The sequence below is a fragment of the Vibrio sp. Vb1166 genome (assembly GCF_033338695.1).
GTDB classification, from domain to species: domain Bacteria; phylum Pseudomonadota; class Gammaproteobacteria; order Enterobacterales; family Vibrionaceae; genus Vibrio; species Vibrio alginolyticus.
The window spans coordinates 1-52,894 of record NZ_JAWOTE010000028.1 but is presented as its reverse complement, the minus strand read 5'-3'; the positions used below and the strand labels follow the sequence as shown (position 1 = coordinate 52,894).

Annotated in this window: 50 protein-coding genes and 1 riboswitch; of the genes, 36 read left to right on the top strand and 14 right to left on the bottom strand. The window is 43.5% G+C overall.

Annotated elements, in window-relative coordinates:
- Positions 1–297 precede the first annotated feature (297 nt).
- On the top strand, positions 298–1,311 hold the full coding sequence (locus R7E51_RS20540; RefSeq protein WP_017821298.1) for an acyltransferase: 1,014 nt from the start codon (positions 298–300) through the stop codon (positions 1,309–1,311).
- Here R7E51_RS20540 and R7E51_RS20535 read toward each other — a convergent pair.
- Positions 1,308–1,637: a DUF2500 domain-containing protein gene (locus R7E51_RS20535; RefSeq protein WP_005378719.1), complete on the bottom strand. Its 330-nt coding sequence runs from the start codon at positions 1,635–1,637 to the stop codon at positions 1,308–1,310. The two genes, R7E51_RS20540 and R7E51_RS20535, sit on opposite strands and share 4 nt — an antisense overlap.
- Before the next feature lie 328 nt (positions 1,638–1,965).
- On the opposite strand from R7E51_RS20535, the gene R7E51_RS20530 reads away from it, so the two are divergent.
- From R7E51_RS20530 to R7E51_RS20515, 4 genes are all read left to right on the top strand, one after another.
- A complete protein-coding gene (locus R7E51_RS20530; protein ID WP_005378717.1) occupies positions 1,966–2,334 on the top strand; it encodes a hypothetical protein in 369 nt (122 codons plus the stop codon).
- Between the two features lie 1,081 nt (positions 2,335–3,415).
- The gene (locus tag R7E51_RS20525; protein WP_005389670.1) at positions 3,416–4,036 is read left to right on the top strand and encodes a lysoplasmalogenase; all 621 of its coding nucleotides are present in this window, start codon (positions 3,416–3,418) and stop codon (positions 4,034–4,036) included.
- Between the two features lie 69 nt (positions 4,037–4,105).
- Positions 4,106–4,327: a YecH family metal-binding protein gene (locus R7E51_RS20520; RefSeq protein ID WP_206958455.1), complete on the top strand. Its 222-nt coding sequence runs from the start codon at positions 4,106–4,108 to the stop codon at positions 4,325–4,327.
- Between the two features lie 106 nt (positions 4,328–4,433).
- The gene (locus tag R7E51_RS20515; protein ID WP_005389671.1) at positions 4,434–5,018 is read left to right on the top strand and encodes a YhgN family NAAT transporter; all 585 of its coding nucleotides are present in this window, start codon (positions 4,434–4,436) and stop codon (positions 5,016–5,018) included.
- Between the two features lie 57 nt (positions 5,019–5,075).
- On the opposite strand, the gene R7E51_RS20510 is transcribed toward R7E51_RS20515, so the two are convergent.
- Together R7E51_RS20510 and rsmD are read right to left on the bottom strand one after the other, a co-directional pair.
- A complete protein-coding gene (locus tag R7E51_RS20510) occupies positions 5,076–5,342 on the bottom strand; it encodes a DUF1145 domain-containing protein (RefSeq protein WP_005378704.1) in 267 nt (88 codons plus the stop codon).
- 25 nt (positions 5,343–5,367) lie between these two features.
- Complete coding sequence (rsmD, locus tag R7E51_RS20505) at positions 5,368–5,967, bottom strand: 16S rRNA (guanine(966)-N(2))-methyltransferase RsmD (RefSeq protein WP_005378702.1); 600 nt, start codon at positions 5,965–5,967, stop codon at positions 5,368–5,370.
- Positions 5,968–6,197: 230 nt separating this feature from the next.
- Here rsmD and ftsY point away from each other — a divergent pair, with 230 nt between their 5' ends.
- From ftsY to glpG, 6 genes are all read left to right on the top strand, one after another.
- Positions 6,198–7,424 carry a signal recognition particle-docking protein FtsY gene (ftsY, locus tag R7E51_RS20500; protein WP_017821295.1) on the top strand — a complete coding sequence of 409 codons (1,227 nt, stop codon included), beginning with the start codon at positions 6,198–6,200 and terminating at the stop codon, positions 7,422–7,424.
- A 22-nt stretch (positions 7,425–7,446) separates the two neighbouring features.
- Positions 7,447–8,121: a cell division ATP-binding protein FtsE gene (ftsE, locus tag R7E51_RS20495; protein WP_005393800.1), complete on the top strand. Its 675-nt coding sequence runs from the start codon at positions 7,447–7,449 to the stop codon at positions 8,119–8,121.
- Positions 8,111–9,079, top strand: a complete 969-nt coding sequence (gene ftsX / locus R7E51_RS20490) for a permease-like cell division protein FtsX (RefSeq protein ID WP_005378695.1) — start codon at positions 8,111–8,113, stop codon at positions 9,077–9,079. Before ftsE ends, ftsX begins: the two co-directional genes overlap by 11 nt.
- 176 nt (positions 9,080–9,255) lie before the next feature.
- On the top strand, positions 9,256–10,113 hold the full coding sequence (gene rpoH / locus R7E51_RS20485; RefSeq protein WP_005378693.1) for an RNA polymerase sigma factor RpoH: 858 nt from the start codon (positions 9,256–9,258) through the stop codon (positions 10,111–10,113).
- A gap of 493 nt (positions 10,114–10,606) precedes the next feature.
- The gene (gene glpE, locus R7E51_RS20480) at positions 10,607–10,927 is read left to right on the top strand and encodes a thiosulfate sulfurtransferase GlpE (RefSeq protein WP_005378691.1); all 321 of its coding nucleotides are present in this window, start codon (positions 10,607–10,609) and stop codon (positions 10,925–10,927) included.
- The gene (glpG, locus tag R7E51_RS20475) at positions 10,927–11,769 is read left to right on the top strand and encodes a rhomboid family intramembrane serine protease GlpG (protein WP_017821294.1); all 843 of its coding nucleotides are present in this window, start codon (positions 10,927–10,929) and stop codon (positions 11,767–11,769) included. Before glpE ends, glpG begins: the two co-directional genes overlap by 1 nt.
- A gap of 63 nt (positions 11,770–11,832) precedes the next feature.
- Here the strand turns inward: glpG and R7E51_RS20470 are convergent, their stop codons facing one another.
- Positions 11,833–12,243, bottom strand: coding sequence for a flagellar basal body-associated protein FliL (locus tag R7E51_RS20470; protein WP_005378687.1), 411 nt, complete (start codon positions 12,241–12,243; stop codon positions 11,833–11,835).
- A 161-nt stretch (positions 12,244–12,404) separates the two neighbouring features.
- Here R7E51_RS20470 and R7E51_RS20465 point away from each other — a divergent pair, with 161 nt between their 5' ends.
- Positions 12,405–12,944: a chorismate lyase gene (locus tag R7E51_RS20465; protein ID WP_005378686.1), complete on the top strand. Its 540-nt coding sequence runs from the start codon at positions 12,405–12,407 to the stop codon at positions 12,942–12,944.
- A complete protein-coding gene (gene ubiA / locus R7E51_RS20460; protein ID WP_005378684.1) occupies positions 12,945–13,799 on the top strand; it encodes a 4-hydroxybenzoate octaprenyltransferase in 855 nt (284 codons plus the stop codon). It begins immediately after the preceding gene.
- A gap of 63 nt (positions 13,800–13,862) precedes the next feature.
- Here ubiA and plsB read toward each other — a convergent pair whose 3' ends face one another.
- Positions 13,863–16,289, bottom strand: a complete 2,427-nt coding sequence (gene plsB / locus R7E51_RS20455) for a glycerol-3-phosphate 1-O-acyltransferase PlsB (RefSeq protein ID WP_005389683.1) — start codon at positions 16,287–16,289, stop codon at positions 13,863–13,865.
- A gap of 368 nt (positions 16,290–16,657) precedes the next feature.
- On the opposite strand from plsB, the gene lexA reads away from it, so the two are divergent.
- The 3 genes from lexA to dinF all read left to right on the top strand — a co-directional run bounded on the left by lexA (position 16,658) and on the right by dinF (position 19,662).
- Positions 16,658–17,278: a transcriptional repressor LexA gene (gene lexA / locus R7E51_RS20450; protein WP_005378682.1), complete on the top strand. Its 621-nt coding sequence runs from the start codon at positions 16,658–16,660 to the stop codon at positions 17,276–17,278.
- A 184-nt stretch (positions 17,279–17,462) separates the two neighbouring features.
- Positions 17,463–18,257, top strand: coding sequence for a class I SAM-dependent methyltransferase (locus R7E51_RS20445; protein WP_005378679.1), 795 nt, complete (start codon positions 17,463–17,465; stop codon positions 18,255–18,257).
- 55 nt (positions 18,258–18,312) lie between these two features.
- On the top strand, positions 18,313–19,662 hold the full coding sequence (gene dinF, locus R7E51_RS20440; protein WP_017821292.1) for an MATE family efflux transporter DinF: 1,350 nt from the start codon (positions 18,313–18,315) through the stop codon (positions 19,660–19,662).
- Between the two features lie 57 nt (positions 19,663–19,719).
- Here dinF and sthA read toward each other — a convergent pair whose 3' ends face one another.
- Positions 19,720–21,150: a Si-specific NAD(P)(+) transhydrogenase gene (gene sthA / locus R7E51_RS20435; RefSeq protein WP_005389689.1), complete on the bottom strand. Its 1,431-nt coding sequence runs from the start codon at positions 21,148–21,150 to the stop codon at positions 19,720–19,722.
- A gap of 263 nt (positions 21,151–21,413) precedes the next feature.
- Here sthA and fabR point away from each other — a divergent pair, with 263 nt between their 5' ends.
- The 4 genes from fabR (at position 21,414) to R7E51_RS20415 (ending at position 25,326) form a co-directional block, all read left to right on the top strand.
- Positions 21,414–22,055 (top strand): HTH-type transcriptional repressor FabR, encoded by a 642-nt coding sequence (gene fabR, locus R7E51_RS20430; protein WP_005378632.1) that lies wholly within the window; start codon positions 21,414–21,416, stop codon positions 22,053–22,055.
- On the top strand, positions 22,055–22,420 hold the full coding sequence (locus R7E51_RS20425) for a YijD family membrane protein (RefSeq protein ID WP_005378634.1): 366 nt from the start codon (positions 22,055–22,057) through the stop codon (positions 22,418–22,420). The genes fabR and R7E51_RS20425 overlap by 1 nt, the downstream gene beginning before the upstream one ends.
- Before the next feature lie 294 nt (positions 22,421–22,714).
- Positions 22,715–23,992: a tyrosine-type recombinase/integrase gene (locus tag R7E51_RS20420; protein WP_206958453.1), complete on the top strand. Its 1,278-nt coding sequence runs from the start codon at positions 22,715–22,717 to the stop codon at positions 23,990–23,992.
- Positions 23,993–24,420: 428 nt separating this feature from the next.
- Positions 24,421–25,326: a sensor domain-containing diguanylate cyclase gene (locus R7E51_RS20415; RefSeq protein WP_206958451.1), complete on the top strand. Its 906-nt coding sequence runs from the start codon at positions 24,421–24,423 to the stop codon at positions 25,324–25,326.
- A gap of 469 nt (positions 25,327–25,795) precedes the next feature.
- Here the strand turns inward: R7E51_RS20415 and R7E51_RS20410 are convergent, their stop codons facing one another.
- Positions 25,796–27,331 carry a putative bifunctional diguanylate cyclase/phosphodiesterase gene (locus R7E51_RS20410; RefSeq protein ID WP_206958449.1) on the bottom strand — a complete coding sequence of 512 codons (1,536 nt, stop codon included), beginning with the start codon at positions 27,329–27,331 and terminating at the stop codon, positions 25,796–25,798.
- A 375-nt stretch (positions 27,332–27,706) separates the two neighbouring features.
- Here R7E51_RS20410 and R7E51_RS20405 point away from each other — a divergent pair, with 375 nt between their 5' ends.
- Positions 27,707–29,269 (top strand): sensor domain-containing diguanylate cyclase, encoded by a 1,563-nt coding sequence (locus R7E51_RS20405; RefSeq protein ID WP_206958447.1) that lies wholly within the window; start codon positions 27,707–27,709, stop codon positions 29,267–29,269.
- Between the two features lie 172 nt (positions 29,270–29,441).
- Here the strand turns inward: R7E51_RS20405 and R7E51_RS20400 are convergent, their stop codons facing one another.
- Positions 29,442–30,182, bottom strand: a complete 741-nt coding sequence (locus R7E51_RS20400) for a hypothetical protein (RefSeq protein ID WP_242531447.1) — start codon at positions 30,180–30,182, stop codon at positions 29,442–29,444.
- A 111-nt stretch (positions 30,183–30,293) separates the two neighbouring features.
- Positions 30,294–31,166 (bottom strand): hypothetical protein, encoded by an 873-nt coding sequence (locus R7E51_RS20395; RefSeq protein ID WP_242531446.1) that lies wholly within the window; start codon positions 31,164–31,166, stop codon positions 30,294–30,296.
- Positions 31,167–31,388: 222 nt separating this feature from the next.
- Between R7E51_RS20395 and R7E51_RS20390 the strand changes: the two genes are divergently transcribed.
- From R7E51_RS20390 to R7E51_RS20360, 7 genes are all read left to right on the top strand, one after another.
- Complete coding sequence (locus R7E51_RS20390; RefSeq protein ID WP_206958443.1) at positions 31,389–33,092, top strand: class I SAM-dependent DNA methyltransferase; 1,704 nt, start codon at positions 31,389–31,391, stop codon at positions 33,090–33,092.
- Entirely contained in the window at positions 33,082–34,431 is a 1,350-nt protein-coding gene (locus tag R7E51_RS20385) for a restriction endonuclease subunit S (protein ID WP_206958441.1), read from the top strand. The genes R7E51_RS20390 and R7E51_RS20385 overlap by 11 nt, the downstream gene beginning before the upstream one ends.
- Positions 34,431–35,360: a COG2958 family protein gene (locus tag R7E51_RS20380; RefSeq protein WP_206958438.1), complete on the top strand. Its 930-nt coding sequence runs from the start codon at positions 34,431–34,433 to the stop codon at positions 35,358–35,360. The genes R7E51_RS20385 and R7E51_RS20380 overlap by 1 nt, the downstream gene beginning before the upstream one ends.
- 16 nt (positions 35,361–35,376) lie before the next feature.
- Positions 35,377–38,604: a type I restriction endonuclease subunit R gene (locus tag R7E51_RS20375; RefSeq protein WP_206958436.1), complete on the top strand. Its 3,228-nt coding sequence runs from the start codon at positions 35,377–35,379 to the stop codon at positions 38,602–38,604.
- A gap of 254 nt (positions 38,605–38,858) precedes the next feature.
- Entirely contained in the window at positions 38,859–39,326 is a 468-nt protein-coding gene (gene radC, locus R7E51_RS20370; protein ID WP_206958434.1) for a RadC family protein, read from the top strand.
- The gene (locus R7E51_RS20365; protein ID WP_206958432.1) at positions 39,323–39,772 is read left to right on the top strand and encodes a DUF2787 family protein; all 450 of its coding nucleotides are present in this window, start codon (positions 39,323–39,325) and stop codon (positions 39,770–39,772) included. Before radC ends, R7E51_RS20365 begins: the two co-directional genes overlap by 4 nt.
- 38 nt (positions 39,773–39,810) lie before the next feature.
- Positions 39,811–40,242, top strand: coding sequence for a DUF2787 family protein (locus R7E51_RS20360; protein ID WP_046874361.1), 432 nt, complete (start codon positions 39,811–39,813; stop codon positions 40,240–40,242).
- Between the two features lie 58 nt (positions 40,243–40,300).
- On the opposite strand, the gene R7E51_RS20355 is transcribed toward R7E51_RS20360, so the two are convergent.
- Complete coding sequence (locus R7E51_RS20355) at positions 40,301–40,510, bottom strand: helix-turn-helix transcriptional regulator (protein ID WP_104969920.1); 210 nt, start codon at positions 40,508–40,510, stop codon at positions 40,301–40,303.
- A gap of 77 nt (positions 40,511–40,587) precedes the next feature.
- Between R7E51_RS20355 and R7E51_RS20350 the strand changes: the two genes are divergently transcribed.
- Together R7E51_RS20350 and R7E51_RS20345 are read left to right on the top strand one after the other, a co-directional pair.
- Positions 40,588–41,577, top strand: coding sequence for a GTPase family protein (locus R7E51_RS20350; RefSeq protein WP_182016969.1), 990 nt, complete (start codon positions 40,588–40,590; stop codon positions 41,575–41,577).
- Positions 41,578–41,686: 109 nt separating this feature from the next.
- Complete coding sequence (locus R7E51_RS20345; protein WP_206958430.1) at positions 41,687–42,133, top strand: hypothetical protein; 447 nt, start codon at positions 41,687–41,689, stop codon at positions 42,131–42,133.
- 39 nt (positions 42,134–42,172) lie between these two features.
- On the opposite strand, the gene R7E51_RS20340 is transcribed toward R7E51_RS20345, so the two are convergent.
- Positions 42,173–42,817: an inovirus Gp2 family protein gene (locus R7E51_RS20340; RefSeq protein ID WP_025593649.1), complete on the bottom strand. Its 645-nt coding sequence runs from the start codon at positions 42,815–42,817 to the stop codon at positions 42,173–42,175.
- Between the two features lie 182 nt (positions 42,818–42,999).
- A complete protein-coding gene (locus R7E51_RS20335) occupies positions 43,000–44,016 on the bottom strand; it encodes a hypothetical protein (RefSeq protein WP_242531445.1) in 1,017 nt (338 codons plus the stop codon).
- 144 nt (positions 44,017–44,160) lie between these two features.
- On the opposite strand from R7E51_RS20335, the gene R7E51_RS20330 reads away from it, so the two are divergent.
- From R7E51_RS20330 to R7E51_RS20320, 3 genes are all read left to right on the top strand, one after another.
- Positions 44,161–44,832 (top strand): hypothetical protein, encoded by a 672-nt coding sequence (locus R7E51_RS20330; RefSeq protein ID WP_025593651.1) that lies wholly within the window; start codon positions 44,161–44,163, stop codon positions 44,830–44,832.
- A gap of 328 nt (positions 44,833–45,160) precedes the next feature.
- Entirely contained in the window at positions 45,161–45,628 is a 468-nt protein-coding gene (locus tag R7E51_RS20325) for a Panacea domain-containing protein (RefSeq protein ID WP_005378671.1), read from the top strand.
- On the top strand, positions 45,625–46,848 hold the full coding sequence (locus R7E51_RS20320; protein WP_206958426.1) for a RelA/SpoT domain-containing protein: 1,224 nt from the start codon (positions 45,625–45,627) through the stop codon (positions 46,846–46,848). The genes R7E51_RS20325 and R7E51_RS20320 overlap by 4 nt, the downstream gene beginning before the upstream one ends.
- A 191-nt stretch (positions 46,849–47,039) precedes the next feature.
- Here the strand turns inward: R7E51_RS20320 and trmA are convergent, their stop codons facing one another.
- Positions 47,040–48,149, bottom strand: coding sequence for a tRNA (uridine(54)-C5)-methyltransferase TrmA (trmA, locus tag R7E51_RS20315; protein ID WP_064376997.1), 1,110 nt, complete (start codon positions 48,147–48,149; stop codon positions 47,040–47,042).
- Positions 48,150–48,335: 186 nt separating this feature from the next.
- Positions 48,336–48,533, top strand: a riboswitch (cobalamin riboswitch).
- A gap of 56 nt (positions 48,534–48,589) precedes the next feature.
- Between trmA and btuB the strand changes: the two genes are divergently transcribed.
- From btuB to murI, 3 genes are read left to right on the top strand one after another with little or no spacing between them, the layout of a single operon-like run.
- A complete protein-coding gene (gene btuB / locus R7E51_RS20310; protein ID WP_054579652.1) occupies positions 48,590–50,425 on the top strand; it encodes a TonB-dependent vitamin B12 receptor in 1,836 nt (611 codons plus the stop codon).
- A gap of 59 nt (positions 50,426–50,484) precedes the next feature.
- Positions 50,485–51,177, top strand: coding sequence for an ATPase (locus R7E51_RS20305; RefSeq protein WP_017821272.1), 693 nt, complete (start codon positions 50,485–50,487; stop codon positions 51,175–51,177).
- A 31-nt stretch (positions 51,178–51,208) separates the two neighbouring features.
- The gene (gene murI, locus R7E51_RS20300) at positions 51,209–52,012 is read left to right on the top strand and encodes a glutamate racemase (RefSeq protein WP_053307423.1); all 804 of its coding nucleotides are present in this window, start codon (positions 51,209–51,211) and stop codon (positions 52,010–52,012) included.
- On the opposite strand, the gene R7E51_RS20295 is transcribed toward murI, so the two are convergent.
- A complete protein-coding gene (locus tag R7E51_RS20295; protein ID WP_017821270.1) occupies positions 51,975–52,430 on the bottom strand; it encodes an RNA-binding protein in 456 nt (151 codons plus the stop codon). The two genes, murI and R7E51_RS20295, sit on opposite strands and share 38 nt — an antisense overlap.
- Between the last annotated feature and the right edge of the window lie 464 nt (positions 52,431–52,894).

The window sequence follows — 52,894 nt, the reverse complement described above, 5'->3', positions numbered from 1 at the left end:
TGGCGCTGGACTAAACAAAGGCCCCCTTTTAGGGGGCTCACACAAAGCCACCTTCTTTAGAAGGTGGTAATTTACTTCTTATGCGCCGTTTGCTGTAATCAGATTGTTTCGGTTTGGCATCGAGAGTGAATACTGATGCTTGGTTTTTGGTTCTCGTTAAGTGATTAGAGTGGTGATGAAATCCCCGTTGTAGGTCATTGTTGAGTTAAAAATAAGCAAAAACAGATTGTTAACTATTTCACTGGTTGAGATTTACCCTATGCTATAAACGATAAGCGACTCAAAGTAGGGAAAGGTATGAGAGAAAGGGTTCTGTTTTTTGATTTATTGCGCTGCTTCGCAGCGGTAGCAGTGATCGCCATTCACGTCTTGGCACCGTATCGAAATGAGTTAGGAGTGATTCCATTTGACCAATGGCTGACAGCGGTAGGCGTGAATAGCGTAACCCGCTGGGCAGTGCCAGTTTTTATTTTGATCACCGGAGCGCTAATGCTCAGTGACACTCGACCATTTGACGGTAAGTATTATATCAAAAGGCGTTTGGGCAAAGTTTTAGTTCCATTTCTTATTTGGTCGATGTTTTATGCATACCTTTCAGGCTGGACTTCTCAAGGCTTTGATTTTGAAACCGTAAAAGAGGTATTAAGCAATAGCCCATTCCACGCAACGTATTACCATCTCGGCTTTTTCTATTACTTTATACCACTGTATTTTGTGATTCCGCTGTTTCAATGGATGGTACGCAACGTGGATGACAACGTCTTGTATACCTATCTCGCATTTTGGCTTTTCACCAGCACTCTGTTCTTGTTCAAGATTGATGGCCCTTGGAGTAATCAGATGTGGCTTTATATGGGTTACCTTCCACTGGGGTATGTTTTATTTCAAAAGGTACCTTTGAATCGCTCTATGGTGACCTTATTTGTTGGGCTAGGACTCGTGGCGTTGGCAGTGACCTTTACGATGGTTGTGACAAATAGCTTAGAGGCGGAGAAGTATACGGTTGGGCGCTGGCTCTCTTATAAAACACTGAATGTGATTCTAGCGGCTTCGATGATTTTTATGATCGGGCGTTACTTTGGTGAAGGCTTATCACCAAAAGTACAAAAAGCGGTCAGTGTGATCAGTCAGCACAGCTTGGGGATTTACTTACTTCACCCTATTTTCTTATGGCCGATGAAAGAGTTCGGTTGGTACACAGGACATCCTGCTTGGGTGATTCCAGTCTGGATCGTTCTAAGTGGATCTGGAGCCTTGGCGATGAGCTATCTCTTTTCTCGTTCTGCCAAGACTCGTTGGTTACTGCCTTAACGTTTGATAGCGAAGTGAAGGAACTTGTTGCCGCGATAGGTCAGTGTTCCCTTATCTCCAGGGTTGAGTGCATGGTAGTAATGCACTCCAATTTGGAATTCACGCTTTGGACCGATAGAACCACGTTGAACGTAAATCCAATACTCTTGATCGTCTTGACCTGGTGGTGCGTTTGGTATGTCTATCGCTTGTTTATCTAAAACCGTTACCTGCGCGCTTTGCTCTGGAGCGTCTTCGCCCACATAGTGCTTACTATAAAAACGGAAAAACACCCACGCGCCCAAGGCAATAAGGGCGAATAGGGCGAAAATAAGTGAGATTGGCATATTAACCTCCAATGTTTTATCGGGTCCCATTCTACAGAACTCGCTGACGAAACGATGAGTTGAGGTAACTTATTCATAATCTAATGAAAGGGACATGAATTTTATTCGGCGCACTTCACGGTTTATCTCAATGGGGACGCGATGAAATTGTTGCTTCATCTGTAAGCTACGTCACTAAAGCTGAACTAAGCAGCTTTCACTTGTCTGGCTATATGAGCTCAAGGGCACAAATTGAAAGTAAAATTGCACTTAACGGCTCGAAAAAGCTCTAAATTTATAGAAGAATAAAAATAATGAACATAGGAAGGGTCTGGTAAGGAGGGTTACGATGTCAGATATTGAAAAAGTAGTCATGCGTACCCGAACGATCGAAAAACTTTTGCGTACTCAGTACCATGCAGAAGGGAAAGGGTTGCACCAACTTATTAATAGTTGTGAAGAACGTTTACCGCATGACGTGATAGCAAAGCTTCGATTCATCGCAACCGTGCGTAACAAAGTGGTGCACGAAGACGATTACAAGCTGGATGATCGTAAAGGCTTTATGGCGGCATGTGATGCTTGTGAAAAAGAGCTGACACCAAGAAGCTCTCGCTTTATTTGGCGTACAGCAATTTTGCTAATGACGTTGATTACGCTGGCCGCTCTTGGTTTCTACTATATGCACTGGGATATTTTGTCTAAGCACATTCAGTAGAGCTATACAGATAAATAAAAAAGGACGCATTTGCGTCCTTTTTTATTTTAAATCATTGGGTTAGTACATCATTGGCAGTGTCATTAAACCCACAACCACTGCAATCATAACCAGCCCTTGTTTTTGAGAAGATGAAATCATAACACTACCCCTTAATCTTTGATGAACTCGATGAATTTAATATAGCACTGTTTTTGGGGTTTGATCAACATATGCTCGTTAATCTTTTCAAAAACCACACTTAACTTGTCTGGTTTTACGTGATTCTGACTAATGAAACTATGTTTTTTGTGCTGCATTTAAAGTGTTCACATTGTTTTATTTCTATCCTTTTTTGTTTTAAGTATATGATTTTATAATGTTAAATGGTTTGTGGTGTTGGCTTTGTAATTGTTTTTTGTTTCGAATGGTATGTTGGGTGTTTATTTTGTCTGTATTTCTCAAAAATTGAGAAAATTAAAAAATGTGCTATGAGGTTGCATCGTCAAATCGAAAGCATGGAGTGAGATTTTCTTACCTTATGAGAAAATATGGGCTTCAAAAGTGTTTAGTGATTTTATGGTTTATGAAGTCCGCACTTTTATCTGTTATTGAAATTATGGTTTTATTTATCATTGACTTACTTTTCTTGTCTGATGTTTTTTTTACTGAATTAAGGTCGGTTTTCTTAGTTTTTACCCCTAGTCATCAGTGGTTTCTCCTCTCTTAGAGCGCTACTAAGACTATTTTCTATTTTGTGTCTGTTATTTATTCTTGTTGCCTGCATTACATACATCCTGGTGGTTTAATCGTCAGTTTGTGAAATGGCGGCTTACCTGGAGCACTTATCTGTTTTTCAGTTAAATAGTTTTAGAAAGCGTTGGTTATTGTGTCGTGTGATTTGATGGGTTCGGCTGATGAGCAAAGCTTGGCCCCAATGTTTAGTGGCATCATTCAGGCTCATCGGCTTTATTATTACGTAGGCTGAGGGTTACAAAATGTTTCGAATCGCTAGCGAGATCCAACTTTCGTAGATTGTGTCTTTACATCAAAACTGGTCTACCTAGACTAGCGGCGAGTTTAAGTAAAAGGTGTATACTGCATGTGGAGTTGGCTGGCGATAGGGCTATCAGGTGTGTATTCCGTGTTGGGAGCAAAGCAAGCTAACCCGACACAATCCCTCGTGTTTAAAATCTTTACTCTGCTACTTCTTCTTGTGTTGGTGTTAACTCAAGGTGCATCCGCAACATATACCTACTGGATTGCGGGTGGGCTTATTGTGTCTATGGTGGCAGATACGCTGCACTCGTTTAAAACTCGTAAGCTAATCTATTTTACGGCTTATCTGGTTGCCCAGGTATGCTACAGCAAGTCATTTTGGGTGCAGCTTAATGGTGAGATTGTCTGGTGGCTGTTGGCCCTGCTGCTTGCAGCGAGTATCGTGGCGTTCTTTTTGTTGCTACCTCAACTCGACTCTCTGGTATTCCCTGTTGTGATCATGGGGATGATGCTGGTTCAACTTGCTTGGGCAGCCGGTGAAGTTTGGTTACAAGTGCCGAGTTACGCCAATGCTATCGGCTTTAGCGGAACCTTAGTTCTCATCTATTCGGCGCTGGCATACGCGATACACGGTTATCGAAAACCGATGAAACACGCCTATTTGTGGGTGAGTGGCAGTTACTTTTTTGCTCATGCCCTCATTGTTGCCTCAATCATTTACTAATTTAAGTCAAAGCAGCTCTTGAGGATTTCAGTAAACTGAACGCATTGTTCTTAATAACTGGAGTCAATAATGAGTGAAATCCATGCTCACGGGCTGCTAAACCTACTTAGAGAAACACCAATGGATCGCGAAGCCCTCACACAGCACTTTGGTGCTAGCGTTCGCTTTCACACCTGTAAACTGAATGATCTAGACTTAGATGCATTACTAGCATTTTTGCTCAAGCGCGACAAAATTCGTGAGCTTGAAGGTAAGTTTGTGGTCAATATGGCGCGAGTTTGCAATCACTAAACGGCGGCTAAGATCGAGGGTGACTATGGTGTTTTCGCCCTCAGTCATATACTCATGTTGTCAGTTTGCTATACACTGGCCGCCATTTTTTAGGTGAGGCCAGAATATGGACATTCTTTCTGCAGCGACCATGCTGTTTCTAATCATGGACCCTCTCGGTAACTTGCCGATTGTGTTGTCTATTCTCAAACATATCGATCCCAAGCGTCGTCGTAAGGTATTGATTCGTGAACTACTGTTTGCCTTACTGATTTTGATGTTGTTTCTGTTTGCAGGACAAAGCATCTTAAGTTTTTTGCATGTCCAGCCAGAAACGCTCAGCATTTCAGGTGGCATTATTCTCTTCATTATTGCGATTAAGATGATTTTCCCGAGTGCTGGCAGCATCACTGGACTGGCAGCAGGCGAGGAGCCCTTTATTGTTCCGATGGCCATTCCTATGATCGCGGGCCCTTCAGTGATTGCAGCCTTGCTTTTACTGTCTTCGCAACATCCAGAGAAAATGTTGGAAATGTCAGCATCAGTCGTAATTGCGTGGGGCGCAACATTTTTTATACTGATGTTTTATGGCTTCTTTAATCGCTTGTTGGGTGAACGTGGCTTGAAGGCGGTAGAACGCTTAATGGGCTTGTTACTGGTGATGATCTCCACTCAAATGTTCTTGGATGGTGTAAAAAGTTACATTGGGTGACGAACGAAACGCAGAAAAAAAGCCGCTCACAAGAGCGGCTTTTTCGTATCTGAGCGATTACATCATGTGTTTACGACGAATATCGAGTAGGGCAAAAATACCAAAAATCAGGATTGAATATTTTTCCCAACTGCTCATTTTTATTTTGTCGCCAAATGCACCAATGAAGATGGCCATTTGTAAACCGTGCATGATGAACAAAAAAGCGGTCATGATGTATAGCGCAATCGCGGCATTGCCGGGAAAGGGCATAAAAATATTTAGGATTAATACTAACCAAACAAAGGCGATAGCCGCTTTGGCCAGCATAATTAGTGCTTTCATTTAAGTATCCTTTTAAATCGAGGCGTTATGCGGAGGTACGTTCGTACAGACGATAGCTCACTTGGCCTGCTGTTTTTTCTCGATGTAATTGCCAGTTTTCTGGTAAGTCGGCAATATTGAGTTCTTTTTCTGTTTCAATATAAATCATCGCATCTTCCGCGAGCCAGCCATTTTGTTCTAGCAGAGCCACGGTCTCATCCAATAGACCTTTGCGAAACGGTGGGTCAATAAACACCACATGATGAGCAGAACCCGGTTGCTTCAAAAAACTCAGTGCGTCGGTATTTACCACTTGGATGTTGTTCGCGTTAAGAGAGGCAACATTCTTTTGTAACTGTTGGAAAGCTTGTGGGTTTAGCTCAACCATGGTCACTTGCTCTGCTTGGCGCGAAGCTGACTCAAATCCCAAGCCGCCAGAGCCAGCAAACAAGTCGAGACATTTTGCCTGTGGTACATCTTGAGCTAACCAGTTAAACAGCGTTTCTTTGACGCGATCTGTCGTGGGGCGTAAGCCTTCAGCATCGTGTACAGGAAGTTTTCTGCCTCTCCATAAGCCACTAATAATGCGAACAAAGCCCGTTGTTGGCTTTTTTTGTGATGAGTTTTGCTGGCGACGTCTTACCATAGATTTTTTGACCGCTAATAAAGTGATACTATATCTAATCGCCCAAGCAATGAGCTTGGAGCTTGGATACAGCCCAGAATATTCAAGATGACAGAGTGTAACACTAATAAGATTAGAATTACCTAATCGGAAAGTTTTCAGAACTTTGTCATTAGCCTTTTTTAGACAGATAATAATCTTGTCAAAAAAGAGTCATTAATAGATAAAAGAACAATCTAGGATAGCCCCAGATGACGGAAAAAAAGAAGCGCGGATTACTTTCGTGGCTAGGTTTTGGTGACGAAGAACAAAGCCCAAAACCAAAAACTGAAGAAACAGTAAAAGAAGAAGCAGTGGAAGCGCCTTCTGAAGAGCAGCAAACCGAAGCGGTTGCTGAGCAAGCGGAAGCAACGCCAGAACTTGAAGAAGAAGCGAAACAATCAGAGGCTGCCCCAGCAGAAGCAGAAGCAGAAGCAGAAGCAGAAGCAGAAGCAGAAGCAGAAGAGCCAGAAGTCGTATCGGCCGCGCCTCGTGTTCAAGAACAAGAAAAGCCAACAGAAAGCTTTTTTGCTCGTCTTAAACGCAGCCTAAGCCGAACAAAAGCAAATATTGGTGCTGGCTTCTTCGGTCTGTTCAGCGGTAAGAAAATCGATGAGGACTTATTTGAAGAGCTAGAAGAGCAACTTCTTATTGCTGATGTGGGCATGAATACCACAACAAAAATTATCAACAACCTGACAGAAAAAGCCACACGTGGCGATCTGAAAGACGGCGAAGCCCTTTATGGTTTGTTGAAAGAAGAAATGGCTGAGATTCTTTCTAAAGTCGAACAGCCACTAGAAATCGATAGCAACAAAACGCCTTACGTCATCTTGATGGTGGGTGTAAATGGCGTGGGTAAAACCACGACCATCGGTAAGCTAGCGAAGCAGTTCCAAACTCAAGGCAAAAAAGTGATGCTTGCAGCGGGCGATACTTTCCGTGCCGCAGCGGTTGAGCAGTTACAAGTGTGGGGTGAACGTAATAATGTTCCTGTGATTGCTCAACATACTGGCGCAGACAGTGCCTCTGTTATCTATGATGCGATTGAAGCGGCAAAAGCACGTGGTGTGGATGTGGTGATTGCTGATACAGCAGGTCGTCTACAGAACAAAGCGAACCTAATGGAAGAGCTGCGTAAGATTGTACGTGTGATGAAGAAAATTGATGACTCTGCACCACATGAGATCATGCTAACGCTTGATGCAGGTACAGGACAAAATGCCATTAGCCAAGCGAAACTTTTCAGTGATGTTGCCCCTCTAACCGGGATTACTTTGACTAAGCTGGATGGTACAGCCAAGGGCGGCGTAATTTTCGCTATCGCTGATCAGTTCGGTATTCCAATTCGTTACATTGGTGTGGGTGAAGGTATCGAAGACTTGCGTCCATTTGAAACTCAAGAGTTTATTGACGCACTGTTTAGTCGTGAAGAATAAAAAGAGTTAGAGGAAATCAACGGTGATCAAATTTCAGCAAGTAAGCAAAGCTTACCGAGGTGGTCGACAAGCACTGCAAAAAGTCGATTTTCACCTGAGGCGCGGTGAAATGGCGTTTTTAGGCGGACATTCCGGGGCTGGTAAAAGTACCTTGCTGAAATTGATCTGCGCGATAGAGCGACCAACCGATGGCAAAATCCATTTTAATGGTCACGACATCACGCGTATTCCAAGCAAAGACATCCCTTTTTTGCGCCGCAATATTGGGATTGTTTTTCAAGATCATCGCCTATTGATGGATCGCAGTGTGTACGACAATGTCGCTCTGCCAATGCGTATCGAATCGATTTCTGAAAACGAAATCAAACGCCGTGTTTCTGCGGCGTTAGATAAAACGGGCTTACTCGATAAAGCTCGTTGTCTACCTAGTCAACTTTCTGGTGGTGAGCAACAGCGCGTCGGTATTGCCCGTGCTGTGGTTAATCGACCAACGTTGCTGGTGGCTGATGAGCCTACGGGTAACCTTGACCCAGAATTATCCAACCGTGTGTTGCGTCTATTCGAAGAATTTAACCGTGCGGGCGTGACTATCCTACTTGCCACGCACGATGTGGGGTTAGTAAACACTCGCCCACAGTATCGTCATTTTGAATTGAACCAAGGCTTCCTAAGTGAGGTAGAAGACTATGGCAGGTAACAAGCACTCCCAAAAGAAGGGGAAAGGCCGCAGTGCCAAGCGTGCGAATACCGATGGTTTTTTCTCTGTCCACGCAAAACAAGCTAAATCCTCTTTTAGCGCCTTATGGCAACGACCACTAGGCAACATTCTGACCCTAGCGGTCATCTCCATGGCACTTGCCATGCCAGCTTGTTTGTATCTATTGGGGAAAAACGTTGCGGGGGCAGCGGAAGATGTCGCTTCTCCTTCACAAGTTAGTGCTTACTTAGTTGAAGGTATGCCGGATGCGCGAGTGATGGTTCTCAAAGATCAAATTGAAACTTGGCCTTTGGTAAAAGAGGTAGAGTATATTTCACCGCAACAAGGTCTATCTGATTTAAGCCAATATGCAGGGTTCGACCAAGCTATCAGCCTCTTAAGTGGCTATGCGCTACCTGGTGTGTTGGTGATTACGCCAGATTCGGAACTAAAAAGTGATATTCAGTCATTAGCCAAAGACGTTCGAGAGCAACAAGATGTGACCGACGTGAGACTTGACGAAGACTGGCTAGCGCGTCTTGATGCCATCAAAACTCTCGCGAGTATTATTGTCATTACCCTGACAGTGCTGATGCTCGGTGCGGTATTTTTAATCGTTGGCAATACATTGCGATTTAATGTGCTGGCGAATAAAGAAGAGATTCAAACCATGAAACTGATCGGTGCGACGGACAGTTTCATTCTGCGCCCTTACTTGTACACAGGTATGTGGTTTGGCGTGTTAGGTGCCACTATTGCGTGGTTGGTAACGGCTTTAGTGACCATTGTCATGAATAGTGCGGTGGAAGACCTTGCTGCGTTGTACGATAGCCAGTTCCGCCTGATTGGTCTAAGTTGGGATGAATCTTTGTTACTAATCATCATTGGGAGTCTTTTGGGATGTATTGCGGCGCGCTTTTCTGCGCAACGACATTTAAAAGAAATTGAACCAGTTTAAGTGATGGCGGTCTTATTACTTGGATTTCATTAGCACTAGCTAATTTTGAACCCTTGCTTAGACCAAATGTTTATGGATAATTGCTTCCCCTTCTTGAAACTTGTTCATTTTGAGTTCAAGATATCGAAGCTAAATTGCAATGTAATGCTCCAGATCAGAGATTGATGAGGAATTGAATGACAAAAGAAGCGTATCCGATGGCTCTAGTCACGCAAGATAGCCTTGATAGCTATATTCGCTCAGTAAACAGCTACCCAATGCTGACTGCAGACGAAGAGCGTGAGCTGGCAGAACGATTACACTATAAAGGTGAGATTGAGGCTGCAAAAGGTCTAATTCTTTCGCACCTACGATTCGTTGTTCACGTTGCTCGTGGTTACTCTGGCTACGGTTTGCCAATGGCGGATCTTGTGCAAGAGGGTAACATCGGTCTAATGAAAGCCGTTAAGCGTTTTAACCCAGAAGTAGGGGTTCGCTTGGTTTCTTTTGCTGTCCACTGGATCAAAGCAGAGATCCACGAATACGTGCTACGTAACTGGCGTATCGTGAAAATTGCGACCACTAAAGCGCAACGTAAATTGTTCTTCAACCTGCGTAAGTCGAAAAAGCGCTTGGGTTGGTTTAACAACGGTGAAGTGGAAACCGTTGCGCGCGAGTTAGGTGTTGAGCCTTCTGAAGTTCGCGAGATGGAATCACGCTTAGCGGCGGTGGATTCAACCTTTGATATGCCAACTGATGAAGACGACAGTTCAAACGCTTACACAGCGCCGATGCTATACCTAGAAGACAAATCGTCTGATGTGGCCGACAACATTGAAGCCGCCAACTGGGAAATGCACACCAACAATCGCTTGGGTCATGCATTAGCGAGTTTGGATGAGCGTAGTCAGCGCATCGTGCGTTCTCGTTGGTTAGATGATGAGAAAGCAACATTGCAAGACTTAGCTGATGAGTTCGGTGTTTCTGCCGAGCGTATTCGCCAGCTAGAAAAAAATGCAATGAAGAAACTAAAATTGGCCGTGGGTGAATTTTAATTTCCACTGCTAATTGAAAGTAAGATTTTCATAGAAAGCCGAGATCATGTGATCTCGGCTTTTTTATTGTCGATCGAAAATCGATAGCGTTTGCGATCCGGATTTTATGTGCTACCTGTGTATAACTCTGTGAAGTAATTATTTATCAACTGTTCGAAACCCGGACAAAACAAGGGATTCAAGCACTTTTCCATCTGGGGATAGCTATAGATATACACACAGTTAGATCAGGATCATCACTACATATTGTGGATCAAAAGATCCAAATACACTTTATCAACGCAATTCACAGCTTTATCCACAAATGGTTGGAATGTGTACACTTTTGAAAACCCTGATTATCCATGTGTCTAAGTTTGCCGTTGGATAGGTTACAATAGCGGCAGTATACCCAAGCAGCTTCAAATATGGATTTTATGCTGTACCACGGGTGCTGATTAGTACGTTAGGTTCGAGGTTGCTTGGGTATATTAATAAGACAATGAGAAAGTAAATGGATCAGTTTAAGCATATCGATGTACAAGGTGCGCAAGCGCTGCTCGAGCAGGGTGATGCGAAGCTTGTAGATATCCGTGACCCTCAATCGTTTGCCGTTGCGCATGCGGAGTCCGCGTATCATTTAACTAACGATACGATCGTTGCGTTTATGGATGAAGTGGAGTTCGAACAACCTATTCTAGTGATGTGTTACCACGGCATTAGTAGCCAAGGTGCGGCGCAATATTTGGTTAACCAAGGCTTTGAACAGGTGTACAGTGTAGATGGTGGCTTTGAAGCCTGGCATCGAGCAGAACTACCGATAGTGAGAAGTTAATGAAGAGATTGGTAACGTTAAATAATCCACGTATGGCGCAAGCCTTTATTGATTATATGGCCTCTCGCCAAATTGACATCGAAATGATGCCAGAAGGGGATGGGCAATTTGCGCTGTGGCTGACTGATAGCCAGCATGAAATAGAAGCGGAAGCCGAACTTAAGCAGTTCCTTGCTAACCCGTCTGATTCAAAATACAGCGCCGCCTCGTGGGACGTTGCCGATACTCGTAAGAGCACATTTCATTATTCCAGCCCGAGTATCATAAGCATGGTCAAAGCGAAAGCTGGCCCCATGACTTTGCTGATCATGACAGTCTGTATCATCATCTACTTGTTACAAATGTTTGGCTTTGGCAATGGCGTGTTTAAGTTGTTGCACTTCCCGGCTTTTGAGGGGCAACAATGGCAAGTGTGGCGATGGCTAAGTCATGCGTTACTGCACTTTTCAGTAACTCACATCGTGTTTAACTTACTATGGTGGTGGCAGTTGGGGGGCGACATCGAACGTCGTCTCGGTTCCGGTAAGCTATTGCAACTCTTTGTGGTGTCGGCAGCGCTTTCAGGGGCAGGCCAGTTCTATGTTGAAGGGGCTAACTTCGGCGGCTTGTCTGGTGTGGTCTATGCACTGCTTGGTTATTTGTGGATACTGGGTTACCGCTTGCCACATTTAGGCCTTACGTTACCCAAGCCAATTATCGTCTTTATGTTGGTATGGTTAGTTCTTGGTTTTGTGCAGCCATTTATGGCGATTGCAAACACCGCTCACTTAGTTGGGCTACTGTCGGGGATGGCGATTGCGCTGTTTGATTCAGGCAAGATGAAATACCAACAGCAAGCCTAAAGCAGATGAAATGAAAAGACCGCTCAAGAGCGGTCTTTTTTTATGTTCAAAACGGATTTGGGTTTATTGATAAAGGTATTTTGTAAACAACAAATCGGCAATGATGGTTTTACCTGTTTCAGGCAAAAGTGTTTCGTTGAGGGTCGTCACTAAGGTTTTGCGCAGATCTTCTCGGCCAGAAAGGGACTTAATCGTATCTTCTGTTTGCTTACCCAGTAATTCAATCACTGCATCGCGAATCAAAGGTTGGTGATGCTCAACAACTGATAAATCTTGTTGACTCATTACCATGATGTCGATGCGCACTTGCACATAACCTAACTTTTTGCCTTTGGTGTAAAAGTTAGTAGTGAGATCAGGCTCTAGGGTAAAGTATGCCAACTTAGGTCCAGCTTCTTCCGTTTCAGCCCAACTTGGTGCGGCGAATAGTATGGTTAACGCAAAAATAATTTGGGCTATATAACGTTTGTACATATTTCTAACTTTTCTTTCTCTGGATCGCGATATTCGAATCGCTTCAGTCTTGATACAATGGGCCGTCTATAACAAATAACGGAACTTACGGTTACATACATTACTATGGACGGTAAGTTGTTGCTTTATTGTACGCATAAAGCCTCCAATTGAATACTAGTATGAATCAGCCAACATCACTCTATCTTGCTTCTTTATTGGAAGTAGAGTGGCAAAACCCCGAAGAATTCGAATTTCCAAATGAATTTGCCAAGCATTGGCTTGAAGAGCAAGGGTCTTTGTCACGTCGTTTAAAACAGCACTGCCAAGCGTTAACGGTAGAATTGCTACAAAATCAGATCGTCACTGCAGCGACATTAAAACAGGACGAAAGCCAGTTATTGTCCGAACAAGATTGCTTACTGAGAGAGGTAATTTTGTGCGGTGACAATAATAACTGGGTTATTGGGCGGACATTGATTCCTCGTTCAACCTTAGTTGATCAGCAGTATGATTTGGCTCAACAAGGGGATATCCCATTAGGACTAACTGTGTTTAGCGCAGATAACGTTGAGCGGGACTCTTTGCAAATGGGATGGGTAGCCGTACCAGAAGGACGTTTGTTAGCACGACGCTCAAGGTTGTGGATGAATCACAAACCGATGCTAGTCGCCGAGTTATTCTTATCTAATTCACCAGTTTACGCTAAGGAGACAGTGTAAATGTCCGCAGAAAAAGCCAAAGCATATTGGCAACTGATGCGCATGGATCGCCCGATTGGTTCACTGTTACTGATGTGGCCAACGATTTGGGCGCTAATTATCTCAGCCCAAGGAATGCCAAGTTGGGATGTATTCATCGTGTTTGTATTGGGTGTTTTCCTAATGCGTAGTGCGGGGTGCGTGATTAATGATTTTGCAGATCGCAAAGTCGACGGCCATGTAAAGCGTACTAAGCAACGTCCACTGCCATCAGGGAAAGTGACAGCAAAAGAAGCGATTGGATTATTTTTGGTTTTGGGTATCAGCTCGTTTTTGTTAGTGCTGACCATGAACCCGCTGACGATTCAGCTATCCTTCGCTGGCATTGTGTTGGCGTTCATCTATCCATTTATGAAGCGTTACACTCATATTCCACAGCTATTTTTAGGCTTGGCTTTTAGCTGGGCGATTCCAATGGCGTGGGCTGCACAAACTGGGGAATTACCATTAATTGTTTGGTTTTTGTTCCTCATTAATGCTTTGTGGACCATTGCGTACGACACTCAATATGCGATGGTAGACCGAGATGATGATCTAAAGATTGGCATTAAATCGACGGCAATTCTGTTTGGTCGTCATGACAAGCTTATTATTGGTGTGTTGCAACTGATTACACTCGCGATGTTGGTTTGGTTAGGGCAGTTCTACCAATTGGGACAAAGTTACTACTGGACCCTTTTGATTGCAGCGTCGTTGTTTGTTTATCAGCAGCACTTAATTCGTCACCGTGAGCGTGAGTTGTGCTTTAAGGCTTTCCTTAACAACAATTATGTTGGCATGGTGATAGCGATAGGGTTACTGGTCGCATTTTGGTAAGCGAAGAAATAGAAAAAGGCATCCGATTGGATGCCTTTTTCTTATTGAAAGAAGATAAAACGGTTACGACCGAAGTTGGTGAATACTCTCTTCGATCGTCAGTTTCACTTCTGGATAAAGCAGAGTGAACAGTAGTCGTGCAAATTGCTGCGTTTTCTTCGTGTCACAGTTACCATCGTTATCGAGGTATTTTTGCTGTTTGAGCGTATTGAACATCGCGGTAAACACACCTTTATCGAAGAATTCTGGCGCATTAATACCGTGCAAACGCCCTAGGCGCTGAGCAATATCTTGGCTCTTCTGCTCTAGGTCCGATTTACCGAGTTCAGGGTAAGCAACAAGCAAGTTCATCGCGATAGAGTAGCGTTGCAGCGTTTCAGTTATCGTTCGACCTAACAGAACCAAAGGCTGGTTGTTCGATTGATTGATCTCTAGCTTATCACCATCAAGACTAATCATTTTCTGATCGGCAAATTCATGCAGTGTTTTAACGACCAATTCATCTAACTCGTCTTCTTGGTAACTTAAGAACAGCTCTTTCTTCAAGAATGGGTAGATTTGCGCGACATTCGCTTGAATCTTGGCTACCGAAAGGTTGCGCTGACGAATGAGCATTTGGGCAATTAATGACGGCAGAGCGAACAAGTGAATGATGTTGTTGCGATAGTAAGTCATCAGGATCGATTGGCTACGGTCCAGCGAAATGATGTCACCCATGCTATCGGTTTCAATCACGAACTTATCAAGCGAAATTGCATGATCGACCAACTCCTCAGCACTTTCGGTAGGGATAGTGGAGGTGCTTGAGTACGGGTTATTTTTGAGTAGCTTTAAGTAACACTCGATCTGATTGATCAGCGAGTCACGAGAAAGTGCACGTTGACGAGAAGCAAGCAGTGCGGTTGCACACAAGGTCAACGCGTTTGCCGCCGCCGCATCGTTGATGTGCGTCATCATCTTATTAGCAAGGTCGTTGACCACAGGATTCATCCATTGTGGTTTGTTACCACCCATGCTGTCGATGTCTTTCGTCCACTCAGGAGCATGCTCGTTCAAGTATTGGTTGAGCTGAATTGGCTCACCGAAGTTCACATAGCCCAAACCAAAGTTACGCAGTTTACGCAGAGTACGCAGTACAAGCCCTGCGTTTTCTTTCTCTTTGCGTTTGCCACGCAGCTCTTTCGCGTAAGTGCCCACTTCCATTACGTGCTCGTAGCCGATGTAGACCGGCACTAGCGTTACTGGGCGGTTTAAACCACGTAGCATTGCTTGGATGGTCATAGCCAGCATACCCGTTTTCGCTTGCAGTAAGCGACCTGTACGTGAACGACCACCCTCACTGAAGTACTCGACTGAATAGCCTTTGGCAAACAGCTCAGCTAGATACTCACGGAAAATGGTTGAGTACAGTTTGTTGCCTTTAAAACTACGACGAATAAAGAACGCCCCACCACGACGGAAAAGCGGACCGGCCGGGAAGAAGTTCAAGTTAATGCCTGCCGCAATGTGCGGAGGCACCATGCCTTCATGGTATAAAACATAAGACAACAGCAGGTAGTCCATGTGACTACGGTGACAAGGAACGTACACAATTTCGTGGCCGTCTTGCGCTAAACGACGCACAGTCGAGGCGTTATTGATGTGCAAACCTTGGTATAGTTTTGTCCATAACCAACTCAGGATGCGGTCGCCGTTTTTCACTAGACTGTAGGAGAAGTCGGCGGCGATTTCATCCATGATGTCGTGGGCTTCTTTACGTGCCTTATCAATCGAGATGTTTTTGATCTTGGCTTCGTCAGCAATCGCCAGTTCAATAGCTGGAGATTTTAGTAAACGAGCAAACAACACCTGGCGTTGTGGCAGGTTTGGGCCTGAAGCAGCCAGTTTCTGGCGTGAGAAGTGGATACGCGCCACGCGAGCCAGTTTGTGCGCAATTGCGCTGTCGGTACCGTGAGAGTCTGCCATATAACGCAGAGATACCACGGGACTAAAGCGAACTAAGCAGTCGCGTCCCGCCGCCATTACTGCTTTGGCTTTTTGCGGACCATTCATCGGTTGAAGGTAAGGCTTTTGGTTCTCTTCTTTACCTGGCTTACGACCCCAAAGCACGGTTGCAGGGATCATTTGAACATCCAACTCACTATCCAGCTTGTGCAGTTCCAGTAAGTCAGTGAACAGAGAAACAGAATCGGTTGGGACATCATTATCGTTGTTCATCACAGTTGGACGCGCAGCGATAAAGACGAAACGGTTCAGCGTTTTGCCATTGATTTCCAGCGGGCTGAGCGGGTCGGGTAGACCAAGGCTCATGGCTTGTTTTTGCAGTGTCAGCAAATCCACGTTCGAGCGGAACGGCAGGGCATATACAATCGGTTTAGTTAGGTCGATGTTCAGATCTTCAATCGGGTTCGACGGGATTGTGGTGCCCTTTACCAGTACCGATAAAGGTAGTTTTAGTAATGAACGTGAAAATGATTGTCCAGAAGACATAAAGTTCACAGCCTCAATAGGTATTCAAACAGGCCTAACCTTATTTCAGTTTCCGCTTTGCATGTCTTCTCTATAAAAAGAGATGAGTACGGCAATAGAAATAAGCCTAGGCGATAAAATTTAAGCGCTGCAAGGATACCAGAAACTGGTCAAACCTTTTAATTTTATTGGCTGTAAATTAGTCGAACCCCTAAGTTATTGCTTTGACTTGATTAACTGAAAAGTCGGTGTTTTAAACGAATAAAGAATGAACTTAATCGGTAAGCTGAAAGCTCTCCACAAATAAATTAAAAAACAACCAATTGGGTTTTCATTTGAGCATTTACTGGATATACTCACAGTTAACTGTATAAAAAGACAGGTGAGACATGAAGCCGTTAACGCCACGCCAACAACAAGTCTTCGATTTGATTAAAAGTAAAATCGATGACACCGGAATGCCACCAACTCGTGCAGAGATTGCGCGTGAGCTTGGCTTCCGCTCTGCGAATGCCGCAGAGGAACACCTAAAAGCGCTTGCTCGTAAGCAAGCAATTGAAATTATTCCAGGCGCTTCTCGTGGGATTCGTATCCTGCTTGAAGACGCAGCCAATGATGAGCAGGGTTTGCCATTGATTGGTCAAGTTGCAGCGGGTGAGCCAATTCTGGCTCAAGAGCACGTAGAGGCGCACTACCAAGTCGATCCTGCGATGTTCAAACCGCAAGCGGATTTCTTACTTCGTGTAAATGGCGAGAGTATGAAAGACATCGGGATTATGGATGGCGATTTGCTCGCGGTGCATAAAACCCAAGACGTGAGAGACGGTCAAGTTGTCGTTGCGCGTGTTGATGATGATGTGACTGTGAAGCGTTTGGAGCGCAAAGGTTCAACCATATTACTGCATGCTGAGAATGAAGAGTTTGCCCCAATTCAAGTGGACTTAACGTCTCAGCACCTTACGATTGAAGGTTTAGCCGTTGGTATTATTCGTAATACCGATTGGATGTAAGTGTATTTAAGCAGCCCAGTTGATCTGGGCTGTTTTGTCTTTTCTCTTTTTCTACTTCCTCCAAAAGCTTGCTCATCATCTTAACCTTGTTTTTTTTGACCAATTTATAAGCTTGATAATGTAATTGATATTCATTATCATCTTTATTAATGTCTATGTTTTCTCTCTGGCGCAGGAAATGCCCATGTCTCAGTCTAAACATCAAGTTCCTAACCATTTATTAAAGCCACTGTTATTGCGTAGCCGTGAAAGCATGGTCGACAATGGCTTGGTGTACGATCCGATAGCTGCTAAAGCGTGTTTGAGCTGTAAGATGGCGCCGGACTGTTTGAGTGGTGATATTGCGCAGAAGCAATTGCTGCACGTGACGCTGACTCAGCTTTGTGACCAGCAGGTTAGTCACTTCTTACAGCAGTATCCCGATGCTTGGATAATCAATGTCGGAGCGGGGCTGGATACCCGCTTTTATCGTTTGGATAATGGACGCTGCCATTGGATAGAGTTGGATGTGACGGAAAATTTGGTATGGCGTCAGCGCTTGTTCCACAAAAATGAACGCTATGAACATCGCTGTGGCAGTGTGGATGAAATGTCGTGGCTAGAGACGTTAGCCATTCCAGAGCAAGCACCAGTACTCATTTTATGTGAAATGGCACTGCTCGATTGCACAGAGCGCCAAGTCGCGAAATTTATTCAAACCTTGGGTCGACATTTTGTTTCTGCTGAACTGTGTATGGTGCTGGCAGGAGATTTAACGGAAACCAAGTGGGGGCAAAAGCTTGGCTCTGATCGTTATGCTCATGGCTTTGAAGCGCCTGCAGCACAGATATTGCAATGGTTACCATGGGCACAATGGGTGAAAGCTTTCTCGCCATTCGATAGATTCTGTTCTCGTTGGAAAGCTTGGCAGCGTTGGCTTAATAAGATTCCAATGTTGAAGCATCGCCTCACGCCAGTCCTCGTTCACATCAAGTGGTAATTGGCTAGTCGTTAAGCGCTCAGGTACACTCGTCGATCTTACTGATGAGGTGCCTGTGACAAATTCAATCTTCTCTCCTTTATCTAACCCAAAAGTTCATCGCCAAGTCTTAGCTTTAGCGATACCTATGGTGCTGTCGAATATTACTGTTCCATTGCTCGGTTTGGTCGATGCTGCGGTGATTGGTCATCTAGACCACGCTTGGTATTTGGGTGGTGTTGCGTTGGGCAGCACCATGATCAGCGTGACGTTTTGGCTGCTTGGTTTTTTGCGTATGTCGACTACTGGGTTGGCGGCGCAGTCCTATGGGGGTGAAGACCGAAAGCAACTTGCCTTGGTGTTTATGCAAGGCTCACTTATGGCGCTGCTGTTTGCGTTAGTCTTCCTTATTGCCCATACCCCGATAGCTGATTTGATCTTTGGCTGGAGTGACGCCAGCGCAGAGGTAAAACACTACGGCATGCAATATTTCTCTATCCGTGTGTGGAGTGCCCCCGCAGCACTAATGAATTTTGTGTTGTTGGGGTGGCTGCTCGGAACGCAAAATTCCAAAGCACCAATGTGGATGGTGATCATCACCAATGTCACCAACATCGCTCTCGATTTGTTATTTGTGATGGGCTTAGGTTGGAAAGTTGAAGGTGCTGCGCTTGCATCCGTGATTGCTGATTACTCAGGCATGGCGTTTGGTTTGGTCTGCGTGTGGAAGACATGGCAAGCACGTCAGTTGCCGTCACCCAAGCAATTACTTGCTGACACTCAGCATGGGTTAGGGCGCTTCGTGAAATTGAATCGCGATATTTTCTTGCGCTCTTTGTGTCTGCAAGCGGCTTTTAGCTTTATGACGTTCCAAGGTGCGAGCTTTGGTGATGAGGTTGTCGCTGCAAATGCGGTTCTGATGAGCTTCCTGATGATTATCTCGTATGGCATGGATGGCTTTGCTTACGCAATCGAGGCCATGGTCGGGAAGGCGATTGGTGCCAAAGATAGGCAACAATTGAGTGCATCGCTTGTCGGCACTTTCTTTTGGAGTTTGGTTATTTGCTTAGGACTGACCGCGCTCTTTGGTTTGGCGGGATCGCAGTTGATCGCCATGATCACTTCAATTGAGGTGGTACAACAGCAAGCAGCGGTGTATCTACCTTGGCTGGTGGTGATGCCACTTGCGTCGATGTGGTGCTTTCTATTGGATGGCATTTTTGTCGGTGCAACCAAAGGCAAAGACATGCGCAATAGTATGTTTGTCGCGACCAGCAGTTTCTTCGTTGTCTTTTACTTATTCGCCGAGTGGGAAAATCACGCGCTGTGGTTTGCAATGATGAGCTTTATGTTGATGCGGGGTATTGGTTTAGGGGTTATCTTTCTCTACCAATGGCACAAGGATACCTTCCTAACACAATGTTGATATAAAAACAGCAGGTCCAAGCCTGCTGTTTTTCTGTCTGCTATCAAGAAGCATAGATTAGAACAAGCGGTTCAAACCATTCAACGCAGCGACACGATACGCTTCGGCCATTGTTGGATAGTTGAAGGTGGTATTGACGAAATACTCGATGGTATTCGCTGAGCCTTTTTGCTCCATAATGGCTTGACCGATGTGGATAATTTCCGCAGCACGTTCGCCAAAGCAGTGAATCCCTAAAATTTCTTTGGTTTCACGATGGAACAATATCTTCAAGCTGCCGATGTCTTTCCCTGCGATCTGTGCACGAGCTAGATGCTTGAACGAAGAGCGTCCTACTTCATACGGTACTTTCGCAGCTGTTAGCTCTTGCTCGGTTTTACCCACAGAGCTAATCTCTGGGATGGTGTAGATACCCGTTGGAATATCATCAATCAGGTAGTTTTCTGCCTGACCTTTCGTAATGGCTTGTGCGACAAATCGCCCTTGGTCATAAGCGGCGCTTGCAAGGCTAGGGTAACCGATGACATCGCCTACAGCGTAAATGTGTTCGATATCGGTTTGGTAGTTACGGTTTACTTTTAGTTGTCCGCGAGAGTCCGCTTCCAGACCCACTGCACCCAAATTCAACTTATCGGTGTTACCTGTTCGACCATTCGCATACAACAAGCAGTCTGCCTTCATCTTCTTGCCAGATTGTAGGTGAATAATCACGCCATCTTCTGTGCCTTCGATTTTTTCATAGGTCTCATCATTACGAATTACTACACCGCTGTTCCAGAAGTGGTAAGACAGCGCATCTGACACTTCGTTATCCAAAAACTCCAACAAGCGGTCGCGGGTATTGATAAGGTCGGTTTTCACTCCAAGGCCGCGGAAGATAGAAGCGTATTCACAACCGATAACGCCCGCACCGTAAATGATGATATGGCGAGGGTCGTGTTTCAGGCTCAAAATGGAATCACTGTCGTAGATGCGCTCATGCAAGAAATCTACGTCGTTAGGCTGATACGGGCGAGAACCCGTCGCGATGACAAACTTATCCGCAGAATAGATTTCTTCTGTACCGTCGCTTTGCATCACTGCAATTGAGTAGTTATCGATAAATCGCGCGGTTCCGAACAAAAGTGTGCATGAGTTACGGTCATAAAAGCCCTGACGAAGTCGAGTTTGCTTATCAATGACCGATTTAGCATGACCTAAAATGTCAGAAAATGTTGCATGAACGCTGGTGTTGTTTCGACAAAATAGCGGGTTGCTATTAAATTCGATGATGCGGCTAACGGCATGACGCAGTGCTTTTGATGGAATGGTACCCCAGTGAGTACAACCGCCGCCGACACTGCTTTCTTTCTCGACAATGGCAACATTCAGTCCCGCTTTGGTTAATCCCATTGCAGCCCCTTCTCCGCCAGGGCCACTACCGATTACGATCACGTCATAGTGATTAACATGCGCCATGATGCCTTCCTTGTTATATTTGCTTAACATTGCTTTAGCGCGATTTTAACTCATTTACTCTATTGGTACACGTAATGCCTGTTAGAGAGTGGAAGTGATCACGCAGAATCGACCAAAAGGGTGATTTGGTATGTTGTATGTCTATAAATTGCATCGAGAACATTGCAATTAGATGCATGCCAATAGTAACGTTCTCGGCGCTCAGAGCGAGCGAAGCAACATATCTTTCTCCGTAGGAGCAAATTGCGTTATATTGAGGCTCTTGTACCCTACAGAAAAAGAGCAAGTTAAGAATGAAATCGATGGGAATCCGCGCACAGCAAAAAGAGAAGACACGTCGATCATTGATCGATGCGGCATTTAGTCAGTTAAGTGCGGATCGCAGCTTTTCCAGCCTTAGCTTGCGAGAAGTCGCCCGAGAGGCAGGGATTGCACCGACTTCTTTTTACCGTCACTTCAAAGATATGGATGAGCTAGGCTTAACCATGGTCGATGAAGGCGGTTTGCTACTACGTCAACTGATGCGTCAGGCGCGTCAACGTATTGTGAAAGAAGGTAGCGTAATTCGTACCTCGGTCGAAACCTTTATGGAATTCATTGAAAGTAGTCCGAACGTTTTTCGTTTGTTGTTGCGTGAGCGCTCCGGCACTTCTGCTGAATTTCGTACCGCTGTTGCTCGAGAAATCCAGCATTTTGCGGCAGAATTAACCGAGTATTTAATGAGCACCGGCGTGACCAGAGAAGAGGCGTATACTCAAGCAGAAGCGTCTGTGACTTTGGTTTTCAGTTCGGGGGCTGAAGCTTTAGATTTAGATCGACGTGAGCGCGATGAACTCGCCGAGCGATTGATCATGCAATTGCGAATGATAGCCAAAGGGGCCTATTGGTATCGCAAAGAACGTGAACGTAACCGATTAAAAGGCGGGATAGAATAATGTCGAATGGAAATAAATCTGAAAAGAAAACGCTGATTTTGGCACTGGTTGCAGGTATGTGTGGTGATGCTTTGTTGTCATGGTTGACCATGAGTGAAGTGTCTTTTTCAATCTTCCCATTGATTGCACTCGTACTGGCTGTACAAGCTCTTTACCAAGAGTACCTAAATAATCCGGTATCAGAAGATATCCCATTAGTTGGCTTGGCGTGCTTCTTCGTAGGTGCGTTTGGTCACTCTGCGTTTATTAAAGCGCAATACCCAGAAGCAGGCTCAAACTTCTTTGCGATCATGGTTTCAATGATCTTACTCGCATGGATTGGTAAGAAGCTAGGTTTTGTCAGTAAGAAGACTTCTGCGGAATAAGCAAACGAATCAAATAAAAAAAGCGAGCCATTGAGCTCGCTTTTTTTGTATTTGACGCCGTGGGTTACATTTTGCGTTCCAATAGCACGCCCGCTTCCATATGGTGGGTAAATCGAACTCTGAATCTTGTAATGTCTTCCAAAATCCAGGTTTAAATTTTAATTTGTTGTTTTTATTTGGTTTTTAATTGCTCGTTGTCCAAGGATGTCTTTAGCCGTACAATGAAAGCTCGTCTTTCCCCGTACCCCACGCCGTACCCAGAGCCGTACCCAGAAATACAGAGGTTTCTCAGTCATGATCAAGCCAGTCGATAAAATTAGTACGAATGCCACGCTGAAAGCATTGAAGCCACAAGGCAAGGAATATTTAATTCCAGATAAGAAAATCGAAGGATTGAATATTCGCGTTCGACCAACGGGCACGATGACTTGGATCTTTCGCTTTCAGGCTGGTAACAAACACGAAAAAATCACCATGGGACGGTATGTTAAGTTGAAACCGGAAACGGGGATGACACTTGAACAGGCTCGAACAGAAGCGGGGCGTTACCGTAGCTGGCTGGAAAACAATAAAAATCCGAAACAGGAATTGGCACGTGAACAGCGCGAGCAAGAGGAAGCAAAAACTTTTGATGATGCTTTTGCCAGTTTTGACGAGAAGCGTTTGTCCAAGCAGCTACGAGGAGAACAAGCGAGGGCAACCTATAGCCGGGATGTCAAACCATTTCTTGGTCACATCAAATTAGAAGAGTTGAGAATTCATGATCTTAATAAAGTATTTGATGCAAAGGTTGATGAGAATGGACAGCGAAAAGCGGGTGCGATTAATGCATGCCATAGAATTATCAATCAGGTGATCAACCATGCGCTAGCTTTGAATATGATTGGTGCACACCCTGCACCACATTTGAAATCCAAGGATGTCGGTGGTGGTTCTAAGGTCACAAAACGCAATTTGAGCTTTTCAGAATTGAAAACATTGCTAACAAGCTTGCCTTCTTGGCGTACAGAGCCCTCAAACGTGCGTCTAATGCAGTTTTTGCTCGGGTGTGGGCAACGTATTAGTGCTGTGCTTGAAATGCGTTGGAGTGAGGTAGATTTGCAAGAGAAGGTATGGTTGTTGCCAGCCAGTTCAAAAGAACGTCACACCAAGAGTCAGGAGAGCCGAAAAGTACCATTAAGTGATTACCTACTGGAACTTCTTAAAGAGCAGCGTGAGAATGTACCAAGCAAATGGAAACTTGTTTGGCCTCAGCTTATGGATGACAAACTTCAAGAACCCGCAGCAGTACGTGCTCTGATCAAACGCAATTTACCGGAAGGTTTTGAGCGTTTTTCGCCACACGATCTACGCCGCACCTTTATCAGCCGTTGTAGCGAAATGGGGCTGGATATCGTGGCGATTGAAAAGACGGTTGGTCACCAGCTACCAGGTATGTTGCGGGTATATAACCATCACGACTACCTTGAAGAGCAGTTAGTGGTACTGCAAGCATGGGGAGAAAAGTTGCAAGCGTTAGATACAAGCAATGTCATTCCTTTAGAGTCGATGAAGTTGCCTAAGCATTTGTAAAATTCTTAGAGATTATTCTTACTAGTTAGGGGGTGTTACTCTTTATCTGAGCGAAATTTAATCGTGGCTCTTTGACTATGTGGGCTTCATGAATGGGGAAGTCTCTTGGAAGACGATTGAGAGAATACATAACTCGCTGAGATTTTTCGTATGCTCCCTTCTCTTGTCCATCGGCAGCATCCACCATCATCTCTCCAACTAAACGAGCTTAGGGTTAACCTTCATCAAAACGTTGACTGTTATATAGATCAAATAACTACTCCAAAAAGTCCCTCACATTGACGGTGCTTTAGTACTATTGAGTGGGATGTTTAATACCTCTTTAGTATTGCTAAAATCAATATTTTCAAATGTAATGCAGTACACCAATAAACATAACAAAAAATTATCATATACATAAAATATTTTGCTGCATGCTGGAGGCCATAATGTATCTTCAAGTAGGAAGGTTGGGAGTTAATCTTAATGATCTTATTGAATCTCTTGATCATCTCGAGACATATGTGTTCATCAAAGATACGCAATCCAGATATATCTATGCAAATAACCTAAGCCTGCAGTTAATGAGAATTGATAAGAAAAAACTGGGTCAAATAAGAGATTCGGATTTTTTACCAGAGGATACCGTTGAGTTCATAAAGCATATTGATGCTAAGGTCATCAAGGGAGAAACGACTAGGGAAGAGGTTTTCATTAATGATGCAAATGGTAAGCAACGGATTTATCTTGAGATGAAATCACCAATTTATAGCTCCGAATCCTCTAATGAGGTTGTAGCTATCTTAGGTATTGCGACTGATATTACAAAGCAAAAGGAACTCGAAAAGAAGGCATGCCAGCAAGCTCAAATGGATGAATTAACTAAAGTTCTCAACAGGCGTGGACTCATCGAAAGCGTACAACGATACCTAAAAAAGAGGATAAGTGAAAACACTTTTTCTGCTTTTCTATTTATTGACTTGAACGATTTCAAAAAAATTAATGATGATCATGGCCATACAGTAGGCGATCACATATTACGTGAAGTAAGTGAACGTATGAAAAGTAGTGTGAGGGCTTCCGGCCTAGTATCAAGGTATGGCGGAGATGAGTTTGTCGTATTTTTAGGGAGCGTTGGGAGTAGCAATAGAGAAGCGGAATACTACACGGAAGAGGTGATGTCGAGAATTGAGAGTGCACTCGCTGGTCCAATAAATATCGGCAAAGGTAAGGTGCAGGTAGGTACGTCAATAGGTAAGTATATTATTGAAGGAGCAGACTTTTCCCTAGAGTCAGCGATAACTAAAGCCGATGAGAATATGTACTACGAGAAAACGCGAGTAAAGAAGATTTAGACTGAACTAAAGTGTCGCAACTCATGCTTGACCTTACAAACCCACAGGTTAGTACAACTAGGTCTTACTGCGAATGTGCTGGTGTCGTAACTCACAATGGGACAAAGCGATTTGCAAAGAGTATGGTATCTACTCGAAAGTTTTAGTATTTTGACTGATGAACTAAGATACCGTAGGTGATTTGAGTTGTGGTCGGTCATATAGAGAGAAAACTAGAGAAGCTGCTTAAAAATGAACCTCACTTGACTAGGGCTGAAGCAGTTAAGCTACTAGCAAAATTGAAGCAGAAAAAAACAAAAAGCAAAAGTAAACATCAAGCACTGAAAACCGTTTCAGGGGGAGCTGTTTCTCCTCGATAGAACAAGTTGTCTAGCATCACACCAGTATTGAGTAACGCGCTCAATTAATGATGCTTGTCGTCGGCAGTTCAGCAATCCTCCACAGCATGCTGTTTGGGACAAACGCTCCTTCAGTTTTTGGGCCTGCTAGATACTGCAATGAAATCAACTTTATTGTCTTGCGAAGTTATATTTAATTTCTCTTTTAATTCTTCAACAGGTATTGGGTGGCTTAGATAGAAACCTTGGGCTTGTTCACAGCCTAACTCTTCAAGAATTCGTAACTGGTGATCGGTTTCTACTCCTTCCGCAACGACTTGAATTCCGAACCCTTTTGCAATGTCGATAATGCCTGAAGTGATCGCTCTTGAACGATAATCAACCGCAATATCTTTGATGAAACTACGATCTATCTTGATTTCATCGACGTCGAGTCTATTGAAAATTCTAAATGAGGTATAACCGACCCCAAAGTCATCGATAGAGAACGCTACACCAAACCTTTTCATTTTTGTTACTAGGCTTGCACATTTTTCTATATTCTTAAGTGTGGCTGTCTCTGTGATTTCAAGGCATAGGTATTTTGAAAGCTCAGTGTCTTGATTTAGCTGATGCTCAATTTGATGAATACCCCCAGTGCTATTTAGCTCAGTCGCTGAAATATTTACAGATACGCTTTGGATGACACGGCCTAGGAGCTGAGCTTCTTTAAGTTGCTTTGATGCTTGCTTAATTACTAGCTTCGTTAAAGCGCTACTAAGATTATTTTCTTCTGCCAGCGTGACAAATACTGATGGAGGTATATCTCCGTATTGAGAGTGGGTCCAGCGAGATAGCACTTCAACTCCCGCCACTCTCTTGTCTTTTAGGCGATATTTTGGTTGAAAGACTATCTGTATTTGCTCTTCTTGAATCGCATGACGCAACTCTATAATCATGCGTTGTTTTTGGAAATCTTCTTCAGCTAGTTTTTTGTCGTGGTATCGGATAGTATTTTTTGTTTTTTTTGCCTGAGCTAGAGCATATTTTGCCGACGACATGAGTTGCTTGACACTCTCTCCATCACACGGGTAGAAGGCCACACCAATAGAGCATGTCACATCAATTTCATGATTTTTTGCATGTTGATTAAACTGCTTTTGAACGCGAGCTAAGTGCAGAGCTATTTGGTTTTCATCATGCATTCGTACCAAACAAGCAAACCCATCAGAGTGTATTCGTGATGAGAGAAGAGGAAAGACCGTATGAGAGTCAATAGATTGTGCGATATCCTTTAGAAACTGACTACTTTTCGTAAAACCGAGGCGATCGGCTATGGGTTTAAAGTTATCAATATCAAGAAGAAAAAGAACGTAGTGTTCATCTTCTTTGGCACTTTGGATTTTTTGTTCTAGGTAGCGAAAAAATACCAAAGGGCTGTGTAAACCTGTTACAGAGTCAATGTCATTCGCTTGTTCAAGTTCTCGATTGTTCTTTTTTACCAGTCCCCACAGCAATAAAGATGTGACCACTATAAATAACATTCCCTTCAGTGATTGAACCAAGGTATAGACTTGTGGATTGCTCGATAGGAGTTCTACTGCTTTATCTGAGAACCAAACCCATAGCGACGCAAACACAAAGTAAGTAAAAACTAACTTAGTGGAGGATTTTATATCTCTTTTCATACTGACCACAGTATTATTTGTGTACTGTCCATGAGTAAGTTTATACTTAAATAAGTAAATAAGTAAATCATCATTAAATTGCATGTCAATTAGTGGCACATCACTAAAGTGTTTAAAATGTTACATCGAGCATCAATCACAGACTGTTAGGGCTACTCTGGCGTTTTAACGTATGTTGGTTAGTCACGTCTTGGAGTTACTCTCTATGGGGTTTTGCTCAAGATAACTCTAAGTAAGGAGTGATGTTTCATACAGAGTATTCAAATGTCTGATTAAGTCTTTGAGTTAGTATAGAACTGTGAGTGGCAATGTCTTTTATATCTAATGAAAAAATGGATGATTTAACTTATGGAGTATTTGGAGGAAATGAAACAGATGAGGGATAAGTTAAATCTGAGAAAGTTAATTCTGTCCCTGAGTGTGTTCAGTGTACTAGTCACTCTTCTTAATACTTTTCACTCCATATATAGAGTTCAGCATGAGCTGCTAGTTAACAATACCATAGAGTCTAACCGTGTATATGCCGTTAAAATGGCGGAAATGACGGATTCTTTTATTGATTATGCTTTATCCCAACTAGAGTACAGCGCACCGATAATCAGCCGTAGAATGCTTGAGCCGCTTGTATTGCAGCAAGAGGCAAATCGATTGCGAACTCAAACCGACTCTTTCAACTCTGTCGTAATTGTTAATGCGGACGGTGTCATCATATCGGTTTCACCAGAAACTATTGAAGTGAAAGGTGTTCAATTAACTGAAGAAAGCGCGTTACAGTCTCTAAATGCGAAAACTCCACTTATCACTAATCCATTTGTATCCCCTGCTGGTAACTATTTGACAAGCATTTCGTATCCTATCTTTTCTGAAAACGGCGATTACTTAGGCTATGTTGCGGGATCCATCTACCTCGATCAAAAAAATATATTAAGGACAATTCTTGGGCAGCATAGTTACAAAGATGGGTCATATTTGTATGTTGTCGATAAGCACCAGACGTTGATTTATCACCCTGATCCGCAACGAATTGGAGAAGTTATTACTAATAACGAAGCAATAAGAGCGGTAAGTCGTGGTGAGGAAGGGGGAAAAGCTATCGTTAACTCCCAAAGCGTTGGCATGCTCTCTGGATACGCGCCCGTAAAACATGCTGCCTGGGGGATTATTGCTGAGAAGCCAGAAGAGCGCGTTTTGTCTATGCTTGACGATCAAATGTGGCATATGTTTATAGAGTCACTCCCAGTTAGTGTTCTTATATTTTTGATTATTTGGGTTTCTTCGATTTTTATATCGAAACCTTTATGGCAATTAGCCAGTGTAGTCAAAAGTTTTGAAAGCCATAACTCTACCAAGCAAGACTTAAATGAAGTGAAGCCTTGGTATTTTGAAGCATCATACTTGAAACGTTCATTTCTCAGCACGTTCAATATTGTATCCAGCACTATTGATCAGCTGCACCTAGATACTTTAACTGATCCCATGACTGGGCTACTGAACCGCAGAGGTCAAGGTAAGGCGATTGATACCTTGCTCGCACAAAAAACTCCCTTTTCTGTGCTAGTTTTGGATCTTGATTACTTTAAAAAAGTGAATGATAGCTTTGGTCATGATGTCGGCGATGATTTATTAGTCAGTGTGGCAAGTATGATCAAGGCTCAGGCACGAGAAGTTGATATTGTTTGCCGCTCTGGTGGCGAAGAGTTTATCGTTTTCTTAGTCAAAACGGACATACATCAGGCTAAACTCGTTGCCGAGAGAATTCGTAAATCTATTGCATTAAACAAGTTTGATGCCGTAGGGCATGTTACGATTTCTATCGGAGTGTCTCATTGGTCAGCAGAAGATGAGCCGATTAGCGAGACTCTTAAACGTGCCGATGATGCTCTTTATCAAGCTAAACATAATGGTAGGAATCGCGCCGAAATCGCTCTCTTCAAGTGAGAGGCCTGAAATTAATGATATAGCCCCATTATGCGCAGTGCTTAAGTATTAGGAAGGTCATTGCTCCTTCCTAATACCTGATTTCAAGTATTTTGAAGAACAGAAGTCGGGGCGAATTAGTTTTGATAGGTGGCTAGAGGTAGTTATTTCACGAGACTTCTGCTTCGTTTCTTTACCATCTGCCCTCAGCATCGTCAGCCGAGTGATATGTTGAGTTATTCCCTTCAAATTTCAGCCGACCAAAACTTTCACATAATACATCAAGAGCGATGTCGCTTTCTAAGATGGTTTCTACAGGTACTGCGAGAGTTTCATCGTCTGAGAAATCGTTAATATCCAGTTGATAGCGCTCAAAGCTGTGTTGTTCTTCGTCAGTTAAAGATGACTTAAGTTTGTGCTCAAATACTCGACCATATAACCAGCATTTGATATTTCCTAGTGAAAATTCAATAAGCGGTGCTTCACCATAAATCCCATCCATTCGATTGTTGGCTTTTAGCATCGAGTGAACCGTTAATATTATTGCCACACTGTATGATCTTCCTGCAACCTGTATTTCAGGACGCGCAAGCTCACACCAGTGATCCGAAGAAGATAGCTCGTACAGTTTATTGCTTCTAATCGTTGCTGCGTCAATGACTTCTTCGCGTAAGTAGGGATGAGAATGAGCCGTTCCAATGTATTGATAATCCTCGCCGAACACTTTAGCGATATCTTTTTTTATTGAAAGAGAGAGTGGGTTCCATTCAACTGAAGAGCGTTTTCTTTTAGCTGATGTTTCAACAGAAACATGATTTATCGTACATTTAAATGGGTGGGCTTTATTCGCATATCCCCAAAGGTGGGCCGCTGTCTCTATGGAGACTGATTTGCTGCCCTCATGCTTTATCGCATAAGCCTCTAAACCAGCCATGATTAGCTCAAATATCGCACTTTTACTGACTGAAATTGTCGCGGTCATTTTCTCTTGGTTCCTATTATTGACGGTTATTTTCGTAGTTTGATGAGAGGTAAGACACAAGAGTTATTGGGCGAACTCTACATGTTCTTTCAGTTTGTTTTTATAGCGCTCATAAAGCGAATCCCATACATCTTCACTTACCATGACTAGTGGTAAGTATTCTTCAAAAATGACACCACTGTCGTCAGGGTAGGCAAGCTCGGTATAAGCATAACGTGGGCCATCTACATAAAGCGCTTCCCAACATTCGATGCATTCATCTTTAAACCACTCTTTTGTGATTGGCTCAGGGCCGTTATCCAGAAGATGAATTAAGTTCTTAGAATCGAAGAAATTATGCGCTTCACTTTTAACATCAAACAGGTAGCTAGAAAATAGAGCAATGGCTCTTCCGTCCCATAATCTGTAGCGGTGGTACTGAGACGTATAATGCTCCTTTACTCGATCGAGAAGGTGACGTTCACATAAAGCGCTTAAGTCTTTGTTCCTCAATGTCGGGACTTCTGGAATTGGTTCAATGTCGTAAAAGCGTACATGACCAAACAAGTAGCGTTGAGTCAGCTTAGAGGCGATGGAATCGGCGGAACCTTTAAGTGCAATGTCGTTGCATGGCAGTTTTTGGGAAGAGTCTGCAATTTTATTGGCCAACACCTTAACAATGTCTGAAGCGGTTGATTTGACTTTCTCAACCAATTTTAATCTTAAATAGCCTTGAGCTGAGATTTTTAAAACTCCCTTTCGTGCAGGAACACAACGTGGAGAGGAAAGCGTGAGTGCTGTTGCGCTGTCTAGTGATTTCAAGATTGCTTGCTGGTCTAAGTCAACCTTTAGGTAATCACAGAAAACTGCCAACTGCTCTTTAAAATCGTTCAGTAGATCTAGTCTTTCGTATTCTAGTTCTTGAAGTTCTTCTTTTGAAATATTCTGATTAGTCATAGCAGATATATCATCCATCTTAAAATGCATTTAGTTGCGTTAATATATACTCCCATCAATAAGAAGTCTGACGATTCTGACGGAAACTTAAGTCGTTTCTGCTTAATGACAAAAATATGCATTTTAGTTTATAAAAAATATTGTCAAGTAAGGCAGAACTCAAAGACATCTACTGAGTTACTGATATCATAAGGTAAATTTTTCGAATTCAAGAAATCAGCAATGAACGAACAAGAACAACTATTCCTCAAAGAGCTGGAAAGCAAGCTCTGGACAGCCGCAGACAAACTCCGTGCGTCACTCGATGCCTCTCAATACAAACATGCGGTGCTTGGCTTAATTTTCGTTAAATACGTGTCTGACGCCTTCATGTTGCGCCAAGAAGAGCTAAAACAAGACTTTGCTAATCCTGATCACGAGTACTTCCTCGATCCTGAAGGTTACACGGCTGAAGAACTTGAACAAGAAATCGCGATTGAGCTGGAACAGCGCGATTACTACAAAGAGAAAAACGTGTTTTGGTTGCCTACAGAATCTCGTTGGAAGTTCCTGCAAGACAATGGCCCGATGGTTATTGGTGGTGCCGATTTGGTTATTGATGGTAAAACGAAGAAAATCACGTCTGTTGGTCACCTGATTGATAATGCATTGGAGGGGATTGAGCGCGACAACCAGAAGCTAAAAGGTGTACTCAACAAGCACTACGCCGCTCTAAAAATTGATCAGTCAAAACTTAATGAGCTGATTAACCTCATCGCGACCATCCCATTCAATCATAAGTCGCTTAACAGCAAAGATATTCTTGGTCATATTTACGAATACTTCCTAGGCCAATTTGCTCTTGCTGAAGGTAAGAAAGGCGGTCAGTTCTACACGCCTGCATCAATCGTTTCGCTGATTGTTGAGATGATTGAGCCGTTTGAAGGCCGTGTGTATGACCCTGCAATGGGTTCGGGCGGTTTCTTTGTGCAATCAGAGAAGTTTATTGAGCGCCGCGCTAACCAAAAAGAGATTGACCCACTCACGCAAAAACAAAGAATCTCTATTTACGGTCAGGAATACAACTACACCACATGGCAGCTTGCTGCGATGAACATGGCAATCCGTGGGTTGGATTATGATTTTGGTAAGGAACCTGCCAGTACCTACACCAATGACCAACATCCTGATTTGCGTGCTGACTTCATCATGGCTAACCCTCCTTTCAACATGAAAGAGTGGAATACGGGTGTCGATGATAATGATCCGCGCTGGGTATACGGCACACCACCGTCGGGTAACGCAAACTTTGCGTGGATGCAGCATATGCTTTACCACCTAGCTCCTGATGGTTCTCAAGCCTTGTTACTTGCCAATGGCTCGATGAGTTCAACCACCAACAACGAAGGTGAAATTCGTGCGGCCTTAGTCGAGAACGATTTGGTTGAATGTATGGTTGCGCTTCCGGGACAACTGTTTACCAACACCCAGATCCCTGCTTGTATCTGGTTTTTAACCAAAAACAAGAAAGCCCGTACCGATAAATCAGGCCGAAAACTACGTGATCGTAAAGGTGAAGTGTTGTTTATTGATGCACGTAACCTTGGCTATATGAAAGACCGTGTGCTTCGAGATTTTACCCAAGATGATATCCAGAAAGTCGCTGACCTTTACCATGCATGGAAAACGGGTGCGGAAGTAAATGGTGTCGCTTACGAAGACCAAGCAGGCTTCTGTAAATCAGCAACGTTAGAAGAGATTAAGAAACACGATTTTGTGCTCACTCCGGGACGATACGTTGGTGCTGCTGAAGAACTAGATGATGGTGTTCCATTTGGTGAGAAGATGGCAACGCTAACCGCCAAGTTGAGCGAGCAGTTTGCTGAGTCAGCGACACTAGAAGCAGAAATCAAGAAGAACCTAGCGGGGTTGGGTTATGAGCTGTAATTGGCCTCGGTTTACTATTCAAGAGCTGATTGATTCCCAAGTGATAACTGTACAAAAAGATGGAAATCACGGTTCAAACTATCCAAGAGCTTCTGAATTTGGTGACAAGGGAGTTGCATTTTTAACTGCAAAGTTGTTAGACGATGCGGGAAATATCGACTTTGCTCAGGCACCAAGGTTGTCAGAAGAAAAAGCAGCCAAATTTAAGTTTGGTTTTATTGAAAAAGATGATGTTTTGTTATCGCACAATGCGACTGTTGGGCGAGTAGCTATCGTTCCAAATTATGGAGAAAAAGTTTTAATTGGTACTTCGCTGACTCATTACCGTTTGAATTCAGAAAAACTGTTATCACAATATTTAGCTGCGTTCTTTACAAGTAAAGATTTTCAGAATCAGCTTGCTGCGGTAATGAGTCAAACTACTCGAAATCAAGTACCTATAACAGCCCAGAGAAAACTTGAGGTAGTTATTCCACCAATAAAAATTCAGGAACAATTAACTAGGATTAGTGGTTCTATCATTGAGAAAATCTCACTTAATACGCAAACAAACCAAACCCTAGAAGAAATGGCACAAGCCATCTTCAAGTCATGGTTTGTCGATTTCGATCCAGTCAAAGCTAAGATGAACGGCGAACAACCAGAGGGTATGGATGCAGCTACTGCCTCGCTATTCCCAGATAAGCTCGTTGAGTCTGAGTTGGGTTTGATTCCTGAGGGGTGGGAAGTGTTGGAGTCGCAAAAAGTCGCGACTGTTGCCATTGGTAAGACTCCACCTAGGAAGGAGCCTCAGTGGTTTTCTGAAAATCCGAGTAATGTCACTTGGATTTCTATCAAGGATATGGGGAACGCTGGTACTTATGCTCTGGACTCATCAGAGTACTTGACACCAGAGGCTGTAGATAAGTTTAACGTCAAGGTTATTCCCGATAACACATTGATTTTGAGTTTTAAACTGACTGTAGGACGTGTAGCTATCACTCATGGTGAGATGACCACAAATGAAGCTATTGCTCATTACAAATTGGCTGATGATGCTCGTGTATCAACTAACTTTTTGTATTCTTACATGAAGCAGTTCAATTTTGAGTCATTAGGGAGCACTTCATCAATAGCAAAAGCCGTTAACTCTAAGATTATCAAAGCACTGCCAGTCATCGTGCCATCGAAAGAGATCCTTGATAACTTTGATACTCTAGTGAAACCACTGTTCGATAAAATTAAGTCGAATCAGATGGAAAATCAGAACCTAGAAGCACTCCGTGACACGCTACTTCCTAAATTGCTTTCCGGCGAAATCGAGTTAGGAGAAACCGAAGAAATGGCCGAGGTAAACTGATGACAACCCGAGTAGAAATGATTATCGAAACGCTCAAAGCGAATCCCGAGAAAAAGTTTACTGCTCGGGATTTAGCAAAAGAATTTGTGCTTCGATATCCAGAAGAAATCGCTGAGAAGCAAGCAAACCCTCGATACAACACCGAAGACAAGCTTATCGCCCAGCTCGCGGCAGAAATTGGTGGGGAACGTACTGAAAGAGCGAAAATCGTTTGTCCTAATATCGCCACTCGTGACAAACCAAGACCTCGGGTTTATTACTGGGAGCAGAAGCCTACACCTGCTCATCAGGAAGATGATCTTAGCGATGCAGATGAATCAGACATTGATACGCCTCTCGTGCCGCAAAGCTTAAGCGAACACGATCTCTACCCAATGTTGATTGAGTACCTTAGCAAGGATCTGGGCCTTTACTGTCAGCGTATTGACGAGCGTAAATCTAAAAACTCTCATGGCAACGGTGGCAATCACTGGTTACATCCGGATGTGGTGGCGCTAGAGCCGCTCGACCAAGGTTGGGATGAAATTGTGAGAAGCTGTGTGCGCAGTGGGAATCATAGCTCGGTTCGACTTTGGTCTTTTGAAGTGAAGAAACATCTTACTAAAGGCAACGTACGAAAATACTTTTTCCAAGCCGTATCGAATTCGAGTTGGGCCAATTTCGGCTACCTTGTTGCCACAGGCTTAAATAGCGACATTGAAGGTGAGCTGCAAATGTTGTCGAGCTTGCACGGGATTGGCGTGCTGATTCTGGATACTGAATCTTTGTTTGATAGCCAAATACTCATTCCAGCTCAAGAGAGAGTCAACGTGGATTGGCAATCTGCAAACCGAATCGTCTCTGAAAATAGGGATTTCCACCATTACATTGAGCAGGTTGGCATTTATAACCAAACCGGACGGTTGATTAAGAGCGCATGGAATAAATAATAAGGATAAAGGCTTAATGATTACTGAAGACCAACTAGAACAACAATGCCTCGATTGGTTTAAAGAGCTAGGTTACCAATACCAAAATGGCTATGACATCGCACCAGATGGTGATATGCCTGAACGTGAAAACTATCAGCAAGTCACGCTACAGGCGCGTTTAGTCTCTGCCTTGGAAACCTTAAACCCAAATGTGCCCAGTGACACCTTAATCGAAGTAGCGAAAATCGTTGCCACACCGCAAACGCCTGTACTGATTAAAAACAACAAACTCCTTCACCAATATTTAATCGAAGGTGTGCCTGTTGAATACTCGGTAATGGAGCAAGAACAATGGGTGACCAAGCATACTCATGTTCGATTAATTGATTTTGAGAACCGCGAGAATAACGAGTTCTTAGTGGTTAATCAGTTCACCATCACAGGCAGCAAAGTCAATCGTAGGCCCGATGTGATTGTCTTTATCAATGGCTTGCCAATGGCGGTCATTGAGCTGAAAAATCCAGCCGATGATCACGCCGATATTTGGAATGCTTACAATCAAATCCAAACTTATAAAGAAGAAATCGCTGACCTCTTTGTGTTCAATGAAGCGCTGGTCATTTCAGATGGATGGACGGCGCGAGTCGGCTCGTTAACGGCTAATAAAGAGCGCTTTTTGCCATGGAAAACCATCGAGGACGAAGACGACAAGCCATTACTCGAATTCCAATTAGAAACCATGGTGCGTGGCTTCTTTAAGCCAGAATTGCTGCTCGATTACATTCGCTACTTCGTATTGTTCGAAAATGATAGCGACAAGATCATCAAAAAAATCGCAGGTTATCACCAATTCCATGCCGTCCGAGCTGCTGTTAAGGCAACCGTCACGGCTGCCACAACGCCTGACCAAATTACTGAGCCACGGGCAAATTACGCCAATACCGTGGTGCCCGGAAGTAAAAAAGCGGGCGTGGTTTGGCATACCCAAGGCAGCGGGAAAAGCATTTCGATGGTCTGTTACGCAAGTAAATTGCTGCAACAACCAGAAATGAATAACCCAACCTTAGTAGTGGTTACCGACCGTAATGACCTAGATGGCCAGCTATTTAACACCTTTACGATGGCGCAAGAAACGCTAAAACAGATCCCTCTGCAGGCAGAAGACCGTGACTCATTGCGCGATTTACTGCTCAATCGTCAATCCGGTGGCATCATCTTCACTACTGTACAGAAGTTTGCTTTACTCGACGAAGAAATGGCACATCCTATCCTTTCTGAACGCTCGAATATCGTGGTGGTTTCCGATGAGGCACACCGTAGCCAGTATGGCAACAAAGCTCGCCTAGTAGATGTTAAAGACGAAGATGGCAACGTGGTTGATCAGCGTTATGTTTATGGTTACTCCAAATACATGCGAGACGCGCTGCCAAATGCCGCTTTTATTGGTTTTACAGGTACACCGATATCAATGGATGATAAAGATACTCGCGGTGTCTTTGGTGATTATGTTTCTATCTACGATATTCAAGACGCGGTCGATGACGGCGCGACAGTGCCGATTTACTACGAATCCCGCTTAGCCAAGCTCGATATAAATCAAGATGAAATCGAAGCGCTTAACGATCAGGTCGAAGAGGAAATTGGCGAAGACGAAGAAACGGAAAGTCGCGAGAAAATAAAATCACAGTGGTCAGCACTTGAGAAACTCGTTGGTGCAGAGCCGCGAATCAAACAAGTTGCCCAAGATCTGGTTGAGCACTTTACCATTCGCTGTGAAACTTTTCCGGGTAAGGCGATGATTGTTGCCATGAGTCGAGAGATTTGTGTGGATTTATACGATGCCATCGTGGCCATCAAACCCGAATGGCACAGCGATGATCCAAACAAAGGCGCGATCAAAATTGTTATGACAGGCAGCGCTGCTGACAAGGCCAAAATGCAGCCTCATATCCATGATAAGAAGACCAAAAAGCTGTTCGAGAAACGTTACAAAGATACCGATGACGAATTGCAATTGGTTATTGTGCGAGATATGTGGTTAACAGGTTTTGATGCGCCTTGTTGTCATACCATGTATATCGACAAGCCAATGAAAGGTCATAATCTGATGCAGGCGATAGCGCGAGTGAACCGCGTGTTTAAGGATAAGCCCGGAGGTTTAGTTGTTGACTATATTGGTATTGCCAATGAACTTAAAAACGCACTGAAGACCTATACCAATAGCCAAGGTAAGGGAAAGCCAACCGTTGATACCGCTGAAGCTTTCGCAGTCTTTATGGAAAAAATCGACGTAATTCGCGGTATGTTTGCCACGCCTGTTGATGGTGACATCTTCAACTATCGTCCGGATTTTGAAACCAAACCGCTGCAACTGCTTCCGGGAGCCGTGAACCATATCTCAGGTCTCTCACACCGCAACAGCAAAGGCGAAGAAGTTCGTGATGGCAAACGCCGTTTCCTTGATGTCATGGCTGCGTTGATGAAAGCCTTCTCATTGTGTAATACCTTGGATGAGGTTGATGGTTATAAAAGTGAAACCGCCTTTTACGGAGCGATCAAGACCGCCTTCTTAAAACACTCAACAGTTGATAAAAAGCGCAGTGATGAATTGCGTAATTCTGCTTTGCGCCAGATCTTGAATAACGCGGTGGTTGCCGATGGAGTGGATGATATCTTTAAAACGGTTGGTTTAGATAAACCGAATATTGGCTTGCTCTCTCCTGAGTTTTTGGAAGATGTCGCCAATATGAAAGAGAAGAATTTAGCCGTAGAACTGCTAGAAAAGCTGTTGCGCGACGAAGTGAAAGCAAGAATGAAAAACGATGTTGTGCAGGAAAAGAAATATTCCGACCGTATTATGTCGACTTTGCAGAAATATCATAATCGCAACATTGAAACCGCACAGGTAATTGAAGAGCTGATCCAGTGGGCCAAAGAGATGCAAGCTGACGCTGAGATGATGGAAAAGCTGGGGCTTTCCACTGATGAAATTGCGTTTTACCGTGCATTGGTCACCAACGAGGCTTCCGTGCGAACGTTAGGCGATGACAACCTTCGTCAACTCGCCATTGAACTCACTCACCAACTGCGTAAATCCGCTACGGTAGATTGGCAGAAACGAGAAAGCGTGCGAGCAAGGATGCGTAACCTTGTACGCCGTTTATTGCGTCGCTGGAAATATCCACCTGATGCGGCTGAAGAGGCGATTAAGCTGGTTCTGGATCAAGCAGAAGTGCTGGCTGACGGGTGGTATGCGGCATGATTAAATGAAAGGCAAGGCCTGAGAGCCTTGCTTTGTCATATCTAGGCATAACTTCCATGATGTATAAATGAAAACCCTTTCAAAAAGAAATCGTTGCTCATATTTCTCTCTTAATCAGCAACGATACGAGATAATAGGTTGCCGCACTTTTATCTCAAACTGACCATCTCATTCCTCGTAGTAATAAGTAAATTTATTTCAGATAGATATTATCTTCGTGCACACCTCAACGGTTTCATTTTTAGGAGCTTTTTATGCGCGAAAATAACTACTATTTTGATGGCCCTGTTACAGCAGATAAGGTGCTCGACGCGGCCGCTGAAATCCTTGCCACACGGGCTCTCCGAGGCGAACAATATTGCAATCCCGAAGCAACAAAAACCTATTTATCTTGCAAATTAAAACACCATGAAAGAGAGGTGTTTGCGGTGATGTTTCTAGATAATCAGCATCGCCTTATTGCTTTTGAAGAGCTCTTCTTTGGCACAATTGATTCGGCAAGTGTTTATCCCCGAGAAGTCCTCAAAGCGGCTTTAAAAGTCAATGCCGCCGCACTCATCTTTGCTCACAATCACGCTTCTGGTGATGCCACACCTTCCCAAGCTGATAAACAAATTACGCAAAGGCTCAAAGAGGCTTTAGCGCTGGTGGACATTCGAGTTCTTGATCATATCGTGGTTGGCGATAGCGCCATCTCTTTTGCAGAAAGGGGGCTACTATGATCCAGAAAATATCGGGTGAACTGGAATTGCAGGATAGCTTTCATCGAGCATTGCTTTTGGTAATCCAACGTTATTCGATTCCTCCACAAGCTCAACGTATGGTCCTGAACTGTCGACAAAGACGCTATTACCAGACGGGGCAGGGGCTTCATCCCATTGAAATACAATTTCGTCGGACTTCGGCCAGTGAAGATTGGCAGGTCGTCTGTTTAGCGAGTTTTTCTTATTCGGAAAATAAACCGAGTGAGATGGAGCCTGAACTCTACTTTCATCTCTTCAATCTTTGGTGTTATCAACCAGATAGCGGTGCTGCAAGTCTCGCACACCCGCAAGTGAAAGCGCTGTTAGATACTTGGCTGAACGCGCTCTCTCGACACCTTACTCAGTCCCTCTTTGATGACATTCAGTTATCGATGATTCAAACCTTCGATGAACACCACTCATGATCACATTTTAACCTCGGCCACTTTTAGGAGATCTAGCCATGTCTATACTGAATTTTACGCCGTCAGTGCTGCCTGTTTCTAATAAGCTTCTGGCGTTATTAAACCAACATTGTCATGCCTCAATGGAATCAACACAGTCCACCAGCCATGCCCTCTCTATCCATTTTCGAGACAAAAGCTATAGCGCGGAGGAAGGGGGATACCATCCGGTTGAGATTGGCCTCAACATTGTAAATGGTAAAACGGTTGATATTCTCTACATTACCGACTTTGCGTATATGGGGAGCTATTATCCGGAGTTAGAGCGATGCATTGATTTTGATTTTGGCAATCAAGTCGCTTTTACCGTCGCCACAGGATGGCAAAGCATTCGCTCTCCAGGCATCGATGAGCTGTATCAAATGTGGGAGCAAAACTTTCTTCAGTACGTCGAATGGGAGTGTTACGACGACATTCAGATTTCTCATTAACTTTTGTCAATCTAGCTAATCTTTAACCTGCTGCTTTATATCTCCACCAAAGAATCAATCAAACTTCTGGTTGTGGTAATCCCAACTGTTCATCTCGCTCTGTCACTCTTTCTAATATCCAGTCTTGGACTTCGCTTTCTACCCAAGCCACGCTGCGAAAGCCCAGTGATACCGATTTAGGGAACTTACCCTCAGCCATGAGCTTGTACATGTACGCACGGCTCAAACCTGTATTATCCAGCACTTCTTTTAGTCGAATTAGTCTCATTTTTCTGTCCTCATGATTTGTTCGTCATAAGGAGGTAGCTAGTTGTAATTTTTCCGGACGCTAACTAAGGAGCGCCTATGTCCGAACAGCACGATCTTTTCACTACGCTTGAAAGCGAGATACGCCAGGCATCCCTCAATGAACGTACTCGCACCAAGTTACTCGATAACCTCAAACAAATGAGAGCCACCGAGCTCAACATTCTCATTACAGGAGCCACCGGAGCAGGAAAAAGCTCAACGATTAACGCTCTCTTTGACATGAGTGTTGCAGAGGTGGGAATCAGTTGTGAGCCGCACACTCAGGGTGTTACGCAATATCGTCTGAACAATCTTATTCTTTGGGATAGTCCTGGTCTGGGGGATGGTATCGAAGAAGATAAGCGCCATGCCCGCTTATTGAAAAATACGCTGAGAGCGAGAGATGAGCAGAACCGTTTCGTGATTGACTTGGTACTTGTGATTCTTGATGGTAGCTCACGCGATTTAGGTACACCTATCACCTTGATTAGCGATGTGCTTATTCCGGTATTAGGCGAAGACGCACAGCACCGTTTAATCATCGCCATTAATCAAGCCGATAATGCGTTAAAAGGAAATCAAGCCTGGGACTACGAAAGCAATACACCGACACCCGCATCAAAAGCTTATCTTGAAACCATGGTGCGCTCGGTTCATCGACGCGTATTGCGTGCAACAGGGGTTTATCTAAAGCCCGTCTACTACGTTGCGGGGCACTGTGATGGATTGGCCAAGCAACGGCCCTATAACCTTTCCAAGTTGCTGTATTTGATTGTTGAACGTTTACCAAAAAATAAACGGCTCTTACTGGCGAATCGCACGCTTTCCCCTCGACATGAGAATTGGAAAGACAACGATGCCAGTGATTACAACAAAAAAACCAGTCTTAGTTTGTGGGAGGCAATCTTCGACACTACGACTCAAGGTGCGCAATACGGCGAAGAAATAGGAAGTGTGTTTGGCACTACGGGCAAGCACCTAGGCAAAATTATAGGCGGTGCGCTAGGGGCATGCTTAGGCGGTTTACGCTATCTCTTTGGCTGGTAGATAAGCGCCGCTGCGGTTACATCTCTCAAAGCCAATCTCTCTTCGACATAAGTTGTCGCAACCACCTTTTAATATCAACTCATTGAATAATAGATAAAGGATATCTCTCATGAAGCCTATTGTAATTACCGCAGCACTAACACTGCTCATGACCTTTACTGCGTCTGCTGAGGGCTACAAAGTCGAATACAAAGACATCAACACCCGATGGGGACCAAAGACGAAAATATATGTAACGTCCCTCTTTGACTACTCGACTGTCTTCGGGATCGAAGTTAACCGAGGTAACTGTGAAGTCGCTAGACCAGAAACACCAAAGATTACCGTCAACAAGAATAAGTACAGTCAATCTGAAGAGTTACTCAAAAACATGAGCAACCCTGATTACAAAAAGCCCTCCAGTAACAACAAGTCTAGTGGTGTGAAATGGCTTCCTTATTCCGAAGTGGATTTGAAGTACGGAGAGTCTACTGGTTATGTCACTACAATGCCCTGTAGAGTCCTACAAATTGACATTCACTCTAGTGAAGGGAGTTACCGCTTTAATGCGGATTAAACAACTGAAAGGCCACAAGGGCCTTTCTTTTTTGTCTTCTCACTTACAACTGCTGTGGAAGTTTTTTCCTTTATCCCCAAAAGGCTTACTTTCAAGTTTTGCTAAATAGCTGACACGGTAAAAAGCCTGATTGTATTGGTTGTAAAAAGTCTCCGTATCTAGTCGCTTATTAATTTCATAAGTACCGTTATTAGGGAAAAAAATCGCACTACTTGCTTGCCCGACCGTAATACCGATTGCACTTGCCCAAGCCTTAGCAACCATCCCTGAAACGTATTCACCCGTAAGATCATCATAAGGCCCTATTCCTTGAAAAACATCACCATTTAGCAATATGGCTACGTGATAGTGAGGATACACTGAAGTGACTATCTCCCTACACCAGATAAATCGAGGTTGAGAGTGGCGGTTGTGCTTCTTACGTTTTAGATAAGCACACATGATAGCTTTGAAGGACTCTTGGAACTTAGTAATCTGTTTGCCAGTTACCCCGTTAACCGGATAACCATCCGGGTAATGTAAATCAAATCGCATTAGCCGTGTTCGAGGGTATTGGCTTAACGCATAATCGAAAGTCTTCTTGATTTTTCGTAAGTACTTTGGTTCAAGGGCCCCTTTGTTGGTATTGAAACTCAATGGCATACCGTTGATGTGTAACTTACATGCATTGTTGATGTTATTCATTTCTATCATTCCTATTGGTTAGTGTTCTCAATAGGTAGATAGGTTGTTGTAATTAATTAGATAAGGTTCATATAAATACTATTATTACCGACAGTTTTTCACTCCCTTCCTCCAGCCACGCATCTTTGCTCGACAAGGCGTCCTGTAGCTTCAAAACTTGCAAAAGTTACTCTGATAAAAAGTTAGGCCCCCCGTTTGAGAAGGAGTCTCTGATTTTTCTCATTGATACCAATCGCAAATTGCTTTCCATCAACAACATCAAGGGCTTTGATTGTACGTGCTAGGTCCAATGCACGATAAGCAAGAAATTCGATTAACTTATTGACTTTCTCTTGCTCAAGCTTAAGTGTTGACCAGGCAAAATGTTCACGTATAACACGCTCATACCACTCAATGTCTGTACAAACCTTTCCTTCGACATTGATGAACTTAATGATTTCACTTTCAATAAAGTAATCTATGTGTTCTGCAAACTCTTTATTGCATTTTACGTCAGCAACTTTTTGAAATAATAAAGGTATTGTGAGGTTGTAAACGGGATTCAGCGCACCAGACGATTTTAAATGGGCGATAAAGCTGTAGTAGCTTTTTTGATCGTACATGGATAAGTTCAGAAAAATTATTGACTTTCTTTTCTTTAGAACAGAGTGGCTGAGACCTTTGATATATCCCCTGATATAACCAAGTCTTCTAAGCTTGCTGAGCATTGCTTGAGCTTTACGTTCAGTGCATCCCATAAATCTGCATAAATCTCTAAGGCTTATACTATCAACAATCCCAGATTCCGTAGCCTCACTTAAAAGATGGGTAAGCATTAAGCGATTTGACAGCGTCAACTCTTTAGCATGCTGATTACTATACCAAAGATGATTCATCCACCTCCTCATATAGATGGGGCGTTGTTCAAACTGACTACTCAACTCATCAAAATCAATGCCTGTAAGTTGATAGCGTGTGACTGGTCTTCCTCGTTTTCTAGGTACTTCTTTCTCAGGTATCAAGAGAATAACTTTTGCCTCTATCAATAAGCGTAGACAGCGCCTTATAAGGCGTTCTGAGGCTTGGTATTTTCGGGCCATATATAGAACAGGTTTTCTGTAAAAATTGTCTGATTCGGCATCCAAATACATAAGCAGCAGTAGCATTCTAGCTTCAGCGTTTAGTTTGTCATTCTCTTGGAAAGTCCAGTTTACAATCATAAAATCACATTTATATTTATTTATAGGGCGTTTTGGTATGTATATTACTTGGTTTTTCTTTCTATGTCCTTGGACTACGTCCAAAGACATAGTTATAGTGTGAAGGATGCCAACTATATTAAAAACGCTGGAAGCTAGAGTGATATGAGTGAGAAAAAAATACGTCCATTAGAAGGTTTTAGTTTCAACAATGAATCTCATGTGAAATGGTTAAATACGTATCTAGCAAAAGCCAAAACTAATCCAATTGTCGAAAAGCATTACTTTGGGTTATTTCAGTTATCAGCATCACCTAAAAAACGACTTCAAAATTTTTTTATAGATTGTAAAAATTCAGCTGATGGTAGAGAGATCTGGTTACTTATGCATGGAGCTTGGGGGAAAAGGTCGAGAAGAGAAAAGCAAAAGCGGAAGGGGAAAAAACAGTATAATTTTGAACTCACGATAGAATTTGGTCAAAATCTTCAAGCTTTAGCCACAAAGAGGGGACAGACTCAGCAGAAGGTTCTTGAAGAGCTTGTAAATGGTTCATTAACATCAATGCTCGAAGTTCGAAAGTTACAAGAAACTGATAGAATTCTATCACTAGAAGCTACAGCCAATACCACGTTAGAAAAGGAGTTAGGCTCTGCTCGAAAAAAAATTTTAGAGTTGGAGTCAAAAATTGCGACTCTTAAAAAAGAGAACCTTCACAAGGCCTCTGAAAGCGACAATGTTTCTACTAACCATCATGCAGATGAACCGTTACAACTGACTCTAGAAAGAAAAGGTCGTTCAATTATTCACATGCAGCCAAAGGACAGTGACCAAGACTAAGCATCTTTACACTATAAATACCACTAGTAGAGCTGGTGGCTAGGCGCTTGGTGTGAGTATTAACATGAAGGAGATCGGGTTATTGAGTGATCAGCTTGGGTGAAAATACACACTTGGTGTGCTTAATGTAAGGAAATTGTCTGCTTACTGCATGTGAGCATATAACGCGCTGTCAGCGCTGACTATCCACATGAACATGTTGCTTATTTTTGCGAACTAGCATCTAACAGTTAATAAAATCACTGTCTTTAAATACAGCGATGGTTTACACTTTTTGCGTTATATCAACCGGATTATGTAAACTATTTGGACGAAATTGGAATAAAAAATGAAAGCATATCACACATACAGTGCTGTAGACGTTGCATGGAGCTTGCTCAAGCATGCGAAAGAGCAAGGTAAATGCTTCTCCAATTTGCAGCTACAAAAACTTACCTATGTTTGTCATGGTTTATCATTGGCACACTTCCAGCGTCCTCTCGTCGTAGATGATGTATTTGCTTGGAAGTTTGGTCCAGTGGTGCCATCTGTTTACTTTCGCTTTAAATCTTACGGTAGTAGTGTGATCACTGAACAATGTGATGTAGCACTAGACCAAGAAAGTGAGTCTATTGTTAAAGATGTAGTCTCTAAGCTGGGCCATTTGACGGGGCCTCAACTTGTAGATTTAACTCACCGCGAAGGAAGTCCATGGCATCAGGTATGGGATGGCACACACCAAAAAGTGATTCCGGACCATTTGATTCAAGCCCATTACACTCAAATCAAACAATCCGGACGAACAGCTAGCCTGTGAGTAACAAAGAAAATAGTGTCGTCAGTTTTTACATTGACGACACTCCCACAGCTGAACAAGCTTCAAAAACCTTCCAAGACGACTACGAACTGGACTTTCAAGATTTTATAGAAAGAACGGTAAATGAAAGTGCTGCTGAAGACTTCTCGTACTCAAATAATGGAGTAAAGAAAGCTGGAAGACGGCTTCGCAAGATAGAGGGCGACCTCAAGTCAGCTACTGCTACAATCCAACAGTTTCGAGCCGCACACGAAAAGCCATTAAACACTATCGCATATCTTGTTGGTCGCTGTTGCCGTGAGCTGGGTATAGATGTTAAACCAGTTACACGGTTAAAGCGCTTAGAAACAATCGTAGATAAGTTGCAGCGTAAATCTCTTGATGGTGAAACGGCAAATGCTACTTGTGTAACCAATATGAATGATATTGGCGGCTGCAGGGCGATTTTTCCGGATTTAATTTCATTGGAGAAGGTGAAATCTCAACTGCAACTTACAGTTGAGAAGGTAGGCCGAGTTAGAATTAAAGATATTGATGACTATATTACTAGTCCTAAACCTAATGATTGTGGTTACCGAAGCTTGCATGTGATTTATCGCTATGACCATGCTAGCGGTAAAAGTTTTAACATTGAGGCTCAGCTACGTACTCGACTTCAACATCTTTGGGCTACTACAGTGGAAATTGTCGACATCCTAGAAGGTACCAAGATTAAGACTCACTCTCACAGTTCAAATGAAGGCAAGAGCAGTTTACAGGTTCAGTGGGAAGAATTGCTTTCGATAATGAGCCAATGCATTGCTGATGCTGAAGGGGCTATAGAGTTAAGTGATATCGATAAAGCCGATTTTTCAAAGCGTTTGGTCGTCTTGGACCGCGAAATCAATGCGCTAAATCGGTTGAGTAGTTTTAAAATTTTATCTGAAAAGGTTAATTCTTACTGTGATAGTTCCATTGAGCACGTATTGCTAGTTATTAACGAAACTTCACGAGAATTGATCTTTAGTGAAGAGTTTGAAAATTACAGCCAAGCAATTTCAGTTTATAACGCAGCTGAGAAAGTCACTCGTAGCTACTCACGAGCAACCTCGAGACTCAATACCCTTCTCATATCCACAAAAAATATGGGCCAACTTTCGGAAGCCTACCCTAACTATCTAGGCGATTGTGCCTCATTCATCACTCTGCTTGAAGACACAATGCTGTCTGGTGAAAGTTAAATACAAACCTTTCTTGTTGTTATTGACCCTTGTATCTAATCCTGCTTGTTAAAACGTGCCCAATCTGTCATCGAATTTGGTATGTGTAAAATATGGCTTCCTGTGATGGCTTAAGGGTTAGACTTTATTGTCCCCGTACCCCAAGCCGTACCCAGGGTGTTTTTTGCTAAAGATAAAAGCCGTTCATGTCCTTATTTTATGCGCTCTAGAAGCACTCCAGACTCCATATGGTGGGTATAAGGGAATTGGTCAAACAGAGCAAAACGCGTCACGTTGTGTGTTTCGCATAGAATGTCCAAGTTCTCTTTTAGAGTTTCAGGGTTACAAGAGATGTACATGATGCGCTCGTAACCTTGCACCATTTTACAAGTATCGACATCCATCCCAGCACGTGGTGGATCGACAAAAATCGTGTTGCAGTTGTAGCTCTTCAGATCCACACCTGCATCTTGTAGACGACGGAATTCACGCTTACCTTCGATCGCTTGAGTAAATTCCTCTGCTGATAGACGTAAGATTTGTACGTTATCAATCTTATTGGCAGCGATGTTGTACTGTGCAGATACCACAGATGGCTTCGCTAGCTCAGTTGCAAGTACGCGGTCGAAATTCTGTGCCAACGCCAGCGAGAAGTTACCGTTACCACAGTAAAGTTCTAGTAGGTCACCAGTGCTTTCTTGGGTACAGTCGACAGCCCATTCCAGCATCTTCTCTGCGACTTTGCCGTTCGGCTGAGTGAAGCTGTTCTCTACTTGTTGGTAGATGTAGCTTTGACCATTTACATCGAGCTTCTCGATAACGTAGTCTCGGTCTAGGACAATCTTCATCTTACGAGCGCGACCAATGATGTTTAGGTTAAAGCCTTCATCATTTAAACGCTGTTTAAGGGCTTTCGCGTTTTCAATCCACTCTTCATCAAGTTGGCGATGGTAAAGGAGTGAGACCAGAATCTCACCACTTAGCGTCGATAGGAAATCCACTTGGAACAGTTTACGACGTAGTGAGTCGTTGTCTTTCATCGCTTCAACCAATAGCGGCATCAGGTCGTTGATCAGACGGCTTGCTGCAGGGAATTGGTCAACACGGTACTTCTCACGAGTTTCTTGGTTGAACATGATGTAGTAAAGATCTTCGCCTTCATGCCAAACACGGAACTCAGCACGCATGCGGTAGTGCTGCTCTGGTGATTCAAACACTTCCAGTTCTGGCATGTTGTATGGCGCGAACATATCCGTGAGACGTTCGACTTTTTCAGCCAGTTGTTCTTGGTAGCGTTGTGGGTTTACATCAAGAGTAGCCATGATCTTACCTTTTATGGTGCATTCAATTTAAGAGCGCAGATTTTATTCAATCTCAATAGGATGTCCAGTTTTGTACTGGAATTGATTTAAAGATAGTGCGTACAGGCAGAGTAGAAAGCAAAATCAATCAAAACGTTACAACTTCTAAGGGCAATATTGGCTGGACAAATAATCAATAGCTGAATAATATTTGCCTCAAGTTGGTGCTATCTAGCAATCTAGATGGCTGAAATGGGAATCTGGTGTGAATCCAGAACTGACGCGCAGCGGTAAAAGAGAACGAACGCTCATCAGACACTGCATTAGTTTATGTGGGAAGTCGAGCAAGTAGGCGGTACACCCGTGCTCTTGAGTCCGAATACCTGCCAACAACTGAGCCACAGCACTGGACTGTCATGATGACAGGGCTCGGAAGGAATTACGCGATTTAGGACAATACAATGAGAAAATCCGCACTGGCGATCACTTTGGCATCGCTGCTTTCACCTGTCTCTTATCTACAGGCCCAAGAAACCTCCACTGACGAAACCATCGTTGTTACGGCAAACCGTTTTGAGCAAGCCGAAAGCCGTACGTTGGCAGATGTCGAAGTAGTTACTCGACAAGACATCGATCGCATTCAAGCGAAAACCCTACCAGATGTATTGCGTCGCCTTACCGGGATTCAAGTTTCACAAAATGGTGGTCGTGGTCAGCTAGCGTCTTTATTTGTTCGTGGAACCAGTTCCGACCAAGTTTTAGTACTGGTTGATGGCGTGCGTTTTGCACGAGCAGCGAAGGGCGCTGTGGACTTTAACCAAATCCCACTTACTTACGTTCAACGTATTGAGTACGTGCGTGGTGCGCGTGCGTCACTTTACGGCTCAGAAGCGATTGGTGGCGTGATCAATATCATCACCATTGCGCGTGCTGACGAAGAAGGAACGAAGTTAAGTGCGGGTTTAGGCAGCTTAGATTACCAGGAATTGAGTGTGGCATCTGGTATTAAAGTCACAGAGAGCGGCCAGCTAAATATCGCGCTTGGTAGTGAAAGTGATGATGGTTATAACGTTCGTCCTGTACCGGGAGTTAATGACGGTGATCGCCATGGCTTTGATACAAAGAATGGTCTGCTAGGTTACGTGCATAACTTCAATGACCAGTGGTCTGCATTTGGTAACCTGCGTGCTTACGAAAATGTTTATCAATATGACAGCAGCTACGGCAGTCGCGGTTACTACGAAGCAGAAAAAGACGATCTTTCTGTCACTCTGGGCGGTAAGTATCAGTCTGATAATGTGATGTCAGAACTACAAGTAACAGCACAGAAACAGAAGTCTTGGAACTATGAGCAAGCAAAAGGCAAACACTCAGGTACTGAAGATGAACTTGAGCAGCAAAATGTCCAGTGGACCAACAGTTACTTGCTAAACAACAATACGACGTTTGCTGGTGGTATTGACTGGCGTAATGAGTCTTATAAAGACAAGAGTGCGAATAAAACGTTTGATCGTACCAATGGCGCTCTGTTTGGTATGGCAACCACCAGTATTGATAAAGCAATGCTTGAGGGCAGTGCTCGCCTTGATGATAACGAAGAATACGGTAGTGAGTTCACTTACAGCTTAGCGGCTGGTTACCAGTTTGTGCCAGAGTTTGGGGTTAAAGCTTCTTTTGGTACTGCGTTTAAGGCTCCAAACCTATATCAACAGTATGACCCAACATACGGTGAGAAAGATCTTAAGCCGGAAGAGTCAGATGCTTGGGAGCTAGCATTCAGCGGTGATGTCCAAGGCGTTTTTTGGTCCGTAACGGGTTATGACTATAAAATCACGAATCTTATCGATTACCATCAAACCACATACAAATATTTGAATGTCGATGGTGAAACACATATCCAAGGTGTGGAGCTTGTTGCTGAGTTTGATACAGGGATTGTGCAGCACCAGTTGAGTGCAGATTACAAAGATGCTGAAGACGATAAAGGGCATCAGTTGCAGCGTCGCGCTAAAGAAATGTATAAGTGGAATGCTTTAGTGAGCTTCGATAAAGTGGATTGGTCGGTTAGCTATCAGTACGTCGGTAAGCGTCCAGATGTGGATTACAGCACTTGGCCTTCACAAGATATTACGCTTTCTTCTTACTCGTTGGTTGATACGGCAGTGACTTACTATCCGAATGAGTCGACCTCTATTAGCGCTCGTATCGATAATCTACTTGATGAAGAGTATGAGATGGCAAAAGGTTACCCTGCTGCAGAGCGAGCGTACTATCTCAACGTTGGCTACGAATTCTAATCGTGAATGAGCACAAACCGCCTTCGGGCGGTTTTTAATATTTTGTGGTGGAAAATCGAATGAAGAAACCCAAGCGAGTGGTGATCAGTTGGTCCAGCGGTAAAGATTCGACATTAACGCTTGAGCGCCTTAACGAGAATCCAAATTATCAAGTTGTCGGTTTGTACACGACTTACGTAGGGAAAGAAGTCCCTTTCCAAGCAACTCCGCTTGAAGTCGTACAAATGCAAGCAGACTTACTTGCGCTTCCGCTCATTACTATCGAGCTACCTGAAGTCTTTCCAAGTAACGACATTTATCAATCGACCATCGTTAATGCATTACAAAGTAGTGGTCTGAACATAGAAGCTGTCGCATTTGGTGATATGTTTTGTAATGGCATTGCCGATTACCGACGCAGCTATATTGAACCTGTTGGCTGGGAATGCGTCTTTCCTCTATTAGGGGAGAGCAGCGAAAAACTAGCGATGGAAATCATAGAGCGTGGTATTCAAACTATGTTAATCACCATCGACGGAAGAGTTCTCCCTCCAGAATGGTGTGGTCGCTGGTATGACAAAGCCCTAATAGAGTCATTACCAAGTCAAATTGATCCCTGTGGAGAAAATGGTGAATTTCACACATTGGTCACGTCTTCGCCATCTTTTCAAGGACATATCGAGTTGACGAAGCGAGATGTAGAATCTGGAGATAGATTCAGCCATCAAAGATACCATGCTAAAGCATTGCCAAAACAAATCTACGCAGTATGATCGCAACGTTTCTGTTCTTTAGGTAAGGCTCGTGCGAGTAGCAAGTAAGAAAAAAGTCCTAGTTTTTGACTCCGGTGTTGGTGGCCTTTCTGTATTCCAAGAGATACATCGCCTATTGCCCCAGCTAGACTACTTATACTTATTCGATAATCAGGCTTACCCTTATGGTGAACTCGATCAGGCTGTACTCATTTCACGAGTTAACCGACTGGTCTCTTCATTAGTCGAAGAACACCAAGTCGACATTGTTGTCATTGCTTGCAACACGGCGAGCACCATAGTGCTTCCTTCCTTACGCGAAAACTTATCGATTCCCGTTGTTGGTGTTGTCCCTGCGATTAAACCCGCATCGCTTTTAGCATCAAAAGGGGTAGGGCTGATCGCCACTCCGGCGACAGTAACACGCCAATATACTCACGAGTTAATACGGGACTTTGCGCAAGGCAAACCAGTTGAGCTGGTGGGATCAACTCGCTTGGTAGATATGGCCGAAGAGAAGTTGCGAGGCAACAGCGTTTCTCTCGACGAACTGACAAATATCCTGCTTCCCCTTCGCGATAAAGTCGATGTTGCGGTGCTCGGTTGTACTCACTTCCCTTTAATCAAAGAGGAGATTCATCAAGCTTTGGGTGGAGACGTTACTTTAATTGATTCAGGCGCAGCGATTGCACGTCGAGTAAAAGCATTGCTATTAAGTGATGAAATTGAGGATACAGAAGAGGGAAGTAAGTCGATTTATGCCAGTGCAACTCCTTGGCAGGAAGATGCACTGAACATTTGTTTAAAGAAGCTAGGTTTTAATCCTGTTCAGGTTTACCACCATCCGGATGTTTAGGATCGTTCGCAATTCTAACTTTTAGCGTTCTTTCCATATATTCCTTTTCATTAAGTTTAGCGATAGCTGGCTTGGCATCTGCCGCAGCCATCACGACAAAACCAAACCCTCTTCTTTTTCCAGTACGCTTATCTTTCATTAAGCGTACCGCATAGACCTGTCCATATTCAGCAAACAAATCGCGAACATGACTCTCATTGGCCTTATAAGGAAGGTTGCCGACATACAGCGTTTTAGTTGAAGGATCAGGCTCCGAAGATTGAAGAACAGGTGTTTTGCTAGAAAATGAAAAAAGAAAAGCAGTAGCGATAACACCAATGAGGAAGCTCAAGGCTGGTGGGATGATGAATTGAGAGAAAATGATTCCCCCAACGATGGCCAGCCCAACACATAAAATCAGATTTTTTTTAGACGTCATTTTAATTACTACACATAGTGATAAAGAGATCGATTGTCCATTAACAGAATAGACACATGAATCTTACGTATATGGTTGGTGTTTTTCCAACCAATTGCTGTGATATGTCTCAAATGTGACGAAGAAATATGCAAATATCGCACTTTGGGCTAATTTGTGACCGGTTGGTTTTTTATTTGCAAAAAACGCTTGTACTAATTTCTCAACTCCCTATACTGCGCATCCACCGACACGGAGTGAGACGAAAGTCACACAGCGAGTCGGAATTGAGAGAAAAGAAATTTGAAAAAAATGCTTGACTCTCTCACGGTGTGAAGTAAGATACGCACCCCTAACGACGAGCAACTAAGTTGCTGAAAATGTTAGAAAAGCTCTTTAAAAATAAGAACCTATCAATCTGTGTGGGCACTCGTTGATGATAATCCAATTAGAAGCTTCGGCTTCAAATTAGGTTTCAATGATAC

Excerpts from the sequence above, each read along its gene's own strand:
- R7E51_RS20355 (WP_104969920.1), bottom strand. The coding sequence starts at position 40,510 with ATGAGACTAATTCGACTAAAAGAAGTGCTGGATAATACAGGTTTGAGC.
- R7E51_RS20425 (WP_005378634.1), top strand. The coding sequence starts at position 22,055 with ATGTCGAATGGAAATAAATCTGAAAAGAAAACGCTGATTTTGGCACTG.
- rpoH (WP_005378693.1), top strand. The coding sequence starts at position 9,256 with ATGACAAAAGAAGCGTATCCGATGGCTCTAGTCACGCAAGATAGCCTT.
- glpG (WP_017821294.1), top strand. The coding sequence starts at position 10,927 with ATGAAGAGATTGGTAACGTTAAATAATCCACGTATGGCGCAAGCCTTT.
- R7E51_RS20350 (WP_182016969.1), top strand. The coding sequence starts at position 40,588 with ATGTCCGAACAGCACGATCTTTTCACTACGCTTGAAAGCGAGATACGC.
- R7E51_RS20305 (WP_017821272.1), top strand. The coding sequence starts at position 50,485 with ATGAAGAAACCCAAGCGAGTGGTGATCAGTTGGTCCAGCGGTAAAGAT.
- sthA (WP_005389689.1), bottom strand. The coding sequence starts at position 21,150 with ATGTTAAGCAAATATAACAAGGAAGGCATCATGGCGCATGTTAATCAC.
- R7E51_RS20380 (WP_206958438.1), top strand. The coding sequence starts at position 34,431 with ATGACAACCCGAGTAGAAATGATTATCGAAACGCTCAAAGCGAATCCC.
- R7E51_RS20470 (WP_005378687.1), bottom strand. The coding sequence starts at position 12,243 with ATGTACAAACGTTATATAGCCCAAATTATTTTTGCGTTAACCATACTA.
- R7E51_RS20415 (WP_206958451.1), top strand. The coding sequence starts at position 24,421 with ATGTATCTTCAAGTAGGAAGGTTGGGAGTTAATCTTAATGATCTTATT.
- lexA (WP_005378682.1), top strand. The coding sequence starts at position 16,658 with ATGAAGCCGTTAACGCCACGCCAACAACAAGTCTTCGATTTGATTAAA.
- R7E51_RS20375 (WP_206958436.1), top strand. The coding sequence starts at position 35,377 with ATGATTACTGAAGACCAACTAGAACAACAATGCCTCGATTGGTTTAAA.
- R7E51_RS20410 (WP_206958449.1), bottom strand. The coding sequence starts at position 27,331 with ATGAAAAGAGATATAAAATCCTCCACTAAGTTAGTTTTTACTTACTTT.
- R7E51_RS20335 (WP_242531445.1), bottom strand. The coding sequence starts at position 44,016 with ATGATTGTAAACTGGACTTTCCAAGAGAATGACAAACTAAACGCTGAA.
- R7E51_RS20405 (WP_206958447.1), top strand. The coding sequence starts at position 27,707 with ATGAGGGATAAGTTAAATCTGAGAAAGTTAATTCTGTCCCTGAGTGTG.
- R7E51_RS20400 (WP_242531447.1), bottom strand. The coding sequence starts at position 30,182 with ATGGCTGGTTTAGAGGCTTATGCGATAAAGCATGAGGGCAGCAAATCA.
- rsmD (WP_005378702.1), bottom strand. The coding sequence starts at position 5,967 with ATGGTAAGACGTCGCCAGCAAAACTCATCACAAAAAAAGCCAACAACG.
- R7E51_RS20465 (WP_005378686.1), top strand. The coding sequence starts at position 12,405 with ATGAATCAGCCAACATCACTCTATCTTGCTTCTTTATTGGAAGTAGAG.
- glpE (WP_005378691.1), top strand. The coding sequence starts at position 10,607 with ATGGATCAGTTTAAGCATATCGATGTACAAGGTGCGCAAGCGCTGCTC.
- R7E51_RS20345 (WP_206958430.1), top strand. The coding sequence starts at position 41,687 with ATGAAGCCTATTGTAATTACCGCAGCACTAACACTGCTCATGACCTTT.
- R7E51_RS20395 (WP_242531446.1), bottom strand. The coding sequence starts at position 31,166 with ATGACTAATCAGAATATTTCAAAAGAAGAACTTCAAGAACTAGAATAC.
- R7E51_RS20525 (WP_005389670.1), top strand. The coding sequence starts at position 3,416 with ATGTGGAGTTGGCTGGCGATAGGGCTATCAGGTGTGTATTCCGTGTTG.
- trmA (WP_064376997.1), bottom strand. The coding sequence starts at position 48,149 with ATGGCTACTCTTGATGTAAACCCACAACGCTACCAAGAACAACTGGCT.
- R7E51_RS20390 (WP_206958443.1), top strand. The coding sequence starts at position 31,389 with ATGAACGAACAAGAACAACTATTCCTCAAAGAGCTGGAAAGCAAGCTC.
- plsB (WP_005389683.1), bottom strand. The coding sequence starts at position 16,289 with ATGTCTTCTGGACAATCATTTTCACGTTCATTACTAAAACTACCTTTA.
- R7E51_RS20515 (WP_005389671.1), top strand. The coding sequence starts at position 4,434 with ATGGACATTCTTTCTGCAGCGACCATGCTGTTTCTAATCATGGACCCT.
- R7E51_RS20365 (WP_206958432.1), top strand. The coding sequence starts at position 39,323 with ATGATCCAGAAAATATCGGGTGAACTGGAATTGCAGGATAGCTTTCAT.
- R7E51_RS20445 (WP_005378679.1), top strand. The coding sequence starts at position 17,463 with ATGTCTCAGTCTAAACATCAAGTTCCTAACCATTTATTAAAGCCACTG.
- R7E51_RS20360 (WP_046874361.1), top strand. The coding sequence starts at position 39,811 with ATGTCTATACTGAATTTTACGCCGTCAGTGCTGCCTGTTTCTAATAAG.
- R7E51_RS20340 (WP_025593649.1), bottom strand. The coding sequence starts at position 42,817 with ATGAATAACATCAACAATGCATGTAAGTTACACATCAACGGTATGCCA.
- R7E51_RS20540 (WP_017821298.1), top strand. The coding sequence starts at position 298 with ATGAGAGAAAGGGTTCTGTTTTTTGATTTATTGCGCTGCTTCGCAGCG.
- R7E51_RS20520 (WP_206958455.1), top strand. The coding sequence starts at position 4,106 with ATGAGTGAAATCCATGCTCACGGGCTGCTAAACCTACTTAGAGAAACA.
- ftsY (WP_017821295.1), top strand. The coding sequence starts at position 6,198 with ATGACGGAAAAAAAGAAGCGCGGATTACTTTCGTGGCTAGGTTTTGGT.
- R7E51_RS20420 (WP_206958453.1), top strand. The coding sequence starts at position 22,715 with ATGATCAAGCCAGTCGATAAAATTAGTACGAATGCCACGCTGAAAGCA.
- ftsX (WP_005378695.1), top strand. The coding sequence starts at position 8,111 with ATGGCAGGTAACAAGCACTCCCAAAAGAAGGGGAAAGGCCGCAGTGCC.
- R7E51_RS20535 (WP_005378719.1), bottom strand. The coding sequence starts at position 1,637 with ATGCCAATCTCACTTATTTTCGCCCTATTCGCCCTTATTGCCTTGGGC.
- btuB (WP_054579652.1), top strand. The coding sequence starts at position 48,590 with ATGAGAAAATCCGCACTGGCGATCACTTTGGCATCGCTGCTTTCACCT.
- ubiA (WP_005378684.1), top strand. The coding sequence starts at position 12,945 with ATGTCCGCAGAAAAAGCCAAAGCATATTGGCAACTGATGCGCATGGAT.
- R7E51_RS20510 (WP_005378704.1), bottom strand. The coding sequence starts at position 5,342 with ATGAAAGCACTAATTATGCTGGCCAAAGCGGCTATCGCCTTTGTTTGG.
- radC (WP_206958434.1), top strand. The coding sequence starts at position 38,859 with ATGCGCGAAAATAACTACTATTTTGATGGCCCTGTTACAGCAGATAAG.
- R7E51_RS20330 (WP_025593651.1), top strand. The coding sequence starts at position 44,161 with ATGAGTGAGAAAAAAATACGTCCATTAGAAGGTTTTAGTTTCAACAAT.
- fabR (WP_005378632.1), top strand. The coding sequence starts at position 21,414 with ATGAAATCGATGGGAATCCGCGCACAGCAAAAAGAGAAGACACGTCGA.
- R7E51_RS20325 (WP_005378671.1), top strand. The coding sequence starts at position 45,161 with ATGAAAGCATATCACACATACAGTGCTGTAGACGTTGCATGGAGCTTG.
- R7E51_RS20530 (WP_005378717.1), top strand. The coding sequence starts at position 1,966 with ATGTCAGATATTGAAAAAGTAGTCATGCGTACCCGAACGATCGAAAAA.
- R7E51_RS20385 (WP_206958441.1), top strand. The coding sequence starts at position 33,082 with ATGAGCTGTAATTGGCCTCGGTTTACTATTCAAGAGCTGATTGATTCC.
- R7E51_RS20295 (WP_017821270.1), bottom strand. The coding sequence starts at position 52,430 with ATGACGTCTAAAAAAAATCTGATTTTATGTGTTGGGCTGGCCATCGTT.